This window comes from Massilia horti (assembly GCF_004614195.1).
GTDB lineage: Bacteria > Pseudomonadota > Gammaproteobacteria > Burkholderiales > Burkholderiaceae_D > Telluria > Telluria horti.
The window spans coordinates 1-57671 of record NZ_SPUM01000026.1; the positions used below are offsets into that span (position 1 = coordinate 1).

Sequence of the window (57671 nt, forward strand, 5' to 3'; positions counted from 1 at the left end):
ATGTTTCGGCGAGGCATAGTCACGCCTTCGACATGCGGTTGATTCACGTTACGAACGCAACGCGGGCATGGTCTCCGCATTACAACCCCAACTCGGCGAGGATGGCGTCCTTCATCTGCTGCATCCCGGGGCTGGACAGCCGGCGCGGATGCGGCGCATCGATCTCGAAGATGGCCTGGATCGTGGCCGGGCGCGGCGACAGCACGTACACGCGGTCGGCCAGGTAGCGGCGCTCGATCGCATGCATGCCGGCCGCGGTCTGCACGATCATCGGGAACACGGACGCCAGAAAAATCAGGAAGACCGGCGAAGCGTTGCCGACCCCGGACCAGAGGATCGTCAGCGCAATCCAGGCGATCGGCGAGATTGGGCGCATGATCTGGAACAGCGGGCTCAGTGCCCGATACACGGCATCCACGCGCCCCATCCAAAGGCCGAGCGGCACGGCCAGCGCGACTGCCAGCGAAAAGCCGATCGCAACCCGCAGCAGCGATGCACTGATGTGCTCCCACAAGGTGCCGTTGGCGGCCAGTTCGAATGCGCCCGTGGCCACCTGGGCGGGAGTCGGGAAGATCACGCTTTCGGTGTGAAGCACAACGATCCACCACGCGGCGACCACCAGCGCGATCAGGGTCAGGGCGGGCAAGATGTTCTTCAGTTTGTTCACTGTGTCTCGGGTCCCCTGATCGGCAGGTGGCGCATGGCGTGCACGAACGCGTCCAGGCGCCAGCGCAGGCGATCAATGCCCGGATCGGGCAGCGGCAACACGCGCACCGTCATCTGGCCGCTCGCGTGCGCGCTGCATGCGAACTGGTAGTCGGCCGCCTGCTCGAACGGCAGACGGAAATCCTGGCCCGGCATCACCAGCACCGGGCCGAACACCTGGGGCACGCTGTCGCGGTTGCGCAGCAGGAGCACGTCACGCACCCCGAGCGTGAGGCGTATCTCGGACGGCAGGAAATCCACCTGCTCGCCCTGCATGCGGCGTGCATGGGTGCCTGGCGGGATTTCGAACAGCTGCTCGCGGCTGGCATGGCCGAACGGCGCGAACGCGCCATACAGCAGTGCCGCCAGCACGCTGGCGAAAATCGTCCAATGCGGCCAGTAGCGGCGCAATGAAGCGCGGCTCAAGCGCCCTCCTCCAGCAGCACGCGCGCGTCGTGCGCGATGTCGGCGGCCGGGCGGCCGAACGGCATCAGCGCGCGTAGTATGCCCTTGGGGTCGATGAAGTACAGGTAGGACGAGTGGTCGATCCCGTAGCCGCCGTTTGCCATCGGCACCCGGGTGGCGGTGATGCCGAATGCCTTCATCACCGCGCCGACCTGCTGCCCGTTGCCGGTGAGCCCGACGAAGGCCGGATCGAAGTGCGGCAGCCAGGCGGCGAGACGGGCATTGTCATCGCGCGCCGGGTCGACCGTGACGAACACCACCTGCACGCGCGCGGCCTGGCTTTTCATCAGCGCGCGCGCCTGCGCCAGCGTGGCAAGCAGGGTGGGGCAAATGGCAGGACAGTGCGTGTAGCCGAATTCGAGGATCACGACCTTGCCGCGGTAGTCGGCGAGGCGGAACGGCTTGCCGCTTGACGTGACGAGGGCCAGCTCCGGCGCCGGGCGCGGCGGCTCGAACACGCCGGATTTCAGGTCGGCGGCATGCGCGCTTGACGCGAGCTGCAGGGACAAAAACAAGGATAGCAACAGGGATGGGGCGCGCTTGATCATCATGTTCATAGCGCGATCTCTATCTTCCCCAGGGCCTTGACGAAACTCTCGTCGACATAGCGCTCGTAGGCGATCGGGCGCCGGATCGTGCGCGCCTGGAGCGACAGTTGCATCAGCTCGTCGAACTCGGTGCGCAGCATGCGCAGGTCGCCATAGGTGACGCGGTCGTACGGGTTGTTCATCACGAATCGCAGGATATTCGGGTCCTGGTTGAAGTAGCTGCGGCCAGATGCGATGCGGATCGCCTTTTCGCGGTTGGCCTTGGCGGTGTCGAGCCAGCTGCCGGCGGCCTGCACGTAGTCGACCAGGTTCTGCACCACCGGGCGCTGGTCGCGGATCAGGTCTTCGCGCACGGTGAGCACGCAGCAGATGTACTTGCGCCACTCGTCGCGGGTGAGCGCGAGCGGGCGCGCGTAGCCGGCGCTCTGGGCGGCGGCGCCGAACGGCTCGCCAGTGCAGTAAGCGTCGATCGCCTTAGCGTACAGCGCGGCCGGCATGTCCGGTGGCGGCATCTCGACGATCTCGAGGTCGCGCACGCTCATGCCTTCACGTGCGAGCATTTTGCGCAGGAACAGGTAGTCGACCGCGAAACGGCTCGGGATCGCGACGCGCCGCCCCTGAAGCTGGGCGAAGCGGCGATAAGGCGAATCGGTGTGCACCATGATCACCGCGCCGGAGCGATGTCCAAGCGAGACGATCTTGAGGGGGATGCGGCTGTCCACCAGGTCCATCACCAGCGGCGCGAGCCTGTATGCGGCCGCGATCCGGCCGGTCATCAGGGATTCCTTGATCTCGGCCCAGCCGCTGAACTTGATGAAGTCGAAGGCGGCGGGCCGCGCTGCCGCCGGCCGCCTTTGCTGCCGCGCAGGTGACGGGCAGGGTCAGGTTGCAGGTCACCGGCAGGCCGCCGACGGCCAAATTGGTTCCCGCGCGCGCCGGCGCCGGCAACGCGAACGGCAAGGCCGCTGCGGCTGCGCGCTTGAGCAGGTGCCTGCGGCCCAGGCCGGCGGCGGGCGGATCGTCAGGAATCATGGGGTCGGTGTCAGGCTGCTGGAAAGCTTCCAGATTGTAGCAGCAGCTTGCTGACCACCGTCACTTTCTATTGCCTTTGCCCAAGTGGCGCGGCCTCGCCGGACCAGCGGGCAGCGCCTGCCGGCAGGCAAGCGCACTTGGCCCGACCGTTCGCGCCGCCCAAAGGGCAGTTCGGGGAGAGGTCGCCCGGGGCCGCTAGCGCTTCCAACCGCGCTGCCTTGCGGCACGCTCGGCATCCACGCTGAGCGCAGCGCCCTGGATGCGCTCGCCGATCGCCGCCAGCACCGAGGGTGGCGTCACGCTGTAGGCCTCGCGTTGTGCCCCCGAATTGCCCACCTTGCCCTCCGCTAGCACCGGAATAGTCCACTGCCCGCCCTTCATGCAGGCCAGGCCCGCGGACGTGCCGACCGCGAAACTGCGGCAATAGTTGCCGTCCTTGGCGGCGAAGCTGATCCCGATCCTGATCTTCGAACCGGCCGTGCCAATGCTGGCCATTTGCTGCGACAGCGCGGTGGCCAGCTTGCCCTGCGCGAGCAACGCGCCATCCTTGCCCGCTGCTGCCAGCGCCTGATTGTCGTCCTGCAGGGTCCAGTAGCCGAACACGCCGGCCAGCACGCCGGTCACGAGCGCAGCCGCCAGCGCGGCCCAGCGGGTCCACGGCAGGTGTGGCCTGTCGCGTACCTGCAATTGCTGGTGGCGTGCGGCACGTACCGCGTTCAAGTGGACAACCTTGCCGCTGGTGGTGTCCGGATATACGCGCGGCGGCACGGATTCGTTGACGATGTGTGCGAACGCGGTCGACACACGCGCGCGCATCGCGCGCATCGCCTTGTGCTGGGCCACGCGCGCCGCCAGCGCCGGGTCCTGGCGGATGGCCCGCTCGACCTGGCTGCGTACCGGCTCGCCCAGCTCGCCGTCGGCGTACGCCATCAGGATTTCATCGGTAAATTTCATGATACGGTCCTCGCTTGATCGGACATCCATCGCTGCGGGGCTGCGCGCTTTCGCGCGAGCCGGCCGGTCAAGGTCCCCACCGGAAGGTCGCCCAACAAAGCGCCGCAGGCGCGGCAGCAGCTTGGTTGACCCCGGTGTGCGGCGATGCAGTCCCAGGTCATCGATAAACGCTGCGCGGCCAGGAAGCGCTCCCTGCCGTGCTCGTTTAAACCGGCAAGCAAATCTCCGAATACTCCATATTATCATCCGACCATGGAGCTACGGCGTTGCAATCTCTTGCTGTGCATACTGCTTCCGCCCCCCGGCCTGCCGCACGGACAGCGCGATCCGGCCGGCCTCCCACGGCGCATGCTGGGATCATCCGGACTCATCGTCGGGCACGGCCGCGTTGGCCGCCGTCGCGCCATCCGGCGCGACTGTGGTGCTCGAACAACGGCTGGGCGAACTGGACAGGGTGCCGGCCGCGCTTGCGGGCAGCGGCATCAAGCGGACACGGCGAACGGACCGGGTCGGCAACGGATTGAGGAGACGGATTTCAGGATGTGATCAGCCCATGCTCGTCGAGCACGTCATGCAGGAGCTCAAGGCGGATCACCGGATTGTCCAGCATCAGCATGTTGTGCTTTTGCTGGTTGGGTAAGGGCAGCAATTCGCACCAGCGGTTGGCGACCCATCCGCAATCGTCCAGGCGAAACGGCGGCTGCACCGGCCAGCGCTGCTGCGGCACGTCGTGCAGCGACGCGAGCACGCGCTCGAGGGCATCGGAGGCGCCGTGCAAGTCCGATGGAATGCGGATGTCATGGTCATCTTCGATCAGTTCGACATCGGCCATCCACAGGCCGTTGACGCGGCGCTCGGCCGATTGAAGCTGGAAGCGCCGCCCGCCGCGGCACACGACCTGCAGCAGCCCCGGCGAAGCGGCGGTCGTGTCCTGGACCGACGCCAGCGTGCCGGCCGCAACGAAACGCTCGCGCGGTCCGCGCGCCGCGCGCACTTCCTGACCTTGCGTGAGCAGCACCACGCCGAACGGCGTGTCCTCGGTCAGGCAGCGGCTAATCATGTCGAGGTAGCGCGCCTCAAAAATCTGCAGCGGGAGTACACCGTCCGGAAACAGTACCGTGCCAAGCGGAAACAGCGGAATCGAGATCGTGGCCATGCGTCCATGATGACAGAATCATGCCGCCACCCGGAGCACGATTGCCGCCACCGGCCGCGCCAACGACGCCCTGCCTGCGCCGCCCCGCACGCCGTGGCGCGCCTCACCTGGCCGCGTACTCGCGTATGCCCGGATCACAGACAAACACCCGCACGCCAGAGCTGGTCGTGCCCGCGTCGCGCCCGTTCACTTCCCCGCAGTTCCCGCCTTTCTCGGCGTCGTAGAACAGCTGATGGACATCGAGGCCCGAGGGCTCGTCGACGCCGATCGCGACTTGTCCCAGCCGTTCATCCAGAGCATGCCGCCATGCCTGCCCGGCCGGGCCGACGACGTCACGATGCAGGTCCTGCGAAACGTAAAAATGGGCCGCGAGCAACGCACATGCGATCAATACCACCCGCTTGGTCCGGCTGCTTGCCACCACCGCCTTCTGACCTGGTCCTTGCGATATCGGCAGATCCATGCACACCTCCATGAGCGACAGTCGGAATACTGCGTCGGCTTAACTGCGTCGGCTTAACTGCGTCAGATTAACTGCGTCGGATTCACTGCGTCGCCACTGCCTCGGATTGCTGGCCTATCCCTTCACCCCGAGCCGGCGCAACATGCCACGCGCCAGTTGCACCCACCTTGCGTCCCCGCGCCGTTCATCGAACAGCCACCATTTGGCGCGCCGGCCGTAGCCGCGCCAGGCGATATTGACGAACAGGCCCAGGTTCAGCAGCAGCGCCAGACGCGACCGGTAAATCACCAGCCGGTCAAAGTCGCGCTGCTGGCCCAGCAGGCGGTACTTGTATTCGTAGCGGCCCCAGAGAAAGTGATATTCGCGCGCGCCGCGGGCGATTGCATCGCAGATGCTCAGGTAACAGCACACCTTGCCGACGCGGTAATCGTCATAGACGGGATCATGCGCCACGACATGCATGAAAAAATTGCCGCCCACCTCGCTGCAGATCACGCCCGCACACACGCGGCCATCGATGCGCGCCACCAGCACCACCCCGCACTCCTTGACCAGCCGGAACAGCTGGCGGGTCTTTTCGCCGGTATGCGTCGATGCCTGGTTCTTGCTCGCGATCCGGGCGCTGGACAGCGCGACGATCGCGGACACATCCTGCTCGCTGATGTCGTCGGTGGCATGAAAGGTATACCGAAAATCAGGGAAATCGGTCGCGATCCGCTTCTGGTATCGCTTCAGGCTGGCGCGCATGTTCTTGCCCAGCGAAGCAAAATAGGCCTCGGCGCTTGGCGGCAGGTCGAGGACGATGTCCTCGAGGCAGTTAAAGCGCTGGAACGGGAACGGCAGGCGCACGATCGCCGACCTGACCGCCGGAAAGGTAATCACCGCCGCGCTGCGGTAGGTCGTGAACACGGCGCGGGCAAACCGGGCGACATCGGGCGGGCGCAGCGCGAGGGCGCCGCTCAGCACCTCGACCGTGCCGCCATGCTGCCAGAACAGCACCACCGCCGTCACCTGCCCCGCCTGACGGCACACGCAGGCCCGCACCTGGTCCGCCAGGCCCAGGCTGCGCACGTGTGCCAGCGACGCGAACACGTTCTTGTACAGGCGCACGAGCTCATGCTCGACGAAGGCCGGCAACGGCGCCTCGTGGATGCGGTAGACCGGTTCCGCGCTTGCCGCAGCAAGCTCTTGTACCGCCAGGTCGCCGCTCATTTGCGCTGCGCGGCGGCGCCGCGGGTCGAGCGTTTAACGGTGCGCGCGAGCGCCAGGCAGCGGGCGGCGAACCGGCCACCCGCACTGTCCGTATGGGCCATGCGGGAAAGGTCCTCGCGCATGTGCCGCAACCAGCGCCGCGCCGCCCCCTGGCCGACCCGCGCCAGGCAGAGGAGGAATACCAGCCGCGAGCGGTAGATGTCCACGCTGTCGAAATACTTGGGCAAGGCACGAAACCGCGCCTTGTGCTCCCGCCCTCCCCCCATCAGGTAACATTCGCGCCCGCCACGCTCGATGCAATGGCAGGTGGCCAGGAACTGCACCAGGTTCCCGAGCATGTATTTGTCGTAATCGGGGTCGTGCGCAATGAGGTGCATGAAGTAGCGCTGGCCGACGCGGTAAAAGACATTCCCGGCCCGGACCGTGCCGCCGACGCTGAGCACCCCAACAAATCCATACGCATGAACCAGCTGCAGGATTCTGGAGACATCCTCCTCGTGCAGGTAAGCGTCGCGCTGCTTGGCCGCGGTCCGCGCACCGGCCAGCGCAATAATCCGGCGCAGCTGCTGTTCGCTCACCGCATCGCCGGCCAGCACCTCGAATCGGTAATCGGGGTGGTCGCGCCTGAGTTTGCGTTCGCCCGCCTGGATGCGCGTCCACAGCGCTTCGCTGATAGCGGCGGCATATTCTTGGCGCGAATGCGGCAGCGTCAGCAGGTTTTCTTCCAGCACCGGGCAAGCCTGGAACGGGAACGGAAAGTTCGTGAGTCGGGCATCGATCGCATAAAACGCGATGCGCCGCGCCGCCGGGTATATGTTGAAAATCACCTGCGAAAAGCGCAGCAGCTCCGCCTGCGACAGGGCGATTTGCTGGTTCAGGACCCGGACCACGCCGCGCTCGAGGCGAAACAGGATGAGCGAAACGACCGTGCCGCGCAAGCGCGCCACATAGGTGCTCGCGTCGTTCGCCTCGCCATAGATATGGAAACGCGTCAGCGTGCAATAAATCGATTGGTACAGCCTATCCAGCTCGGCGGCGGCGAACTGCGGGATGTCGGCTTCGTAAATCCTGACCTCCAGCCCTTGTTCGGCTTCATCATGGCTTACCGCCAACCGGACCTGGGAAATTTCCGCCAGATGATTCAGCCCTGCGTTTTCTGCCACGTTCATTTTTATCTCCGGCAATACGCCAAGTGCGAACCCAATCCCTTGGAACAGCTACCGATCATACGGACCGCAGGGGAAAGCGCGACTGCGCAAACTCAAGAATATTCTGCTCCGATTTCCTTTCTGAATTGAAATAACTGGCGCCGCCAAATTCATTGCAAACGTGAATCGCACACGGAATCGGCACGGTTGAGCTTTCGCAAAGTGTAATTTTGTTGACCGAGCGACCATTCCAAAGGCGGCAGAAAAAAACGTTCATCGGAAGAATTGCTCCGATTAATTTTTTTAACTGAACCATATCGCCCAACATGACTCGGGAAAAACGCATCGTAATGCTCGGCACCAGCACCGACGCATGGGGTGGCATCGCGTCGGTGGTGCACTCCTATTCCCGCAGCGGCCTGTTCGAGCGCCTGCCGATCCTCTATCTCGCCACCCACTGCAACGGGCCGGCGCTGCAGAAATGCCGGCTGTTCGTCTGCGCCTGGCTGGCGTTCGTGGCCATGCTGGCGCGCGGCCAGGTCATGCTGGTGCACGTCCATACCGCCAGTGACCTCAGTTTCTGGCGCAAATCCTGCTTCCTGCTGCCGGCATTCCTGTTCCGCGTGCCCGCCGTCCTGCACATCCATGCCGGTCCGTTCCCGGACTTTTACCGGGAGCGCTGCGGCCGCCTGGCCAAGTGCGCGGTGCGCCAGGTCCTGGCGCGGGTCGAAACGGTGGTGGTGGTCTCTGCCGAGCTCAAGCGCTTTGTCGAGACCCTCGCCGCAGTCGACGTGATCGTCGTCTACAACCCGATGCCGCTGCCCGCACCGGTCGAATTCGGCGCGCGCGCGCCGGCGCAGGTGCTGTTCCTGGGCAAGCTGGGACAGGCCAAGGGCACCTGGGACCTGCTGCACGCGGTGGCGCAGATCGTGCGCCGCCACCCCCACCTGCGGCTCATCCTGGCCGGCGACGGCGAACTGATGCGCGCCCAGGAGCTGATGCGGCGGCTCGGGATCGAAGACCAGGTCGAACTGCTCGGCTGGGTCGGCGAGCGCGCCAGGACCCAGCTGCTCGAGCGCGCCAGCGTGTGCGTGCTGCCGTCCTATGCCGAAGGCTTGCCGATGAGCGTGCTGGAGGCGATGGCCGCCGGCGTCCCGGTGGTCGCGACCCGTGTCGGCGGCATCCCGGAGGTCATCACCGATGGCGTCGAAGGCTTGCTGGTCGCGCCCGGCGACGTGCCGGCCCTGGCCGCCGCGCTCGACCGGCTGCTGGCGGACGAGGCGGCGCGGCGCCGCATGGGGCTGGCCGCGCGGTTCCGGGCCGAGACCAGCTTTTCGAGCGCCCTGGTGATTCCGCTGCTCGAAACGATGTATTGCCGCGCGGCCGGCCCGGCCCTTCGCCATTAGGACGCGCCCATGAAAATCTGGTTCGACCTGTCAAACTCGCCGCACATCAACATGTTCCGGGCGATGATCCGCGACCTGCAGCGCCAGCATGAGGTCATCATGACCTGCCGCCCGCTGGCCAACACGATCGAGCTGCTGGAGATGCACGGTCTGGAACACACCGTGGTCGGCACCCACTACGGACGTTCGCTGTCGAAAAAGATCTGCGGCTTCCCGGTGCGCGTGTTCCAGCTCAGGCGTTTTCTGGAAGACAAGCAACTGGACGTCGCCATTTCCCAGAGCTCGTTTCATTCGCCGGTGGTGGCGCGCCTGCTCGGCGTGCGCTCGGTGTACCTGAACGACAACGAGCATGCGATCGGCAACATCCCCGCGTTCGCGTTCGCCGACCGGATCATGGTGCCGGAATTCGTCAGCACGCAAAGCCTGGACCGCCAGTACGCCAATCCCGCCAAGGTCCTGCGCTATCCAGGCGTCAAGGAAGGCATTTACCTGTGGGAAGCGAATGCCCGCATCGAGGCGGCGCGCGCGCGGCGCCAGGCCGGCGGGCGGCGCGCCGTGTTCGTCCGGCCCGAGCCGTGGACCGCGCAGTACTACAAGGGCGCGCACAACTTTCTCGACGAGCTCTTGACCGGCATGCGCCCGGCCGTGAGCGTCACCGTGCTGCCACGCGGCGCGGAGCAGCGCGACTACTACCGGGGCGACCGATTCCGGGGCATCCAGGTGGTCGACCGCCCGCTCGGCATCGAGGAGCTGGCCGCGACCTGCGACCTGTTCATCGGCGCCGGCGGCACCATGACGCGCGAAATGGCGGTGCTCGGGATTCCCACCATCTCGGTCTACCAGGACGAACTGCTCGATGTCGACCGCTACCTGCTCGGCCAGCACGCCTTCCTGCACCACAAGGCGCTCACCGCGCGCGAGGCGCTCGACTACCTCGACGGCGCCCAGCGACGGGAACCCGATCGCAACCTGTTGCACAAGGGCCGCCAGGCATACGAGCTGATCAAGGCCACCATCGTCGGCCACCAATCATCCATTTACCGCAGAGGTCTCGCATGATTCGCATCGCACTGATCGGTCTGGGCAAGATGGGATTGTCGCACCACGCCATCATCAACTCCCATCCGGACGCGGCGCTGGTCGCGGTCTGCGACCAGGCCGGCTATGTCCTCGACGTGCTCAGCAAGTACACCGGCGTGCGCTGCTACACCGACTACCGCCAGATGCTGGACGAAGCCTTGCCCGATGCGGTGTTCATCGCGACCCCGTCGCGCCTGCACGGGGAAATGGTGCGCGCCGCGCTGGAGCGCAACGTCCACGTGTTCTGCGAAAAGCCGTTCTGCCTCGACCTGGCCGAAGGCGCGCGGCTGGTGCAGCTGGCCGAAGAGCGGCGCCTGGTCAACCAGGTGGGCTACCACAACCGCTTCGTGGCCGCGTTCGAGGAAACCAGGCGCCTGATCGACAGCGGCATCCTGGGCGAGATCCATCACGTCAAGGCCGAAGCCTACGGTCCGGTGGTGCTGCGGCCGAAAGGGGCCACCTGGCGCGCCAGCAAGAATGAAGGCGGCGGCTGCCTGTACGACTACGCCTCGCATGGCATCGATCTGATCAACTACATGATCGGCAAGCCGGACACCGTCGGCGGCACCGCGCTGAACCGGATTTTTTCCAACGACGTCGAGGACGAGGTCTACTCGACCCTCTTCTACCAGGACGGCAAGACCGCGCAGATCGCCGCCAACTGGAGCGACGAAAGCTTCCGCAAGATGTCGAGCCGGATCACGGTGTGGGGTCGCCACGGCAAGATCATTGCCGACCGCCAGGAAGTGCAGGTCTACCTGCGCAAGCCGCCGGAACCGCCAGGCCGGCTGGTCGCCGGCTGGAACACCCTGTACACCACGGCGCTGACCAAGGAAGTCTGGTTCTACCTGCGCGGCGAGGAATACTCGGCCCAGGTCGACCACTTCATCCAGTGCATCAAGCAGGGCATTGCGACCCGCAGCCCGTTTCGCAGCGCGCACGAGGCCGACCTCGTCGCCGGCATGATGATCGAGGATGCGCTGCGCCCGCGCGGCACGCCGCCGCCGCGCGATGCCCAGCCAGCCGGCGAGGAACGCGGCGGCTGGCGCGACTCGATCAAGGAACTGTACGCCTCCCTGCGCCAGACCTGAAAGCCGCTTCCCTTCCCGAGAGCCATAGCCACTGTGAGCAAACATGGATCGCATACTGTTCGGTGATAACCAGTTCTTCGGCGTCAACCACATGTCCGAAGAAAAGGCGCGGGCCCAGGCCATCAAGTTCCAGAGCAATGAGGCCATCATGCAGGTACTGGACGATGCGCTCGACGAGGGCATCAGGGTGTTCATGTGCACCACACACGAGCGCATCGGCCAGATCTGCGACCTGGTCCGGGCCAACCCGGTGCGCTACCAGGATTTCCGCTTCTACCCGTGCATGCCCTACGCGCACAAGTATGCGAACGCGGTGACCGAGTACGGACTGGTCGACGCGCTCAAGCAGTTTCTGCCGGACGAAGGCGCGCTCAATGCGATGCTCAAGGGCGGCATGGCGGTCGCGCGCAAGGACGTCAGGAGCCTGGTCGAGCTGCTGGTGGACGCCGAGATGAAGATGTTCCGCGGCCTGCGCACCCCGGTCATCTTCCTGCAGAACGTGGTCACCGACCTGCTGCTGGGGCTGGGCTTTCACGAGGCGCTGCGCATGTTCGCCGACTACGTGGCGCAGCGCTACGACGCCGAGCCCGGCTTCATCACAATGAACCTGCCCAGGCTGCTCGACGTGCTCGAGCAGCTCGAGCTGGATAACCCGATCGTCTGCGCGAACATCAACAAGATCGGCTTTCGCATGTGCGGCGGCATCGAAGCCTACGAAAAAAGCATCGCCACCCGCAAGTTCCGGGCGGTCGCGATGTCGGTGTTCGCCTCGGGGGCGATTCCACCCGAGGAAGCGCTGGCCTACGTGTGCTCCAAGAAGGAAATCGCGTCAATCGTGTTCGGCGCCTCGAGCCGCAGGAATATCCGGCACACCAGGCAGCTCATCGAACAGATGAGCAGGACCGCATAGGCAGGGCACCATGAACAAACTCAAGATCGGATTGTTGCTGGATAACATAGAGATCGACAAATACGCACTCGACCTGCTGAACTGGGCCGTGCGCCAGGACGGCCTGGAGGTCACGACCGTGCTGGTGCGCCACCGGGCCGCCTTGCCGCCGGCGCCGCGCGCCACGACCTTGCCCGAACTATTGTTCAAAATCGTGCTGGCCATCGAAGGCATGCTGATCCGCCTGTTCCGGGCCCATCGCGCCCACCTGCTGGCCTACCGCCTGGCCGATGCCGCGCCCGGGTGCGCCCTGGTCCGGCTGCCGCTGGACGAACACGCCGGTGTCCCGGCACTTGGCCTGGACCTGCTGGTGTATGGCGGCACCGGCGCGCCCCCCGCTGGCCTGGCCGGCATGGCGCGGCTGGGCATCGTGGCGCTCGACTACCACGGGCAGCGCGCCAGCCGCGCCGCGCCGCCCGGCTTCTGGGAGGCGTACAGCAAGGCGTCCAAGACCGAGTTCGAAATCCGCCACACGGCGCCGGGCAGCGCCAGCAGCCGGGTGCTGGCGGCCGGGTCGTTCTCCACCAAGTTTTTCTTCCTGTTGAACCAGGCTCACCTGTACAGCAAGGCCGGCGCCCAGCTCAAGGGCCTGCTCAAGACCATCGCCGCCACCCGCTGCCTGCCGCTGGAAGACCGGTCGCGCCCGTATTCCGGGCCGTACCGCCTGGCGCCGCGCTGGCACCAGTCGCTGGCCTACCTCGGCAAGCTGGGCGCGCGGCTGGCGGCCAAGGCCTTCTACCGCGCCTTCAACTTCCACGAAAAATGGGGCATCTCCTGCGTCTACGCCGACTGGAAAAACGCGGCGCTGTGGAACAGCACGCGCATCTCGGCGCCGCGCGGCCACTTCTGGGCCGATCCCTTCCTGTGCACGCACAACGGCAAGACCTACTGCTTCGTCGAGGATTACGTCTACAAGAGCAAGCGCGGCCATATCTCGGTGCTCGAGATCACGGACCAGGGCGCGCAGCCGCTGGGCGACTGCATCCGCGAACCGTTCCACCTGTCGTTCCCGTTCCTGTTCCGCTACAAGGGCGAATTGTACATGTGCCCCGAATCGTCCGCCGCGCGCCAGATCCGCATCTACCGCTGCAAGGCCTTTCCGCTCGAATGGGAACTGTGCGCGGTGGCGATGGACAACATCTCGGCCGCCGATTCGATGCTCTTCGAGCACGGCGGCCGCTGGTGGCTGCTCACCAACCTCGACCGCTCGGGGCTGAACGACCACTGCTCGGAACTGCACCTGTTCCATGCCGATTCGCCGTTCGCCGCGCACTGGAGAGCGCACCCGCAAAATCCGCTGCGGGTCGACGCCGAGGGCGGCCGCAACGCGGGCCTGATCGTGGAGGACCAGCGCCTCGTGCGCGCCGCCCAGCGCCAGGGCTTCGACCAGTACGGCGAAGGACTGAACCTGTACGAAATCGTCGAGCTGAACGAGCAGCGCTATGTGGAGCGCCTGGTCTTTGAACTGGGCTGCACCTTCCGCGACGGCCTGCTCGGTTCGCACCACATGTCCACCACCGGCCGCATCACGGTGGTCGACCACCTGGACCGCTGTTTCTTCCCCTGACCGATGAAGCCCTTCCGCGCCAAGCCGGCTGCCGGGCTGGAACCCGGCACGCTCCTGCTGCTCCTGCTGGCCCTTGGCCTGGCCGGGCTGGTGGTCGGGCTCGCCGCCACGCTGGGGCCAATCGCCGCGCTCGCCGTGCCGCCGGCGCTGGTCCTGCTGGCGGCGGCGCTGCGCGACTACCGGGTGGCCACCGGCCTGACCATCCTGCTGCTGCCGGTGGCGCCGAGCGGCCTGATCCCGCGCGCGGTCACCGGCATCTCCGGCGCCAACGTCATGCTGTGCCTGCTCCTGGTCACCGCCAGCGCGCTGCTGCTGGCCTTCGCGCTGCGCGCCGGCCGGCTCGCGCTGCCCGCCTTTCCGCGCCCGTTCTTCCTGTTCCTGGCGGTGTTCGTGGCGGCGGCCCTGCACGGCGCCTTCCATGCCGACGAGATTCCCGACTTTTTGGTCGTGCTGCGCGTGATCGACTCGACCTCGGTGCCCACCTACCTGCAGGTGGCGCTCTTGAACCCGTCCGTGGTGATCGGCGCCGCGGTGCTGGTCGCGGTCGCGGTGCGCAACGCGGCGCGCCCGTCGCTGTACCTGGTGCCGCTGTTCGGCGGCGCCGCCATCGTGGCCTGCGCGGTGCTGTATTTTTCGCTGGCCTCCGGCGCCTCGCTGGGCGAGCTGGGGTCGCAGGAGTCGCGCCGCACCCTGTCGGTCACCGGCATGCACGCCAACGAGCTGGGGCTGTTGCTCAGCACCGCCTGGGCCCTGGCGCTGTTCTGCGCCCTGCACCGGCAGCGCGCCGCCGCCCGGCTGGCGCTGGCGCTGGTGGCGCTGCTGGTGCTGGCCGGCATCGCCCTGACCTTCTCGCGCGGCGCCTACCTGGGCGCGCTCGGGGTGCTCGCCTACCTGCTGTACGTCCAGCGCCGCCTCGCGACCTTCCTGCTCACGCTGCTGGTGCTGCCGGCCGCCGTGCTCGTGATGCCGGCCAGCGTCACCGACCGCGCGTTCCACGCGGTCGGCAGCAAGGACGTGGACATGCTCAGTTCGGGGCGGGTGGACGAGATCTGGACGCCCCTGCTGCCCGAAATCCTCAAGAGCCCCCTGATCGGCAGCGGCACCGGATCGGTCATGTGGTCGGACGCCAACAAGGAACACCAGATCCTGCCGGTCGGCCATCCCCACAGCGCCTACCTGGGCGCCCTGCTCGACCTGGGCGTGCTCGGCTCGCTCGCCGTGGGTGTGTTCTTCGTCCACGCGTGGCGCCTGTTCCGGCGCCTGGCCGCGAGCGCCCCGGACCCGCTGTGGGGCCATTTTTTCAATGGCGGCGCCGCCTGCATCCTGGTGCTGCTGATCCAGGGCGCGACCGACGACAGCTTCCTGCCGGGGCGCACCCACACCTTGCTGTGGCTGGCCTACGGCGCCGCGGTCGGCTACGCCGGGCGGGCAAAGCTGCCCACGCGCCGCGCCCGGGCGCCGCTGCACGCGGCGGAGGCGTCATGAAGATCTGCTTTCTCGGCATGGACAACCTGCCGGTGCTCGCCCCCGAGTACAACCGGCACGGCATCGGCGGCGAACAGGTGCAGCAGACCCTGCTCGCGCAGGCGCTGGTGCGGCGCGGCTTTACGGTCAGCATGGTGGTGTTCGACTATGGCCAGCAGGATGGCGCCAGCTGGCGCCAGGTCGTCACCTACAAGTCGTTCGGCCAGCAGGCCGGGCTGCCGGTGCTGCGCTTCGTGCACCCGCGCTGGACCGGGCTCTGGTCGGCGATGCGGCGCGCCGACGCCGACATCTACTACCTCAGCTGCGCCGGCATGGAGCTGGGCCTGGCGGCGATGTTCTGCCTGCGCCACGGGCGCCGGTTCGTCTTCCGGGTCGCGCACGACCACGACTGCGAGCCAAGCCGCCTGCTGATCAAGTACTGGCGCGACAAGAAACTATACGAATACGGCCTGCGGCGCGCACACGGCATTTTCGTCCAGACCGAGCAGCAGCAGCGCGCACTGCTGGCCAATTACCGGCTGCCGAGCCGGATCGCCGGGATGCTGGTCGAACGGCCTGCCTACCGGGGGGCGCGCACGGTCGACGTACTGTGGGTGAACAACCTGCGCCAGTTCAAGCGCCCCGACCTGGCGCTCGAACTGGCGCGGCGCATGCCGCATCTCTCGTTCCACATGGTGGGCGGACGCCAGGGCGGCTTCGACGCGCTGTACGACGACATCGCCCGGCAGGCCAGTCAGATCCCCAACCTCACCTTCCACGGCCGGGTCCCCTACCACGACATGGATGCGCACTACGGACGCGCCAGGGTGTTCGTCAACACCTCCGACAGCGAGGGCTTCCCCAACTCCTACCTGCAAGCCTGGGTACGCGGCACGCCGGTGGTCGCGTTCTTCGATCCGGACGGTGTGATCAAGCGCCGGCAGCTGGGCTTTGCCGCCGCGTCGCTGGAGGACATGCAGCAGCACATCGCCATGCTCACGGGCGACGATGCGCTGTGGTCGGCAGCGAGCGCGCGCTGCCGCCGCTACATGGCGGAGCGGCACGGCGAAGAGCGCATCCTCGCCCCCTACCTCTCCACCTTCGTGGAGCTGCTGACATGAGCGCGCTCGTCGAGCGGCCGGCCGACCCGCACGCCGGCGCCGCGCACGCCGGCAGGCAACTGCACGTGCTGTTCATCCTGACGTCGGCCGGCGTCGGCGGCGCCGAGATGATGACCATCAGCCTGCTCAACCGCATCGATCCGCGCCGCTTCCGGCTCTCGCTCGCCTACCTGAAGCAGGAACACGACCTGGTCGACAAGATCGACCGCACGCGCGTGAACGGCCAGGTGTTCTGCTGCGACGTCGACCACCGCATGGACTGGCGCGCCGCCTGGCGCCTGGGCCGGTTCGTGCGCGGCGAGCAGGTCGACATCATCCTGTGCACCAACCTGTATCCCCTGCTCTACGGCTGGACCGCGCGCTGGCTGTCCGGCTGCAAGCCCAAGCTGGTCGAGGTACTGCATTCGATCAAGCTCGAATCGGCCCGGGCCGGGCTGCAGATGCTGCTGTACCGCCCGCTGCTGCGCATGACGCGCATGCTGGTCTATGTCTGCGCCAACCAGCGCCGCCTGTGGCAAGAACGGCGCCTGGCGGCGCGCGAAGACATCGTGATCCACAACGGCGTCGACGTCGACCACTTCAGCAACCGCTTCCACCTCGATGCCATCGCCGCCCTGCGGCGGACCCACGGCTTTCTCGAATCCGACTACGTGGTCGGCCTGTGCGCCTACATGCGTCCCGAAAAGGCGCATGGCGACCTGCTCGCCGCCGCCGCGCGCGCCCATGCGCGCGGGGTCGCGCTCAAGTGCCTGCTGATCGGCGACGGACCGGAGCGCCGGGAAATCGAACGCAGGATCGAAGCGCTCGGCCTCGGCCGCCACGTCGCGATCACCGGCCTGATGGCCGACGTGCGCCTCGCCGTCGCCGCCTGCGACGTGCTGGTGATCGCCTCGCGCCACGAAACCTTTTCGATCGCGGCGCTCGAGTCGATGGCGATGGGCAAGCCGATCGTGATGACCGATGTCGGCGGCGCCTCCGAGCAGGTGATGCAAGGGGTCAGCGGCTACCTGTACCAGAGCGGCGACATCGACGCCCTGGCCGACCGCCTGGTGCGGCTGGCCGATCCCACCCGCCGCGCCGCGATGGGAAGCCACGCCCGCCGCAGCGTGGCCGGGCGCTTCTCGCTGGACGTGATGGTCGACGCTTACGAGCGCCTGTTCCTGCGCCTGGCGCAGCGCCCCCATGGCTAGCCCGAGCCTGGCCCGCAGCACGGTCCTGCTGACGCTGTCGGGCTGCGTCGAGTTCTCACTGCAGCTGCTGGTGCCGATGATCTTCGTGCGCCACCTTGACCCGGCCACCTTCGGCCAGTACCGCCTGCTGTGGCTGATGGCCGGCACCGCGCTGGCGATCGCCCCGGCGTTCCTGCCGCAGTCGCTGTTCTACTTCCTGCCCCGCGCCGACGACCAGGGCCAACGCGTCCTGATCGGCAATGTGCTGGCCTACCTGGGCGCGGCCGGCTGCGTCGTCGCCTTGCTTGCCAGTACCGCCAATCCCTTCCTGCCAACCCATGTCCGCAGCCTGTACGACGCCAGCCACGGCCGCTCGGCCCTGTTCCTCGGCTGCTGGCTGGTCGTCACGCTCATGAACACGCTGCCCACCGCCGAAGGCCGGATCCGCTGGCAGGCGGGCGCGGACATCGCCATGTCGCTGCTGCGCACCGCGCTGCTGGCGGCGGCGGCGATCTTCACGCACCAGCTCGCATGGGTGACGGCGGCCCTGATGCTCGACGTGCTGGCGCGGTTCGGCCTGATGGCCGCCTACCTGCTGACGCGCCCCGGCGGCGGGCGGATCGGGTTCCAGCCGCGGGCGCTGCTGGCGCAACTGCGCTACGGCCTGCCCTTTGCCGCCGGCAACAGCCTGTTCGGGATGCGGCTGCAGGCCGACCAGTGGGTGGCCGCCAGCCTGCTGCCGTCCGCCTTGTTTGGCATGTTCACCATCGGCGCGGTGCTGCTGCCGCTTGCGTCCCTCGTCCGCCAGCCATTCAACAATGCGATGATGCCGCACCTGAACAAGGCGTTCGCGGAAGGCCGGCTCGACGACATCCGCAACCTGTTCGCCAAAAGCAGCGCGGCCCAGTCGCTGCTCCTGCTGCCCCTCGCCGGCGCCCTGTTCTGCGCCGCCGAACAACTGGTGCAGGTCGTCTATACCGGCAGGTATGCCGCGGCGGTGCCGGTAATGCAGATTTACCTGCTCGGGATGATGATGCATGGCTGCGCCGCCGGCCACCTCCTGCCGGCACTGAACCAGGGCCGGGTCGCCGTGCTCAACAACGCCTGCTGCCTGCTCCTGTCCGTCACCTGCAGCTACCTGGGCGCCAGGACCTGGGGCATGATCGGCGCCGCGTGCGGCAGCGTGTTCGCCTTTGTGGCCAGCGAATTGTGGTCGCTGGCAGTGGTGGCGCGCACGCTGGCGATCCGCCCGCTCGACCTGCTGCCGCTGCGTGCGCTGGCCACGACGCTGCTGGCGACCGCGTCCGCCATGATCGGGGTGAACCTGCTGCAACCGGCGCTGCACGCGCCCGCCCTGCTGGTCCTCGTCATCAAGGGCGTCGCCTTCCTGGTGCTGTTCACGGCGGTATTTTTTGGCGCGGGCGGCAAGGCCCACCTGCAGGCGCTGCGCGGGGCCGGGCAACGCCAGCCCGAAGCCGCACCGGCATGACAGCCGCAAAAAAAATCCCGCCGCCGGGAGTGCCGGCGGCGGGATTGCAATGGCTCGGTTACGAGACAGTCAGGCTTACGGCGCGATCGCCGGGGCCAGCGGCTGGCGCGGGGTGCCGCCGCCGCCGATCGAGGTCGCGCTGTTGTTGTTCACGACGGAAAGCGCCTGGACCAGCTTCTGCATGTCACGACGCCATGCGGTGTTGTTGTTCACCTTCTGGCCCATGTCGAAACCCCAGTCGGCCTTGAACTCGGTCGGCTTGGAACCGCTCGGCCCGTCTTCCACCTGGATATCGAAGCCAGGAGCGTAGGTGTCATCGACGATGTAGGCGCCGTAGTTCTGCAGGGTCCATGCCAGCAGTTTGGCCGGCTGGGTTTCCAGGTTCAGCGATGCGATCGACGTTGAATACGGAATCGCCAGCAGCGCGCCCATCTTCATTGCCGTGTTGCTGTTGCCGTTCGCGGTACCGTACCAGCCCACCGCGTAGCTGTCACCCGTGACGGCCGGCCAGCGATAGCAGGCGGCCCTGGTGGTGCACTTGAACAGCGCCTCTTTGGCGTACACGTTCACCTTCAGCGCGTGGCGCGGACCGGTGGTCTGGCCCGGACGCAATTCGCCCAGGCGCAGCGTGCCGCCAATGGCCGACAGGCCGGAACCGCCGTGGGCGCCGGTGATGCCGGGGCCGTACAGGTCGACGTTGGCGAACTTCGCCATCGAGGTGGCCGCGGCGCCGGCGGTGCAGCGTGCCAGCGGCTGGGTCTGGACCAGGGTGCGCTTGTCGGCCAGCAGGAAAGTCGCCGAGCTGTTCAGGTTGTTATTCGCCACCACGTAATTGCTCGGCATCGGAACCTGCAGCAGCAGGCCGCCGGTGGCGTTGCAGCGGTTGCCGCCGCTCCAGCCTACATTGCTGAAGTTGATATTGGTGATCGGGGCGGTCGGAGTCAGGACGATATGTTCCAGGTCGACCGTCGGCATGCCGGCCCAGATGTTATTGCCCGGGTTGCCCGACAGGCGGGCTGGCACGTACTGGGCACCGGATCCGATCGGCATGTTCCAGATGCTGGTGCTGGCAAACGGCTGCTTGAGCGGGTCGCGGGTGCTCGCCGTTGCCGTTGGCGTAGTGGTGACGGCGTCCGGTTTGACGGTCGGCGCCGTGACGACGGTCATCGCCAGCAGTTGTTCCGGCTGAGCCTGGGCGGCGCCGTCTTGCCCCGCCTGGGGCGCGGCCGCAGCGGCGGCAGCGGCTGCGACAACGGCGTCGACAGGGGTGGCCGGCGTATCAGCGGTCATCGCTTCCGTCGCGGTCGGCACGTAGTTCGCCGGTTTGGCGGACACCTCGGCAGACAAGGCCTCTCCAGCCGCTCCCGAAGACGGATCACTGGCGCCACCACAGGCTGCGAGCAAGGCAAACACAGGGGCGAGCATCATTACACTAGCCTTCGGTTTCAGTCGTGTCAGAGTATTCACTAAAATTTCCTACGGATTAAATGAATCATAGTAACTTTTGACAGAGATCAATCGACCTTATCCAAAAAGACATTTCTAAACATAAGCGTTCGCTTTCAAAGATAACGAACACGCATCAGATATAGCTTTTAGGAAATCTCTTTTCTCTTTAAAAGTTCCCGCGACCAAATGGTCATGAGCAACCTTTGATATGGATCAGCCCGCCGAGTTCCCAAAATCAAGAAATTTTTTTTCGGCGGGTCAATTTCTTGGGAAATAAATAGTGAACAAGCATGGGAAATATCCTTGCGGCAAGAAAGTTGACAAAGGCTTCCCCGGTCTGTGCGAAGACCATTTCTAAAAGGGCGTACTTGATTACACGATTCCTTGCCGCTAATCGGCAAGAAACTGATTACTGTTCCAAGAAAGGAAAGGCGGGCGGGACCCAGGGTATTGCCAAGCCGGGAAACGAGAGGTCAATGCATTCGGGAAAAAATAATCTTTGACAGGCCGGCGACTTTTGTGCATATCGGTGCGCCAGTGAGAATTATCAAACTTGACCTCGCCAGTAGCGATAGCCTATATAAAGCAGTCACCGCGCATATTTGCGAGCGCATTTTTTCATTTTCCGACCATCGCTAATCCACAAAGGAAAGTTTTTCGCCGACGGGAGAGGCTACATGAGAATTTATCGGGTCGCGCTCATATTGATGGCAGCCACCATCATTTACTTTTTCCGCCTGCTTTTTTTGGGCATTGCCGCAATACTCTACATCTACTTTCTGCCATCGCTGATCGCCGAAAAGCGCAACCCGCTCAAGGCGCACTCCATATTCGTGTTCAACCTGCTCACAGGCTGGTTGATTATTCCCTGGATCATTGCTCTCGTGCTCGCTTACAGAATGGACAGCGTGCCACAATCGACAGCATGAGTCTTACCCTCGCACATCATCTGAAATAAAGCACGGCCCCGGCTCGATTCACGGATAATTTTGGGGCCCACAGGATCGGCGTACTTTTATCTGGCATCGAAGGCCGCCGGAATGATCAGCATTATTTGAAGCAACAGCTACCGCAGCATATTGCCAAAGGCCGACGCCAAGGCAATCCGGATTAGCTAGGTTCGAGCGGCAGAAACCGTGACATTTACACGTCACCCTGTGGCTCTTAAAGCGAAACCGATGGCCAGCACAATGCGCCTATTTGTGCGATCTGTTATATAGGAGACAGGGATGGGCGAGTGCGGACATTCGCACTCGCCGGGACGCCGCCTTGAATAGAGCGCGTTACTGCTGCAGCGACTTGCCCAGCGCGTCGAGCAGCAAGTTGGTGCCGCGCTCGCGCGAGCCGGCGTCGTCGTAGCCGTCCAGGAAGGCGCCGTTCTCGGTCAGCACCAGATGCGTGCCGTTGCCGTCCGGCTTGAACTCGAAAGTCGCCAGCGACACCGAAATCTTGCGCTCGTCCAGATGCATTTCGTAGGTAAAGACGATGCGCTCATTCGGGACAAGGTCGAAGTACACGGCATCGAAGGTCGACACCAGCCCGGTATCCCAACGCCCCTTCAAGCGCTCGCGCCCGCCTGGGCGCGCGTCCATCGCGCGCTCAAGCAGCGTGTAGCCGGCCCCGCCCGTGAACCATGCCGCCTTGGCCTCGGGATCCGTCAGCGCCTGGAACACGCGCTCGGGCGGCGCCGGATAGCGGCGCTCGAGACGAAAACTCCCGTGCACGACCGAACGTGCGGCGACAACGGGCGCCACGGCGTGCGCGCACTCATTAATTTCTTCCATCATCTTCTCCTTGTTGTCCAGAGGTTTCGAGGAACTGTCCAAGCCGGTCCAGGCGTGCTTCCCATTCGCTGCGCCTCTGATTCAGCCACTGCTCCGCCACGCTCAACGTTTGCGCTTCGATGCGGCAGGTGCGCACCCGTCCCACTTTCTCCGACCGCACCAGGCCGGCCTCTTCAAGCACGGCCAGATGCTGCATTACCGCCGGCAACGAAATCGTCAGCGGCCGCGCAAGCTCGCTCACCGACGCCGGCCCGCTGGCCAGCCGCGCAACAATGGCGCGGCGCGTGGGATCGGCAAGCGCCTGGAATGTGGTGTCGAGGGAAGAGGAATTGTTAAGCATACACTTAAGTATAACCAGTTCCAATACTTAAGCAAGTCCTTTATTAATGCGTGGCGCGCCAACAAATACGGCGCCGCACGGCCGTTTACCATGCGGTGCCCGGGAGGAAATCAGCGATTGGAGAGGAGGCGGCCGTCCGCGACACGCACACGTTCGCCTTTAAAGCGCTGGCTGCGGCCAGCCTCGGTGAACGTGCGCAGGGTGCCGTTGCTCATCCGAACGCGCACGTCGGTAACCGTGGTCGAGCGCACGTTCTTTTCGATCTGGTTGCCGGCGTAGCCGCCGCCCACCGCGCCGGCCACGGTTGCCAGCGTACGGCCATTGCCGCCACCCACATGGTTGCCCAACAGGCCGCCCACGACGGCGCCAGTTGCTACACCCAGGCCGGTCCCGCGTTCAGCGGCCTTCTCATAGGTGTGGACGGAAACCACAGTGCCGCATTTGGCACAAACTTGCTGTTCGTGGTGACGGGAAGGTTGCGCCTGAGCAGCAACGCTGGCGCCGCCGAGGGCGACCGCAGCGACCGTGATGAGAGCGGCGCGCTTGCGGGCAAAGGAAAAGAGGCTGGAGAAGTGTTTCACAGGGGTCCCTGGTCAGTTGTTCGAATGGATGAGCAAAGACTACTGGCCAGAGTGCGGCATGGAAAGACTAAAAAAGTTTCAATTGCAAAATATTGTAACAATCATTGGGGCGGCGGACGCAGCACAGTAGCTATGCGCGAACATCTCTCGTTGAGAAAAATGCTATCGTCGTACCTCGCCTTCCGCGCACACAGACGTCTCCGCCAACGTTTCTCACTCAGAGAAAGTCCAGATGGAATTCCAATTCCTCGGCACCTCCTCCGGCACGCCAACGAAGACCCGCAACGTGTCCGGCCTTGCGCTGCGCTCCGAAGGCGCCAGCCACTGGTCCCTGATCGACTGCGGCGAGGGAACCCAACACCGCATCCTCCATACCAGCCTATCGCTTTGGAACCTGCGCGCGATCTTCATCACCCACATGCATGGCGACCACTGCTACGGCCTGCCCGGACTGCTCGCCAGCGCCGGCATGTTCAACCGGACCGAACAGATGTACATCGTGGGACCACGCCCGCTCGAGCAATTTGTCCGCTGCATAATGGAAACCAGCGAGCTTGGCCTTCCCTATCCCATCGAATTCGTGGCGGTGGAACACCTGGGAAAAACCGACGTCCTGCCCGACCTGGAGGTGCACATCACCGCGCTGTCGCACAGGGTTCCTTCCTACGCGTACAGCTTTACCGAGAGAACGGTCGAACACAAGGTGGACGTGGCAAAGCTGAACGACGAAGGCATTCCCCCCGGACCGATTTGGGGCCAGATTCAACAAGGTGACGACGTCATGCTGCCCGACGGCCGCATCCTGAACGCCCGCAACTACCTTCTACCGCCACGCAAGCGGCGCAAGACCATTGTCGGCGGCGACAACGATACGCCGGAGCTGTTGGCCGTGGAGGCCAGGACCGCCGACGTGCTGATCCACGAAGCCACCTATACGGACGATATCCTGCACAAGATGGGACCGTGGCCCCAGCACAGTTCAGCGAAAATGGTGGCGCAGTTTGCCAATAACGCCGGCATCAGGAATCTCGTGCTCACGCACTTCAGTCCACGTTATCAGGAACAGGCAGAATCACCCTCGATTGCGGATATCGAAGCCGAAGCACGAGCGGCCTATACCGGCAAGCTGTTCCTGGCAAATGACTTTGAGCGATATGTACTCGACAGGGCGGGCAATCTTGCGAAGGCGAGCTGAAATATCTGGTCGGTTCCATTTCCCAAATATGTAAAGTCGCATTGATGCTCGTCAACATCAACGCTGGCCCCGGTATTTACCATCGATCAATGTCCTTACCGTGCTGCCGCCCACTATCCTGGCCTGGTACGGATGGCGCTTAGAGGTGCGCAGCGATGCGACCGGGTTGACCGAGAGGAATACGATGACGACCGCAGAATACCCGTTACCCGCGCGACAAAACGACGGTGCCGCCCTCATAGCCGAAGGCTTCGCGACACCACAACAGGACAAAAAGCCGCAATGCGCCAGGTTTCTCCCCAAACGGGTACTGCCGATCGTTTTTCTGCCCGGGATCATGGGATCGAATCTGCGCATGAGCGCGAAGCGGCAACAGGAACTGCATCAAAAGGACAACATCGCGTGGCGGCCGTACATGCTTGGCTCGTCGAATATCGGCAATGCCGCCAATGCCACTCCGAAACAGCGTCAACTGCGGCTGGATCCGCTGCAAACTACAGTCGATATCTACGATTCCTCCGGGCCGTCTGACGTTAGCGGCGATGGACGGCATGCGAACGTCAAACTCGACAGCAGCTTTTTCTCTCCATTGCTGACCGACGACCCGCCTACCGCGAAGAACAGGCGCACTGCCGTACAAAAGGCGCGGGCGCGAGGCTGGGGGGAAGTCTTTTTCAAAAGCTATGGGGAGTTATTGCAGCATCTTGAATCGCGCCTCAACAATACTTTTTGCGATGGCAAGCTCCGGCAGGAGTGGCGCGATGTTGTCGGCATCAAGCCACATTCCCATTGGGCGGCCGATCGTAGTTCGCCGCAGCAGGCATTGACCGAGGACGAACTAAAGAAGGTCGCCACGGGCTGTTGGTTTGCTGTTTATGCCTTTGGCTATAACTGGCTGCAGTCGAATGGGGACAGCGCCAAAATTATCGCCAAGCGCATCGAGCAGGTCATCAACGATTTCAACCAGTCCGGTTATGAATGTAATCAGGTGATTGTCGTGACTCATTCCATGGGTGGGCTGGTCGGACGAGCGCTGGTTCACCCTAAGTACGGCAATTTGCAGGACAAGGTGCTGGGCATCGTCCATGGCGTGATGCCAGCCATTGGCGCCCCGGCCGCCTACAAGCGCATGAGAGCGGGATTCGAGGATTACGGCGTGGCTTTCGGCCCGGAAGACAGTCTCGCCGCCAAGGTGGCCGGCAATTATGGCGACGAGGTACAGCTGTGCTGGCAAATGCTCCGGGCGGGTTGCAGTTATTGCCTACGGAGTCCTATGGGAATGGCTGGCTGCGCGTGACGCACAATGGACGCGACCTGGATGCATGGCCAAAACAGGGCGATCCGTACAAAGAAATCTACAGAGTGCGGGACAAATGGTATGCACTGTTCCGGGAAGAATGGATCAATCCTTCTCGACTACCTCTAAGCAAAGGGGGCGGCACATTCAAGCGGACGTGCGATTATTTAGATAAGGCCCAGAATTTCCACCAGACAATCGCGCATACATATCACCCCAACAGCTACGCGCATTACGGCGCCGACCAGGCGCGGCGGAGCTTCAGCGAAGTGATATGGGAAATCGACAAGAACTGCGCCGACCCCGCTGGCTGGCAAGATTGGCCCATCCTTGGTGACACCCGGCAAGGGCGGCTGGAACTTGTTCGATGGGATCCGTTAAGTCCTAACATTAAGACCTTCCAGCCGATTTCCGATACCTTTGAAGTGCCCGACCCGATACATGCCACCATCCGTCCACCTTCCGCGCCAGGCGACCAGACCGTACCCGCCAGATCCGCCGACCATCAGCTGAACAGTGGCATGTTCAAGGGCGTGTTCCGCCAGACTGGTTATGAACATCAGTCAAGTTACAAAAACCCTGGAGCGATCGCCTCGACCTTGTACAGCATTGTGCGCATCGCTCAGAAGGCAACATGGACATGTGGGAAGGGATAACGATGCTTATGACCGCTATTCAACGCCTGTGCCTTGTTCCGCTCGCCGCTGCAGTCTTGACGCTCACCGCCTGCGATCGCAACCCCAAAGAATGGAAGACGCCAAATATGACCGCCCTCACGCCCCGTCTCCAACCCATATTTGAGAAAACCAAAACCGTATGCTTTGGGCGGTTCATGGTCGATGTGCCGGTATCGGCAGCCGTCGTCTGGGGGGAAGCTGATGCGCCGCTGGGTGTGAGCGTCGTCCCTAACGGTATAGCTGAAGTGAATGTGTTTGCGCAAAAGTTCATTGATGAACTCAAAGGCGAAAAGGCCATCTATCACAATGACGTCCCCTTGCTGCTATCGGTTGAAGATGTGGTTCAACCCGCAGGAAAAATCGTTACCGGTTATGAGGATTTTGAAGCCGTTAACGGACTCAAAATCAACGGATACTTTAAATTGAACAATGACGGCGTTGTCATTGATACCCGCCCTTTGAGAGACGATAAAGATGAGACCATAGCACTCATCAAGAGCATCGCCAGACGCCTGCGGCAACGTGCTGAAAACGAAATCCCCACCGAGCCTGGTAACTGTATCGAACATGCCTTCCTACCTGACAAGCCAGTTCCAGATAAGGAACCGCCCGCGGAACTCATTCGTATCGGTTTCCGGCTGAAGGAGTTTCCAGACACGCACCTCTCGATTTTTGTTACGCCGTCGAACCCATATTACTCAGAAAGCGACTCCCTGGAGTGGCAGCTCAACAGGGTTGAGAAGGACGAGAAAGCCCAGGATCCCAACCATCCGCTGCTGAAAACCAAATACCTGCGCAGAGGGGCGCGCCAGATCCATGACTGGCTTGAGGGGTTTGAAGCACTGTCGCGTACGCCAGAACAGCCGGAAGTACACTCGATCCATGATTTCGCGATGGATTTCAGGGGCGTACCGTCAGACCCACTGAAACCCTATGCAGACATACGGATGCAGACCGGCGTTGCTGACAACGCAGCTGGCGCGACCAAAGCCAGCCTGACAGATGAAGAAGCGGTCGCGGTATGGGACAAAATCACCAGCACCATCCGCGTGCGCCCAACAAGTGCCACGCCGGTCAAGACCAGCGAAACCGGTCCGGGGCCGCACCTTCCACTTGGCGAACTTGCCGCAACTGGACGCATATGCCCACAAACCGGGTGGTGGGAGTCCGATGAATCGAGAGTTATTGAAGGTGGCCGGCGTCAGCACATCAAGGCAGGCGAGCGCATGCCGCATGTGATATCGCTTGGAGAACCATCCATTTGGCAAAGGCTCAAAGGAGAAAAGCCTTCTTACCGTACGGCGACGGTGTGGAAACTAGTCAGCTACGAAGATGCGCCCACTCGCGCCGATACGACCTCGCAGACGACAAAAATCGCGCAAGCCCCCGACAACAAGGTGGCTGTAAAAGACACCGGAGGCGGCACGAACGAGAGCAGTCGGAACGAAGAGACCTCACCCCAGAAGAAAGGTTGAACAATGCCCGCGTCAACCGCTAACGAGATGAGTTTTTGCGGAACTCACGCTATTTTGCGGAACTCCAGGAGCCCCGAAAAATAGCGTAAGCTCTTGATTTGATTGGTAGGCCCCCCCGGAGTCGAACCGGGCACCAACGGATTATGAGTCCGCTGCTCTAACCAGGCATGAGCTAGAGGCCCAAACTCGTGTGATCGGGATACGCTGACAGCTCGCCACCCCGGATGCTGTTCAGCACCAAACGAAGTGGCGAGAGCATATTGCCTTTACCGCAGCCCCGTCAAGCCTTAGCCGCTGCCTTCGAGGAAACTCTTCAGCTTGTCCGAGCGCGACGGGTGGCGCAGCTTGCGCAATGCCTTCGCCTCGATCTGGCGAATCCGCTCGCGCGTGACGTCGAATTGCTTGCCCACCTCTTCCAGCGTGTGGTCGGTCGACATCTCGATGCCAAAGCGCATGCGCAGCACTTTCGCTTCGCGCGGCGTCAGCGAATCGAGCACGTCCTTCACCACGCCGCGCATCGAGGCGTGCAGCGCCGCGTCCGACGGCGCCAGCGTGTTGTTGTCCTCGATGAAGTCGCCCAGGTGGGAATCGTCGTCGTCGCCGATCGGCGTTTCCATCGAGATCGGCTCCTTCGCGATCTTCATGATCTTGCGGATCTTGTCCTCGGGCATCTCCATCTTGACCGCGAGCGTCGCCGGATCGGGCTCGGCCCCCGTCTCCTGCAGGATCTGGCGCGAAATCCGGTTCATCTTGTTGATCGTCTCGATCATGTGCACCGGAATACGGATCGTGCGCGCCTGGTCCGCGATCGAGCGTGTAATTGCCTGGCGAATCCACCACGTCGCGTAGGTCGAGAATTTGTAGCCGCGGCGGTATTCGAACTTGTCCACCGCTTTCATCAGGCCGATATTGCCTTCCTGGATCAGGTCGAGGAACTGCAGGCCGCGGTTCGTGTACTTCTTGGCGATCGAAATCACCAGGCGCAGGTTGGCCTCGGTCATTTCGCGCTTGGCCTTGCGCGCTTTCATTTCACCGGCCGCCATCTGGCGGTTGATGTTACGCAAATCCGGCAGCGGCAGCACGACGCGCGCTTGCAGGTCGATCAGGCGTTGCTGCAGTTCCTTGATCGTCGGCACGTTGCGGCTCAGGATCGCGCTGTACGCGTGGCCGGCAGCCACTTCGGCATCGACCCACTCGAGGTTGGTTTCGTTGCCCGGGAAGACCTTGATGAAGTGGGCGCGCGGCATGCCGCAGCGGTTCACGGCCACGTCCAGGATCTGCTTTTCGATGTGGCGCACTTCGTCGACCTGGCCGCGCAGCGTGTCGCACAGCTTTTCAACGACCTTGGCGGTAAAGCGGATGCCGAGCAGCTCGTTGGAGATCGCTTCCTGCGCCTTCAGGTAGCCTTTCGAGTTGTAGCCTTCCTTCTCGTAGGCCTTGCGCATCTTGTCGAATTGCTGCTCGATCTGGTCGAATTTCTCGAGCGAAGCCCCTTTCAGCGCTTCCAGCTGCTCGGCGGAGTAACCCGCCGCGCCCGGGCTGGCGCTGGCCTCTTCTTCCTCTTCCTCTTCTTCCTCTTCCTCGTCTTCTTCCTCGTCCTCGTCGCCATCGGTGGCGTTCGCGGCCACGGCCGGCGCGCCTTCCTCGGCTTCGTCCGGGTCGACCATGCCGTCGACGATCTCGTCGATCTTGACTTCGTCGTGTTCGATCCGGTGCGCCACTTCGATGATTTCGGCGATCGTTACCGGGCACGCCGAGATCGCCTGGATCATGTCCTTCAGGCCATCTTCGATGCGCTTGGCGATTTCGATCTCGCCTTCACGGGTGAGCAGTTCGACCGAGCCCATCTCGCGCATGTACATGCGCACGGGGTCGGTGGTGCGGCCAAAGTCGGAGTCGACGGTCGAGAGCGCCGCCTCGGCGGCAGCCTCTGCTTCGTCGTCGGAGGTGACGGTGGCAACGTTATCGGACAGCAGCAGCGTTTCGGCATCGGGCGCGTGTTCGTACACGGCAATGCCCATGTCGTTGAAGGTGCCGATGATGCCTTCGATCGCTTCCGGATCGACAATGTTGTCCGGCAGGTGGTCATTGATCTCGGCATAGGTCAGGAAGCCGCGCTCCTTGCCCTGCTTGATCAGGGCCTTGAGCTTCTGGCGCCGGACCTCGAGTTCTTCCTCGCTCGCCTCGGAGTCGGACGAGAAGGCGTCCTTGAGCAAGGCCTTTTCCTTGGCCTTGCGGTCCTTGGCCTTGGCCTTGTCGACAGCCTTGAGCTCGGCGCGCTCGACCGCGTTGAGCGCGGCGACCTCGTCGTTCTCAGGCTGGAATTCCTTCGGCTTGCGCCCGCGCCGCCCCGGCACCTTCACGGTCGGCAGCACGTAACCCGACGTATCGATCGCGGCCAACGCGGCCGCATCGGTAGTCTGGCTGACAACAGGCGCAGAGCTCGCGGTGCGGGCTTCTGCCTTGTCTTGCGATTTGTCCGCAGCCTTGGCGGACACTTTGGTGGACTTGGCAGTCACTTTGGGTTCGGGTTTCTTGGTTGGCACAGGCGCTTTCGAAGTCACAAACGACTAGCTTACGATGGTTAAAGATAAAGTTTTGTTACCTTACATCACCCTGCAGGCACAAATCTGTTGCCCCGCTAACTGAAACTCCTCGCCGCATTTGACACGAAAAATCGTTTCAAAGCTTGCAATAGTTAGCGTTTTATTATAGCACGCACCCCCGGGTTTTCTACCTGCAAGCACCGGCTGCGCGGCGCGTGATGAGCGCGTTCATCGGGGTGCCATTGCTGCTGCTTCCTCCCGCGCAAGCAGGTCTTGCTGGGCCGTGATTTCACGATAGCGGGCACTGACCTGATCTGGGGTCAACCCGGAAGAAAACAACTGGTTAAGCTCCATTTTTAACGCGTTCATCTTGATCTGCCTCACAGCGCTCGCGATCCAGATTCGATCAGCATCAATGTCCGATTCCGGCTCCGAGGCAATTTCGGCAATCATTGCATCGTATTCGGTTCCAGCTTCTTTCAGTAGCTCTGACAGCACGGCAAAACTCCCGTTCGCTCCCAGCGCTTGCGCGGTCGCAACCAGTTGGCACAGGCGATCGGCCGCGTCCTCGCCAAACGTGTTGAACGCGACCAGCGCCGCTTCGTCCAGGCCCAGCGCGAGCGTCGGATGCGCTACCAGGATGCGCAGCATCTGCTTTTCCAGCCCCACCGGCTCCGGCCGGCCTTGGCGCGGCGGCGCTTTCCTTGCCACCGCCACCGGCTTAGACAACTCAAACAGACTTTCGATTTCCGCCGGCGTGGATTGGGTAAGGCTGGCCAGCCCGCGCACGATCTGCAGCCGCAGCGCGGACGGCGCCATCGCCTGCAGCAGCGGCTTGGCCTCGAACTGGGCGCGCGCGCGTCCCTCGGGGCTGTCCAGGTCGTGCTCTGCGGTCACTTCGCGCAGCAGGAACTGCGACAGCGGCATCGCGTCGTGGATTTCCTGCTCGAATGCTTCCGCGCCCCGTTCGCGCACGAAACTGTCCGGGTCGTGCTCTTGCGGCAAGAACAGGAACCTGATCGTCTTGTTGTCCGACACCTGCGGCAGGCAGGCCTCCAGTGCGCGCCGGGCGGCGCGCCGGCCGGCCTTGTCGCCGTCGAAACTGAAGATCACGTTGTCGGTCTGGCGCAGCAGCTTCTGCACGTGGGTGCTGGTGCAGGCCGTGCCCAGGGTCGCCACCGCTTGCGGAAAACCGAGCTGGGCCAGCGCGACCACGTCCATGTAGCCTTCCGTCACCAGCACGTAGCCCGCGTCGCGGATCGCCTGGCGCGCCTCGAACAAACCGTACAGTTCCAAGCCTTTCTGGAACAGCGGCGTTTCCGGCGAGTTCAGGTATTTCGGTTCACCGCCGTCGAGCACGCGGCCGCCAAAGCCGATCACCTGCCCTTTCGTGTTCCGGATCGGGAACATGATGCGTTCGCGGAAACGGTCATAGCGCTTCTTGTTGCTGCCATCCTCGTCGACACGGTCGATCACCAGACCCGATTCCACCAGCGCCAGCGCCCCGTAATCGGGGAACACCGAACGCAGGTTATCCCAGCCAGAAGGCGCATAGCCCATGCCGAAGCGGGCCGCGATTTCGCCGGTCAGGCCGCGGCCTTTCAGGTAGGCGACCGCGTTGGGGGCGTGGCGCAGCTGGCCCCGGTAGTAATCGCACGCTTGCTGCAAGGCATCGGTCATCGCCAGCGATTGCGCCTGCTGCGCGGCACGCTGGGCGGGCGGAATCTTGTCGTCGGAATCGGGCACGACCATGCCAACACTCTGGGCCAGGTCCTTGACGGCATCGACAAAGCCCTGCCCGGAGTACTCGATCAGGAATCCGATCGAGGTGCCATGGGCGCCACAGCCAAAGCAATGATAGAACTGCTTGGTCGGGCTGACGGTGAAACTGGGGGACTTTTCGTTGTGGAACGGGCACAGCCCCATGTAATTGGCGCCGCCCTTTTTCAGCTGGACATAGCGCCCAACCACATCGACGATGTCGACGCGGTTGAGCAAATCGGTAATGAATGATTGCGGAATCACTTGGGATAACAGTGTTTGTCTAAAGTCAGACTATACCGCAGCGCTCGCTGCAGGTTGATCTGCAACAAGACACGGCCCAGGCAGGGCCAATTGTTCCACATCAAGCGCCGGCGAGTGCTTTCTTCACTTGCGCGGACACGGCCGTCATATCGGCACGGCCGGCCAGCTTGGGCTTGAGGATGCCCATCACCTTGCCCATGTCCTGCGGACCGGCCGCACCGGTCGCTGCCACGGCGGCGGCCACTTCGGCGGCAACTTCCTCATCCGACAAGCCGGCCGGCATGTATGCCTGCAGCACAACCAGTTCGGCCCGTTCGTTGTCGGCCAGGTCCGCGCGCCCGCCAGCTTCGAATTGCGTGATCGAGTCCTTGCGCTGCTTGATCATCTTGTCGATGATGGCCAGCGTCTGCTGGTCGTTCAGCTCGATGCGCTCATCGACTTCCTTGCGCTTGATTTCGGCCAGCAGCAGGCGAATCGTCGTCAGCTTGCCGCTTTCCTTGGCGCGCATGGCGGCCTTCATGTCGTCGGTGATCTGTTCTTTCAGGCTCATGGGATCCTCGTGGCGATGGGTACAAATACGAAAACCCGCCGCGGTGACAACCGGAGCGGGTCTCTATGACACTTCAGTCAGCAGCCACCGCGACAGGCCTGGGCCATCGCCGGAACAGCCGCGCTGAACCGTCTTAGTACAGTTTCTTCGGCAGTTGCTGGCTGCGGATGCGCTTGTAGTGACGCTTCACAGCAGCTGCCAGCTTGCGCTTGCGCTCGGCAGTAGGCTTCTCGTAGAACTCGCGTGCGCGCAGTTCCGTCAGCAGACCGGTCTTTTCGATAGTGCGCTTGAAGCGACGCATAGCGACTTCGAACGGCTCGTTTTCTTTAAGGCGGATAGTGGTCATGTAAAATCAAACCGTTGGATTTTGGGAAGAAAGAGATTCTAACAGCTTTTGGAAAGCATTGGAAGAATTTATCAGGACAAGCATTAGGTGTGCATGAATTGCCACATTGGCGGGAGAAATCGCCGCATTCGTACGTCGAGCGATAGTCCCTGCCTCATTCAATGGCCGAGCCCGCAGCAAAGCCCGACGCCCATGCCCATTGGAAGTTGTACCCGCCCAGCCAACCGGTCACGTCCACCGTTTCGCCGATGAAATACAGCCCTGGCACCTTATTGGCCATCATCGACTGCTGCGACAGCTCGCGCGTATCGACGCCGCCCAGCGTCACCTCGGCCTTGCGGTAGCCCTCCGAGCCGGTCGGTACGATGGCCCAGCGGTTGATCGCATCGCCGAGCTGGCGCAGCTTGGCGTCGGGCATGTCGGCCAGACGCGCATCCGGCGCGAACCCTTTGGCAAGGAGCAAGCCCTCGGCCAGCCGCGCCGGCAACCATTGCGACAGCAGATTGCCCAGCTGCTTCTTCAATGTCGTCTTCGATTCGATCAGCACCTGCGCCACATCGATCTCGGGCAACAGGTTCAGCAGAATCGGCGTGCCCGGCTGCCAGTAGCTTGAAATCTGGAGGATGGCTGGCCCCGACAGCCCGCGGTGCGTGAACAGCAAGTCCTCGCGGAAATATCCGCGCTTGGCGTTGCGGCCCTTGCCCGAACCAGTCTCGACATCGACTTCCAGCGCGATCCCGGCCAGCGGCGCAAACGGCGCCCAGCCCGGCCCGTCGAACGTCAGCGGCACCAGGCCCGGGCGCGGCTCGACCACCTTCAGGTCGAACTGCTTGGCAACGCGATAGCCCAGATCGGTCGCCCCGATCTTGGGGATCGAGAGGCCACCGGTTGCCACCACTACATTACGCGCCGCGATCTCGCCCTGGTCGGTCTTGAGCACGAAGCCGTCCGCCGTCTTCTCAAACGCGGCAATCTTGCATGGCATGCGCCAGCTGACATTCCCGGCATCGCACTCGGCCTTGAGCATCCGGATGATTTGCTCGGACGAGTCGTCGCAGAACAGCTGGCCGCGATGCTTTTCGTGCCAGGCGATCCGGTGCCGTTTCACGAGCGCGAGAAAATCCTGGGGCGTATAGCGCGACAGTGCGCTGCGGCAGAAGTGCGGATTCTCGGAGAGGTAATTCTGCGGCCCGGCATTGATGTTGGTGAAGTTACAGCGCCCGCCACCCGAGATGCGGATTTTCTCCGCCAGCCGCTCGGCGTGGTCGATCAGCACCACGCGCTTGCCGCGCTGGCCAGCCGTAGCGGCGCACATCATCCCCGCCGCGCCCGCGCCGATCACTGCCACATCGAACTGTTTTGCCATCTGCGCCGCCGCCATCCCTTGCCGAAAACCCGCCATTGTAATCGCTGGGAGTGGCGGCCGCATGCATATCAGATTTTGAACACAACACTAATATGTGACGCTATGCTTGCTCGCCATTTCACTAGTAATCATTGAAGATGACACGACTTCGCCTTCTTGCCGCCGCCGTGCTGATGACGGCAGCCGGCCTGGCTGCCAGCGCCGAGCTCGGCGTGCTGGCGCCTGCGCTGCACGACAACGCTCCCGCCACCCGCCCCGTCCCCGACGGCAAGGGCAGCGCCCCGGTCCTCACGCGCGTGCGCGACGGCAAGCTGTTCTCCGCCCTGCAGCGCGAAGCCGCGCACGGGTTCACCGCCTCCATGCTGGAACTCGACGAACTGGCGATGCAGGTGGCCGGAGCCGGCAAACAGACCACCTGGCTGCAGCTGGCGCAGGAAGACGGCGGATTCGCCCGGCGCGGGTTCTGGCTGCAGGACGGCAGCGCCATGCGCTGGGTGGACGAACCGATGGTCGACCTGGTGGTCAACGAAGCGAGCATCGCCGACGGCAGCTTTGAAGAGATCTTCGCACACGAACTGGGGCACGTGATACTGCGCCGCCTGGTCCCCAATCTGCCCAACGGCTATTCCCGCACCGAGCACCACAGCTTCAGCGTCACCGACCAGCCCACCGCGTTCGACGAAGGCTGGGCGACCCACTTCCAGGGTATCGCGAGCCTCCTGACCGGCAACGAACGCCTGCGCGCCTTCGACGCCGGGCTGGAAGGCAAACCCTTCCTGCCGCTTTGGCTGAGCAACCTGGACCGCGAAAGCCGCATCATCGGCATGCGCCAAAACTGGTTCGTCCACCGCCAGGTCACGCCCGATGGCGCGGACGATGCGATCGTGCGCCACGACCTGTCCACGCTGTTCGACCGGGCGCGCCTGAAGAATGCGCCGCAGATGCTGGCGACCGAAGGCGTGCTCGCCACCGTGTTCTACCGCCAGCTGGCCCCAAGCAGCCGCGCGGGCCTCGCCGCGCGCTACGCGCCGATGTTCCGCTCGCTGCGCGCGCTTTCCGCCGACAAGCTCGACGCCGACACCGCCCTGCTGCCCGCGCTGGCGCAAGCGATGCAGCGTACCGACCCGGCCGAGGGCCAACGCTTCGTCACCACGCTGACGCAGACTACCTATGGCGCGTTAAGCTCACCCGAGATCAAAGCAGCCACCGAGGCACTGGCCGCACCGGGCCGCCTTGGCGACGGCGACGCCTTCGTGCCCGCGCTACAGGCGATTCGCAAACAGTTCGACGCCGAGCTGGCGCAAGTGCAGGCCCATCCCGACAAGCTGGCCGCGCACGCCGGCCCCGCCTTGTGGCTTGCCCACCCCGGCCACAAAGTGGCGGGCCAGCCGCTGGTCGTCGACCTGAACACCGCGGAACGCGAACACCTGCTGGCCCTGCCCGGCATCGACGCGAACGCGTGCGAACGGGCGCTGGCCAGCCGCGCCAGGGATGGTAATTTCACCAGCATCGCCGACTTCGCCGCGCGCGCAGGGCTGGACGCGCCGCAGGCGCGCGCGTTCGAGGCAATGGCGCAGGAACTTAAGCGGATGGGACCGAACCGGCGCGAATAGAGCGCGCCGCCGCCACGCAATGCGCCACCTGCCCGGCTATCGGCGCGGGCACCGGCGCCTCGCCGCGCAGCACGGCCTCGATCCAGGCTGCGGTGCCGGCCGCGTCGCGTCCTTCCGGCAGCTCCGCCAGCTCATCGGTCGGCGCGTCGCGTTCGGCCAGCAGCGTGCGCACGCCACGATTGAACCAGTCGATCTGCTGCCCGCGGTGGGGATTGGCCACCGTCTCGCCCTCGGTGCCCCGCATCAGGAACGCGTCGCCGCGCCCGGCCCCGGCATCAAGCATGAAGTATTCGCTGAGGGTTTGCAGGTATTCCGGGTGGGTGTACGAGACCAGCCGCAGCGCCGGCCCATCGAACGGCTGCAGGATCTTCACCAGCGTGTGTGTCGAATTGCGCACCCCGAGTATCGCCCGCAGCGACAGCATGTGCGCCAGCTTGGGCGCCAGCGCCGTGATCGGCATGAACGCCGGGCGATGCGCGGCAAACGCCGCGGCCACGTCCGCGCTGGTGGCCGACGCGGGCACGCCCAGCTCGGCGAGGATCTCGGCTGTCGTGATGCGGCCCGGGTCCACGGTCACGCCATGCACCAGCACCGGCACGCCCTCGCGCGCGAGCAGCAAGGCCAGCAGCGGCGTCAGGTTGGGCAGCTTGCGCGAACCGTTATAACTGGGGATGAGCACCGGCGCATAGTCACCTCCCGGTGCCGGCAGCGGCGCAAACGAGTCATGCGCCGCCTCCAGAAAGCCGGCGAGCTCGTCGACCGATTCGCCCTTGATGCGCATCGCCAGCAGCAGCGCGCCCAGCTCGATGTCGGACACCCGTCCGTCCAGCATAGCCGTGTACAGCTCGCGCGCCTCCTCACGCGAGATGCTGCGCGCGCCCTTCTGTCCACGCCCAATCTCCTTGATGAAGCGGGCGGCCTTGAATTCCTGTTGATCGTTTCGCATAGGCGCTAGCTTACACGCTTCCCTGCCAATTTCCGGCCAACCGGCTGCAAGGCGCGCCATTTGGGGCTACACTGGGAATTCCCGTCGGAAAACTAAGCACTCCAAAAAATGATCACGTCAGACATCGAAAACAGTAACGTTTCCTCCTTCGCCGCAATGCCCACGCCAGCCGAGCTGCACGCCAAGCTGCCGTTGACCGAGCGCGCCTTCAACACCGTCATGAAGGGCCGCGAAGCCCTGCGCAACATCCTCGACCGCAAGGACAAGCGCCTGTTCGTGGTGGTAGGGCCGTGCTCGATCCACGATCCGCAAGCGGGTCTGGACTATGCACGCCGCCTGCAGAAGCTGCAGGCCGAAGTGGAGGACACGATGCTGCTCGTGATGCGCGTGTACTTCGAAAAGCCGCGTACCACCACCGGCTGGAAGGGCTATATCAACGACCCGTACATGGACGACTCGTTCCGGGTCGACGTGGGCATGGAAAAGGCGCGCCAGTTCCTGCTCGACGTGTGCGAACTCGGCCTGCCCACCGCGACCGAAGCGCTCGACCCGATTTCGCCGCAGTACTTGGGCGACCTGATCGCCTGGACCGCAATCGGCGCGCGCACCACCGAATCGCAGACCCACCGCGAAATGGCTTCCGGCCTGTCGACCCCGGTCGGCTTCAAGAACGGCACTGACGGCGATGTCGGCATCGCGGTCAACGCCGTGCTGTCCTCGTCCAAGCCGCACTCATTCCTGGGCATCAGCGACCGCGGCACGGTGTCGATCGTGCGCACCAGCGGCAACGCCTACGGCCACGTGGTGCTGCGCGGCGGCGGCGACCGGCCGAACTATGACTCGGTATCGGTCGCGATTGCGGAGCAGGCGCTGAAAAAGGCCGGGCTGCCGGCCAACCTGGTGGTCGACTGCTCGCACGCGAACAGCTACAAGAAGCCGGAACTGCAGCCGCTGGTGATGTCGGACGTGATGCAGCAGATCCGCCACGGGAACCAGTCGCTGGTCGGCGTGATGATCGAATCGAACATCGTCAGCGGCAACCAGCCGATTCCGGACGACCTGTCGCAAATGGTCTACGGCTGCTCGGTGACCGATGGCTGCATCGGCTGGGAAGATACCGAAGCGATGCTGCGCAGCGCACATCAGGAGCTGCTGCAGCGGCCGTAACGACGCAGCTCAATCGGAGGGCGTAGGGGGCGCGGGGCCGCCGAGGACCTGTGCGCACGCGGTCACCGTTTGCTGACTTGCGGCTGCTATTTCGCTATGCGGCGTTCGCGAACCGCGTGCGCACAGGTGCGCACCCTACGCCGGTGACAAAGCCTTTTGAGGCGACCTCTAAGTAGCACGACGAATCTTGGCCACCAGCTTGGTGGTCGAGCGGTCGTGCTCAAAGTCGATAGCGACGGCCTGCCCGCCATAGGCAAGCACCGCCTGCCCTTCCGGGATCGCCCTCATGTCGTAGTCGCCGCCCTTGGCATAGATTTCGGGCTTCGCTTCCAGCACGGTTTCCAGCGCCGTGTCTTCGTCAAACTCGACCACCAGGCTCACCGATTCCAGCGCCGCCAGCACCGCCATGCGATCGGCCATCGTGTTGAGCGGCCGGTCGTCGCCCTTGCCCAGGCGCTTGACCGAGGCGTCCGTGTTCACGGCCACCACCAGCGACGCGCCCAGCTCGCGCGCTTGCGCTAGGTAGGTGACGTGGCCGCGGTGCAGGATATCGAACACGCCGTTAGTGAGGACCACCGGCTTGGGCAGCGCGGCGACACGTTGTTCAAGCTCGCTGCGCGAGCAGATCTTGTTTTCGAAGTTGGGCATAAACGGTTGCTGGTGTCGGCGAGAAGCTCGCCAAGGCGGCGACGCTTCTGGGCCTGACGATTAAAGTTTCGTAGGAGGCTGCTGGCCGTCCGGCGTTTCGTCTTCGGGTTCCTCTTCCACTTGCAGGGCAAGCTCGCCGGCCTTGACGCCGGTGCCGCCTTCCGCCGGTCCCTTGCGATCGCCCGAAAGCTTGATCTGCAGGCGCAGGCCATTGGCCGAGTCGGCGTTGCGGATCGCCTCGTCGTAGCTGATGTAGCCTTTGTTATAGAGCTCGAACAGCGCCTGGTCGAACGTGCACATGCCCAATTCGCGCGACTTGTGCATGATCTCTTTGATGCTGTGAAAGTTCCCCTTCAGGATCATCTCGCTGATGGTCGGCGTATTCAGCAGGATTTCGATCGCCGCCTTGCGGCCCCTGCCGTCCTCCGTGCGCACCAGACGCTGCGAAATAATCCCGCGCAGGTTGGCCGAGAGGTCCATCAACAGCTGGTTGCGCCGCTCTTCGGGGAAGAAGTTGATGATCCGGTCCATCGTCTGGTTCGCGTTGTTGGCGTGCAGGGTGCCCAGGCACAGGTGGCCGGTTTCGGCGAACGCGATCGCGTGTTCCATCGTTTCCGTGTCGCGGATCTCGCCGATCAAAATCACGTCCGGCGCCTGGCGCAGCGTGTTCTTGAGCGCGTTATGCCATGACAGCGTGTCCACCCCCACCTCGCGGTGCGTGATCAGGCAGTTCTTGTTCTTGTGGACGTACTCGACCGGGTCTTCAACGGTGATGATGTGCCCCGCCGAATTGGCATTGCGGTAGTCGATCATCGCCGCCAGCGTGGTCGACTTGCCCGAGCCGGTGCCACCCACGACCAGCACCAGCCCGCGCTTGGTCATCACCACGTCTTTCAGCACTTCCGGCAGGTCGAGCTTTTCAAAATTCGGAATCTCGGACGCGATGGTCCGCACCACCATGCCCACGCTCTGCTGCTGGACGAAGACGTTGACGCGGAAGCGGCATACGCCGGGCAGCGAGATCGCGAAGTTGCACTCCATCTCGGCCTCGAACTCGGCGCGCTGGCGCTCGTTCATCAGCGACAGCGCCAGCGCACGCGTGACCTCGCCGGAAAGGCGCTGCTGCGACAGCGCCTTCATGGCACCCTGGTATTTCATACTGGGCGGAAAGTCAGCGGAAATGAACAGGTCGGAACCGCCCTGGTGATGCATGACGGTCAGCAGCTTGTGGATATAAGCCTGGGCTTCGGCCGGGCCAAAGGTCGAGGACATGCGCGCCTTTCTGACAATGGGGCGGGAGCAAAAGACCGCCTGCTCGGCAATTATATCGGCTGACTTGCCCAGGAGTAAGGTACCGGGAGAGAGTTTTTCCGTTCGCCGCCCTTGCTCATCGTAAATTTAATTGACAAATAGAAAACATTGCAGTTATACAAGCGTCAGATGTACCGACAAGGGAACAAAAACGGCCATCTCAACTTACGGAGAAAGACGAAGGAATAGGCAAATGCCCCCCTTCCCGCATCTGTCATATAACGCGGCCAATACACGGACTGGGTACGGCCCAAGTCGTCAAAGACAGTGTCCGTGGCTGCGTCGCGCCTGAGATTCAGGCCGTGCTTGGTCAGATAGTCCAGCGTCGGCCTTTTGCTTCAGGGTCTCGTGATATTAGTCCCGCCACCGGCCCGCCCGCTACACCTCGGCCGAAACAATAGAACAATTCTTTCGCCTGCATAATCAGGCTGGCAATGGCCATCTCATAGAACCAGCATTGGCAGGTGAAGTCCTTACCTTACCTTACCTTACCTTACCTTACCTTACCTAGCTAGACTCCAGGCCGACCGCGCGCTGGCGCTCGTTCATCAACGACAGCGCCAGCACACGCATAACCTCGCCACTCATTCGCAGCATACTTTGTTACGTCACAGCACAATTCGAGCAGCTGTTTTTTGAACCACATTGATCCAGGCCCACCTTGGCTAAGCTTTCAATTTACTCGCCAGCCAGGCAATCATATTTTTGTTTTCCGGCTAGATCAGGAGTTTTTCCAGAAGTTGCGGTTTGCCGATAGCTCCAAGCCCTCGTTCCCCAATGTCATCGAACTCACCAAGAGGCTTGAAAAGAACTACTTCATGTTCAGCAGCATAGGCAAGCAAACTAGTGTCATTGAAAAAAAAATCTCCAGACCATCCAATGTTAAGTAAATCACGGATCGAAAATTCGTTTGGAGACGCTAAAAAATATGAGCAATGTTCTTCCATGACGGCTTTAGCGGTCGATTTTAATGAGCTCTCAGAAAGCCGAACTGCACCAAAAAATTTCAGCCCGCCGTCCAATTCATGGGTAACCTCCTGAGCATCGATGCCATCGATTATTTCTATGCCTCTCGATTTCAACGCCCCCCACAACTTCTTGTGACGAGTAATTCGCGTATCAGGCTGCAAAGCTGTTGTCCCAATTAATAACCAAAATTGATATCCGCTCAAATTACGCTGTACAACGTCGTAAACAAACCGCGAAACGAATGTCATTGATTCAATATCAGAGGGACTGCTTGCCAGCCACGTTGCACCGCCAAGCACATAATTCGCGCCTGTTAATTTTTCAAAATTCAACACGTCATTTCTACAAAAAATGTCGTGAGTGCTATCTATTTCCATTTTAGTAATCATAGTGATCTTTTGCAGGATCGTTAAAGTGCGGCCCACGATTCTGGGGATTACCAGGACCAAAATCGTGCCCCGCTGAATCGTCTCGAATTCTCACGGTACGTGTGCCTCCACCGGGCGCCGGTACCTCGAACTCATAAATACGGCCGGGTTGAGGATTTCCTTTTTTATCTGTGTTCTTTAAAACACGGCTCGGCTGTTGACTTGTCGGCACGCCAGCAGCTCGCTTTGCTGCGTTGAAAGCGCCTGTACGGCCTGCACCAGGAGGACTCATGTTGGGCGGTGGCGCGCCAATTTTAGTTTTCGCACGAGCACCTTTCATGCCTCGGATCGTCACTATAGCTGTGGCATATTCCCATGCATTCTCTTTAAGACTATTGAAAGCGGTTATCTTTTCGATATCACTCCCAAAAGAGACATTCCAAACATCAGAAGCCAACTTTGTTCCCGTGACTAAAACCTGAACCATATCTTTACCAGGATAGTCATCTGGGTCGTATTGAGGGGTAAAGATACCTTCGCCAGGCGGGCTATAGTTCACGGGTATTGTGACGGTTTTGATGTCCTTGTCGCTAAGAATCGTGCCCGCCCCACCCCCGCCTCCTGCTCCGCTGCCTTCAGAGGGCGCACTATCTTCGACATCTTCTTCACCGTCTCCCTCATCATAAAAGCCATTAAGGTCCAAATTCACCAGGGGATTATTCCGGACGTACGAATAGCGATTGTAAGACTGGATGTTTTGGGGATGAGGAATGGTCGGATCCGCCGACATGAACCGCGCAATCATCGGATCGTACACTCGGCCGTTCATATGAACGAGGCCAAGACTATCCAATTCCTCATGGTTAGTGAAGCCCCGGTTGGTGCTCACACCGGCGATGGTATTGTTCGGATCGAGCGCGCCTGCCGGCGTACGACGCTTGCCGAATGGCTCATACGCCATCCGCTCCACAACAGCCCCCGAGGAATTCGTCACAGCGGTCGTGGAGCCAAGATTATCACGATGCAAATACAGCACATTGAGTGCACCCGTTCCGATCTGCTTGATCAACGCGACCACACCGCCACCGGCAGTCACGAAGTGGCGGTGCTCAATCGTACGATCCTGCTTCATATCCTGCTCGTACAGCAGTCCTCCAGCATTGTCCGGATGCAGATACGTGGTGGTCGTCCCACCGGCTGTCATTTTGATTCGCTGGTGATCCGGGCCGTACACATAGGTTAACGTGGTGCTTGGGTTAGCCAAGGAGACGGGCATGTTAAAGCTCGTCCAGGATTCCTCCCGGCCCTTGGCAGCAATCACGTTGTTGTTCGCATCGCGCTGAACTTCCTGCGTCAGATTCCCGGCTGCGTCATAGACGAACTGACGTATTGTCCCATCGATCATCGCAATCTGGGCTGCCGCATGCGGTTTGGCGTTCACCCCACCGTAGGTATAGGTGCCCACATCCGATCGGCTCGTCATATTGCCGATGGCGTCATATCCATAGGTCTGGGTCGTCATGCCGGCGCCACCTGAATTGACCGTGTTACTGGTCAACCGATTGAGCGCGTCGTACAGGAAGGTTTCAGACAGCGATTGGTTCACATCGCTGCGTGACAACATGTTCCCTTGCAGGTCATACGTGTACGACAGATTCTGCACCGCATTGTTGGTCCCTGCGGTGATCGACTTCACCTGACCAGTGTCAGGGTCAAACACTTGCCGCGTCACCACGTTGTTGCCATAGGTCTGCTGCGTCAGATGATACTCCGCATCCATCGTATCGGCTCTCCAGTACAGCGCATTCGTCGCGTTGTTGCGGATCTCGCTCAGGAAACCTCCCTTGGATGTGTATACATTCTTGAGCGTCAGCCCGGTCGGGTATGACTGCGTTTGGACTCGCCCGTAACTGTCATACGTTAACGAGGTCGAGTAGGTCGAACCAATCATTGTCGCCGTGGTCTTCAATCGGCTCCGATTGTCATAAGAATAGGTACTTGAGTAGCCGTTGTCCGAGCTCACCTTGCACAACTTGCCCTTTCCCATCGAGCAGATGTCGTAAGTCCAAGTGCTCTTGAGATCGGGCTCCGAACGATTCGTCAATCGGCCGAGCAAATCGTATGTGAAGGTGGTGACCTGCCCTTTCGGGTCAGTCTGCTGCACAAGTTCACCAAGTACGTCATACACGTAATTCCACGTTCCCAGGTCCGGGTCCGTCATCGACGTCTTGTGATTCAGCGGATCGTAAGTGATCGTGGTCACGTTCCCCATCGGGTCCGTGGTCTTCACGAGATTGCCGTTCGCGTCGTATTCGTAGGTCAGCGAGTTGTTGTTGGCGTCCGTGACCTGCAGCAGCTGACCTTGGCTGTTCTTGATCGTCGTGCGCGTCTGCCCCAGGGGACCGGTCACTGTCGTGGTCAAGCCATTGTACTCGGTCTGCACGTGCGCACCATCCGGACCCACCGCGTCAGTGACTCGGTTGAGGATGTCATACGAATACGAGGTCCACTTGATTGGCTGCCCCACATAGTAGGGGCGGCTTGTGCGCGATTTGCGCCCCAGGTTGTCATACTCGATATCTTGGCGTATGGTGGTTTTACCGTCGAATCCCGGCGTCTCCGTACGTACGACACGATCAAGCGCATCATACAATACACGCTCGAATTTAGTCCCGGCCAACTCGCTTCTTTCCACCCAATATCCGCCCCCTTCACCGGCCAGAGAATACTTCCAATCGATAGTAGTATTGTCTGGTCTCGTCATTCGGCGCACCCGTCCGACTCCGGCATAATCGTACTCCCATGTCGTCGCAAGTCCGTTCAGGCTTTCCACATACAGCGGCAGGTTCGACCAATCAAGCTGCATTTTTGAGTCTTGTCCCAAGACATTCTTGTATGAAGTGAGTGAAATGCCATATATTGGGTCATAGGTATACGTTTCGGTACGCGACACGACTCCGTTGAGCCCAGTCGCGCCTGACGAAACCGTCCTTGTCAAGATGTTGCCGTATTCAGAATACGTATACGTGGTCTTGACACTATATTGCGCATTATCAGGATTAATGGTCTCCGCCACTAAAAAGCCGATGACTGGGTCGTATTCATATGTTTTAACGGTCGTGGTCGTCCCTGCCTCCGCCACCGATGCGTTAGACGCGCCCAGCACTACCAATAGCAAGGCCGCGCAAAGCCAATTTTCTTTATGTAATCCTAGCTCCGTCTTCTGCATGCCTTCCCCGAAATTGTTCTGATTTTTAATGGTGTTATTCATGCGCCACCGGTTTCAAGGCGAAGTATTCGTGACAGTCTCACGCACAGGGCGCCCGATCCACCACTTGTTTATGTCATTCATGTATTCCGTATCGACCGTTTTCGAATAACCATCCGAGCTACTGGTTACCTCGCGCGTCACGTTGCCAAAGCTGTCATACTTTTTGGTAATGGTGGTTGTTGGCAGTGCGATACCTTTCGCGTCCCACGCAGACACGACCGACTGGCTCAGAAATGGGAAGTAGCGACGGCCTGGCGTGACCGTGCACCCCGACGTACTCACAAAGTCTGTGCAGCCATAGGTATTGATCACCTGGTTCAGCAACGATCCCGACGGGCCAGTTGTCGTCGTACTTGCCACTAGCCCTGTATAGGGCCAGACCTGCTTGAATTCGGTATAGGTCGAAATGCCCGATTCAACTTGGGTCGCCTTCATCCAGCGAAAGCCCAGATTCTGATTACGCAGCACGTCAGTCTTCATGCCACCATAGGTGTAGCGCGTCGTCAACGTTCCGCCTTTGCCGTCGGGACTGGTGACTGCGGACACAACGAAGGGCATCCGTGCCGTCGGATTGGGTAGCGGGAAGATTGCATCGCGCAATGGATAGACGCCATCCGTATCAGAGGTGTACACACTCGGATCGGTCACTGGCTTATACTCGATTGTCGTCGTGCCATGCACAGGATCCGCAATCGAAGTAATCCGGTACATATTGTTAAGCATGTTGAGCCCAACAAATCCGTTCCTGTTCGCGCGATCAACAATTATCAAGTCGGGTTTGCCATCGCCGTTTATGTCCTCAAAGTAATAATCAATACCCGAAGAATAGTTCAGATTCGGAGCCGACGGCGCGCTAAGACTAATAGGATAAGGATATGGCGACTGGACAGGGATTGTAGGCCAATAAAAAAATGCGGCGCCATTCTCAACTATACTGATTCGATCAGCCATGCCATCTGCGTTCAAATCACTCATGAGAACCGGGCCATCATACGATCCCAACCTCACTTGAGGCTTAAATGTTCCATCCCCCTTTGAAATGAAATTATAGATAACATATTTATTTGGACCTTCAGAACTACATATGGCGTCTTGATTCTTGTCGCCATTCACATCAGCAAAAATGCACGTCGCTGCGGGCCACACAGAGGTACTAGTTGCCGCACTAAATGTACCATCGCCGTTAGATAAGTTTGCTGTCATCATATATTCGCTGAGCGTGATCCAATCTGCCTTTCCGTCGCCATTTACGTCGGCAAAATAGCTCATAGCCTTTGACAAACCAATCTGTTGGGCTGGCATTGTCCACGTCGCGAAATCCCCTGACAAGGAAGCAAATGCCAACTTGACAACATTGCTTGTGCGACTGATCTGAATCCAGTCGGCGCGGCCGTCACCGTCAAGATCAGCGAAGAAATGGGCATTTGCGTTCGCCGAGCCGACACCCGGCAAGTACTTGGTCCAGAAATGAAACGAACCTCCCCCCTGACCTAGTGCTACCCAAGCCTCGTCCGTCGTTCTGCTAACGCGGATCCAATCCATCTTGCCATCGCCATTCACGTCTGCAAAGTAATGTTCGAAGCTATTCAGTGGTCCAACGGACGAGGATATTCGCGTCCACTGACTAGACGTAAACGTTCCATCTAAACGAGAAACGCCGATCCACGCTTCGTCTGAAGCTTGGCTAATTCTGATCCAGGATTTTTTCCCGTTGCCATCAACGTCAACGAAATACTCTTTGTAGTCATGCAAATCACCAGGAAATGAATTCCAATTAAGCTCTTGGATCGTGTTTTCATAATTTTGAAACGGTTCATATTGAAACGACACTTCAGGAAGATAGTTGCATTGCACCATCTTATTTAGCATTGGAGCTAAGGCATCATAAATTGAAGAAGTATTTGGAGTGAAAATACACTGCGCGTAATCGATTTGTTGATCAGTCGGAAAAGATTTAGACCACGCATAAATATCGCGCAGCCACTCGCTACGCGGCGAAGGAAAACCGCCGGCATAAAGAATATTTGAATCGATCGACATTTTTGGGTCAAACCAACTCAAATCAACCTGGGCTCTTTGTCTCAAATAATTTATTTGCGTTGGATTGAAAATTCCGTCATCGACACGCGTATAATTCAAATAATTCGCTCGACTTACTGTCGAGTATTTAATATTTACCGAATTACCAAAATGATCGTTCATCGATGTCAGCCCCCAGGCTTTGATCGGCCCCTCTCCGTCGATGCTAGTGAAAGGAAAATCAAACACCAGACTGCGGCCACTTTTTGTTTGGACATCAAAGCGGTCGGAGAAAGTAATTTTCGCAAACGTGTCACGCTCGGTTCTGTACTCGCCGCCAGCACCGTACGCCCCCCTCACAAGAATTAGCCTTTCACCATCAAGACAAAACGCGTCGCTATCGGAGAATGAAATTCCGGACCTGATGCCATCCTGCGCAAACGTCTTTGCGCAACGAGTTATGCGGGGTATACCCACTAGATTCCATCCACCTTGCGCATTTCCAACCGAACCACCACTGTCATAGAGCATTGCCAAATCTGGCTGCAAGCCATTGATCCCAGCAGGAAGTTTGATCGGTACCCGCAACTGTAAAGTCCCAAGAGGGCTAACAGATATTCCCACCGGAGTTACCACCTGATGCTGTGCGAGCGCAGGCCAGCTTGAAGCCAAGCTTAAACAAAGCGTTCCAGCGAATACGTAGTTCCTAACGCTCACCAGTGATCTCCTCTACAAACGGTTCCATCATCAATTATTTTAAATGCGCAAACAGCACGACCAAGAGTAACCTGGCACTTTTAACACACAAATAATAGAGTTGCAATCAAAAAATTTAGTTTTCGCAACTTCAAGAGCGTCGCGAGGTCTGAGACTGCACCACAAGATCTTCAACTCGCGCTACGGTAGGCTGAAGTCTTGCAAAGAAAATTGCATAACTGGGCCAACTAGGTTAGTCTGCGCAGATTCATATTGTTACTTGGCTAGCCTCCGGCACTGATGTACTTTAGGATTAAGACCTACTCGCCTTCGGAAGGCGTACGTTCACTGTCGCTGCATGCCTTGAACGAAATCGATGCACGTAGACGTGTCAGCGTAGATGGGCGCCAACTCATTTCGATTAGGCGCCTCTGGAAAATCGCGGCCGGGCGGAACAGGCGGTACCCCATTCTCGAATTTTCACAAGAGATGTTGGCTCTACTCGATGCAGGGTTAAGTCTGACTGAGTCGCTGGAAGTGCAGTCGACAAAGGCGCAGCGAAGCGGCGCGAAGCAAGTCTTGACTGACGTCCTGACTGCGGTACGTTGTGGCCTGCCATTCTCTGCTGCGCTTGCGGAATGCCCAGACGTGTTTTCACCATTGTTCATTGCAATAGTCAAGGCATCTGAGCAAACTGGCGATTTGGCAGAAACGCTGCGAAGCTATATCACGTACCAGCAACAAGCTGACACGGTCCGTAACAGAGTGGCCTCGGCAGCAATTTATCCTCTGCTGTTGATTGGCGTAGGTGCGCTGGTCATAGCGTTTCTGCTAGTCTACGTGATTCCCCGTTTCAGCCGCATCTATGAAGACCTTGGTAAAGACTTGCCGTGGTCTTCGCGCTTAATGATCAGCTGGAGTCACTTTGTTAGTGACTATGGCTCATGGATGCTGATGGTCATCCTCTGCTTGTGTGGCGGTGCCGCATGGCTCGCCATGGCGCACGCAACACGAGCTACCGCTGAACGAATAATCTGGCGCATGCCTGCCATTGGCGAAAAAACGCGCCTTTACCAGCTCGCACGATTCACTCGAACTCTGGCTATGCTGACTCGAGGAGGAGTTCCCTTCGTTTCGGCGCTTGGCCTGGTTTCCGACCTGCTTCGACAGCCCGCGCTACATGCTGGCCTGCAACAGGCTAAGCAATCGATCAGCGAGGGGAAAGCAATTTCGGTTGCATTCGCAGCTGAATCGCTTGCAACCGAGGTCGGGGTACGACTTTTAGCAGTCGCCGAACACTCGGGCAGTATGGGCGCTTCGCTCGAACGCATTGCCCAGCTTTACGACGATGAACTGGCGAGGTGGGTGGACCGCGCTTCCAAGCTGTTCGAGCCCATATTGATGCTCGTCATTGGCGCGGCAATCGGTCTGATCGTGCTCCTCATGTATATGCCCATCTTCGAGCTGGCTAATTCAATTCAATGAGCATCAGCGATATGAAAACGCAGGTATGCCTTGCACCAGCGCTGATCAAGGAGGCGCGCAAGCGTGCCCGTATTAGCGGACACCCCGTAATGCCTATTCTCGAGGCCCTGAGCGAATTCACTCCATCGGCGTTTATATCATCATTGGCTGCTACTCTCGGACTCCCTTCGATCTCCTTGAGCGAACTGGACGCGTTAACGCCGACATTTGAGGAGCTGTCTTTTACCGAGTCAGTACAGCGGAATTGTGTTTTAGTTTTGGGCGCTGAGCAAGTTATAGCAGCCATCGTTGATCCGTTTGACGTTGAATTTCAATCCTGGGTGGAATCGAAATGCGGGCAAGCACCGGAATGGCATATCGTGCATCGCGACGATCTCACTGCCTATTTCGCCGTACATGAGCGGGAGCTGCGGGCCTTGGATGGGGCGACACAAATCGATTCTCTTGCGGAGGATACGGTTGGGGCAGAGGACTTGTCGTTTGCGTCGATCACAGAAGATACGAGCCCTGTAGTACGTCTCGTGAATTCGACCATCTACGACGCAATGAAAGCAGGTGCCAGCGACATTCATCTTGAAACAACCAAAGCTGGCCTGCAAGTCAAGTACCGCATTGACGGAGTACTCGCGAATGTCGCGGAAGTGGGAGGCCTGACCTTGGCGGAGCAGGTTGTCTCACGCATCAAAGTCATGGCGGAGCTTGATATTGCGGAACGACGTGTGCCACAGGATGGCCGCTTTCGTCTCGCCTTCCGCGGCGATGAGATCGATTATCGCGTGTCTGTGATGCCTAACCTTGTATGCGAGGACGTAGTCATTCGAATCCTTGATAAACGTACCCTCGCTGATGAGATGGCTGGTTTGACGCTGGACTCACTCGGGTTTGACACTGAGACGCTGCGCGAGATCCGTCGCCTCGCACGCCAACCATATGGAATGCTTCTTGTCACCGGCCCAACTGGTAGTGGCAAGACCACGACTATGTATGCGGCACTAACAGAAATTAATGACGGCCACGACAAGATTATTACCATCGAAGATCCAGTGGAGTATCAATTACCCGGTGTGTTGCAAATTCCAGTAAATGAAAAGAAGGGCCTAACTTTTGCACGCGGATTGCGTTCGATCTTGCGCCACGACCCAGACAAGATACTAGTCGGGGAAATCCGTGATCCGGAAACCGCCCAGATTGCGATCCAATCAGCATTGACCGGGCACCTCGTGCTCACCAGCGTGCATGCGAATAATGTGATTGATGTGCTGGGGCGCTTTCTGCACATGGGTGTAGATGCGTATAGCTTTGTGTCGGCACTGAACGGCATTGTGGCCCAACGTCTTCTTCGATTGAATTGCCCACATTGCGAGACGGACTATGTGCCACATACCGAGGAACTCGCGTATTCCGAAATCCCTAGTCAACATGCGGCGGGCATGCGGTGGCGTCGGGGCATGGGATGCGGACACTGCCGAGGCACCGGTTACAAGGGCCGGCATGCCGTCGGCGAGGTATTACGCTTAACTGATGATATGCGCGAATTGATCGTTTCTCGCGCTCCTGTCAGCGCGATCAAGGCAGCGGCGAACCGTGCAGGGACGCGATTCCTACGTGAGGCAGCGATCGACATTGCAGCACAAGGCAGAACAACGCTTGAGGAAATCAATCGTGTTACCTTTGCTTCGTAAGCGCTACGTGGTGCGTCTCGGCGCGAAGTCGCTGAATATAACGCTCAAAAACGACCGCCGGCTGCCCGCACGCCGGACTGATAGCACTATCAACGCTGCATCCGATGATAGGTCTAGCTTGTGGAACAGTGCGCTTGACTCCTTAGACATTTTCCTTTCCAGCTTGCCTCGACAGCGTATCCTTGTTGAGGTGATTATTTCAAATGAATTCGTTCGTTATGCGGTTATTCCATGGAATGATGAATTACGCGACGCTGCCGAGATTGAATCCTTCGCTCGGATCAAGTTGGGAACACTGTTCGGAGAACAAGTCGCAGGCTGGGATTTGGTCCTAGATCGACAGCAGTTTGGGGAAAATATGGTGGCCTGTGCTGTTGATCCTGAAATGCTTGTAAGGTTACGTGCCCTCTGCCGTTCTAGACGCGCCAAGTTACATAGCATCGTTCCCGAATTGATGGCACGTTTCAACCAACATCGACACGCAATACGCGCCTCGACTTTTCTATATGCCTGCCTGAGTGAAAATCGCTGCCATTTGGCATATCGAGATATCTGCGGATGGCAAAGCCTGCGATCGGTTTCGTTGAGTGCGAGGAATGCTGAGGACCTGACAAAGATCATTGATCGAGAACTACTCATACAAGGATGTGACGACGCTTCAATCTACGTGGACTTGGCGGGATATGGAACGCCTCTCCAGGGCGAATTTGATAGACGGATTCAGGTCGTGTCCTTTCATGAGGGCTGGCATGACTAGTCGTTGCATACCGCCGCTTCGTCTTGCCTTCGAAGCACCAACGACATTTCATTTTTTCGGCCAAGTTGCAACGATTGCATCAATACTGCTGGCGCTCACGCTAGGCATGCATTACAGGCACATCCAGATTAGCTTGGCCGCCACCGAGGCCAGTCTTGCGGCCACACACCAAGCCAAATTACGCGAGTCAAGAAGGGGCGAGGTTGCTCCGGAACTGCGAATTCGCACTGCCGAAGAACTGGCAATCGCAAATGAAGTCATTCGCCGACTGAGTCTTCCGTGGGAGGATTTGTTCGCGGCACTGGAATCGTCCACCGACGACGATGTCGTACTGATCGCCATTGAGCCTGATGCAGATGCAGGCTCTGTGATCATTGCTGCGGAAGCGCGTACATCCCAGGCAATGATGGATTACGGTCAACGCTTAATGGGAAGTGCACGCTTTGGTGACGTGCGCATACAAAACCATCAGGTGCAAGTACAAGAGCCGCAAAAACCGATACGCTTCACGATCGCTGCGCGATGGCTTTTCCATGCTGATACATCAAAACGCCAAACGGGAGGCGGTAGATGAGGGCTGCGCAATTCAGGTGGTGGCTACAACAATGGAACCGGCGCGCAGGCGTGGCCAGCTTTGTTGCACTTGGATTACTTATTTCTTGCGGGTTAGGTTACTGGCTTGCGATATTGCCGCTCCAGGAGCAATTATATTTAATGCAAACCTCATTAACAAATGCAGCACGGCACAATCCTCCGCCGGCGGTACGGCATGTAGCGCGCGAAGCACTCAACACGTTCTACGCGAACGTTCCATCCGTCGACTCCCAATTCGCACTCTTGGCACGTCTGCACAAGGCTGCTTCAAGCCAGGGGCTGATCCTGGAACACGGAGATTACCAGTTCACTCGGGAGACGGGCTCGCCTCTCATGCGATATGAAATCGAGCTGCCCGTAAAAGGCGACTACGCCCAAATACGCCGGTTTGTATCTACGGCCATGATGGATTCCCCGACTCTGGCACTCAGATCCATCACTTTCTCACGTCAAAAGAGCGACGACGCGCAACTGACAGCGACGCTTGTGCTTGTGCTCTACCTCAAAAAGGAGGATGCATGAGAAGCCGGTGGTGGGCCATAGCCGGAATTGCTATCGCTGGCCTTTTGTGGGTGAATTTACATTTCACAAGCAGCAACGCGGTGGAGCCTTCACGCACAAGTAACAGGGCAGCAGCAGCGGCGAATGCAGCGCCGCTCATAATCAACAGCGCCCCGAAATTGCTTGCGGTCGAACGGGAAATCGGTGTCGAGGACGTGCGCAACCCGTTTTCCGCCAAGTCGTGGTTTGTGCAACCGCCACCTACCACGATTATGGCACCTCCACCGCCACCGCCTCCAAGCGCTCCACCATTGCCTTTCGCCTTTGCGGGAAGCTTAGAAACGGATCCTGGTCACGTGGTCTTCTACCTGATGCAGGGCGAGCAATCATTCGCAGTAACTCCGGGCGACGCGTTTGCGGGGCAATACAAACTTGAAGGAACAGATAACAATCGCCTTGTGATTACGTATCTCCCACTGGGCGTCAAGCAATTCTTGCCAGTAGCTACCGATTTTTGAAAGAAAACAATGACACGTTATCGTCGAGCAGTGCTGATATTCGCCACCGGGATGCTGATTGCAGGGTGCGCAGCCGATCGAATGCACTCGGCGGGACTGGACTTAATTGAACATGGAAAGCCGGAGGAGGGAGTCCGCTTGCTGGAACAGGCGGCGAAATCCGACCCGGGCAATGTCGTGTTCCGTTCTGACTTCCTCAATCAACGTTCCGAGCAGATTACACGTCTGCTGGCCGATGCTGACGATGCCCGCAACAGCGGAAAGTGGGAGCTGGCTGAACTTACGTATAATCGGGTGCTCAGCTTGGAAGGTTCAAACGTACGCGCCGCTGCTGGCCTTTCCTCCACAGCGCAGAGCCGGCGCCACGCAGCGCTCCTCGAACAAGCAGAGTCCGCACTGCAGAATAAGGAACAAGAAAAGGCTGCAGCTCTTGTGCGGCGGATTCTGGCCGAGGCGCCGCAAAATGGAGCTGCCCTAGCGATTGAACGGCAGATTGAAGAGATCAATTCAACAAGCCAACTGGCGGCGCTTTCGCTTCATTCGGCATTTCGCAAACCAATAACTTTGCAGTTTCGGGATGCCAGTCTACGTGTTGTTCTCGAGGCACTGGCTCGGGCGACAGGCGTCGATTTCATCCTGGATAAGGATGTGCGCCCCGATCTGCGTACCACTGTCTTTCTTCGGCAAGCACCGCTTGAGGACGCGCTGGCGCTTGTCCTGCAAACGAACAATCTTGAAAAAAAAGTCTTGAACGCGAATTCGGTCTTGATATACGCGAGCACTCCTGAAAAGCAAAAGGAATACCGGGAGCTCGTCGTCAAGGGGTTCTATCTCGCAAACGCCGATGTGAACAAGACGCATGCCATGATCAAGAGCATGCTCAAAACGAAGGACACATTTGTCGACGAGAAGCTGAATCTGCTTATGATTCGCGATACACCGGAAGCGGTCCGTCTTGCCGAGAAACTGATCGCCATGCAGGATTTGCCTGAGCCGGAGGTGATGCTTGATGTCGAGGTACTGGAAGTCAAGCGCTCCCGGTTGAACGATCTGGGAATTCAGTGGACAAGCCAATTCACGGTTAGCCCTTTGATGAGCACGCCCGCCCTTCTCACAGATCTGCGCGGGTTGAACGCGTCTCGCCTTGGCGTAACGACCCCGAGCGCGACAGTTAACGTAAGACGAGAGCTGGGTGATGCGAACATTCTCGCTAATCCACGCATCAGGGCGCGTAATCGCGAAAAGGCCAAGATACTGATTGGCGACAAAGTGCCAGTGTCCACAAGTACCGCCACGGCGACTGGATTGGTATCGGAAAGTGTGCAGTATCTCGATGTCGGGATCAAACTCGATGCCGAACCCAACGTTTACTTGGATGGCGATGTGGCAATCCGTGTTGGGCTGGAGGTTAGCACGATTACGCGCGAAATTCGCACGCCCGGTGGATCGCTTGCGTATCAAATCGGGTCGCGTTCGGCGTCGACTGTACTGCGGCTTCGTGATGGCGAGACCCAGGTCTTGGCTGGCCTGATCAGTGATCAGGATCGACATGACGCGAGTCGCATTCCTGGTCTTGGAGACCTTCCGATCGTGGGGCGCCTCTTTGGCTCCCAAAAAGACGGCCACGAGAAAACAGAAATTGTACTGTCCATAACACCGCATTTGATTCGAAACATCGAACGCCCGAGCGCGACTGCAGGAGAGTTCTGGTCGGGTACTGAATCGGCCTTGAATACCCGACCGTTGCGACTCGGAACGGCGGCCGAGGGTCAGGCAGGCACGACAGCAACGTCTGGCGATCGGAAAACAACAGATCTCAACAGCACTGCGTCGCCAACTAGGCTCGTTTTCAGCTGGATCGGCCCCAAGAAAATTGCTCCGAATGAACCATTCACGGTTGCATTGCGTCTGGAAAGCGATGGGGGAGTTCGGAGCCTGCCCCTTCAGTTTGGCTTCGATCCATTGAGTATCGAGCTGATCAACGTTGCGGAAGGCTCGTATTTCAAGAAAGCCAATGCAGAAACGAGCCTTTCTCACAGTGTCAACGCGTCGGAAGGAAAGGTAATGGTCAGCATTGTCCGCGCGGGCACGAGCGGGACACGTGGCAACGATGATGTCGTCATTCTTACGTTTAAACCGTTAAATCAAAAGAATTCAGAACTGAAATTAATGGCAGCAGCTCCGACCACGGTAGGTGATAAAGGGCCAGCACCGACGATGCCTGCTCCACTCATAATCAAGCTTGGGGACTAATGTGGGCGGTGTCAGTGCCCCTCGGGCTCGATTTCGCTGGGATCGGGAACAAGGATTCACGATCATCGAGCTGTTGGTGACCGTTGTAATCGTTTCGGTTCTGGCCGGAGCAGCGCTGCCCATGGCGGAGCTGGTTAACCGCCGAAATAAGGAGCAAGACCTGCGTCGTAATCTGATGTCAATCCGGGAGGCGCTAGATGCATACAAGAGAGCCTACGACGAAGGCAGGATAGCGCCAGTCCCAGGTGACTCCGGGTATCCGCCTGCACTCGCCACATTGGTCAATGGAGTTCAGGACGCAAAGAATCCGACTGGAGCGAAATTATATTTTCTACGCCGCCTGCCACGCGACCCCTTTGCTCCAGACCTTCAAGTTCCCTCTGAGGCAACATGGGGGCGGCGTAGCTATGACTCCAGCGCGTCCGAACCGAAAGAGGGGCGGGATGTCTATGACGTGTACTCACTCGCTCCCGGTAATGGGCTTAATGGAATTCCATACAGGGAGTGGTGATGCGCGCCAAGTCAATAATGCCGCGAGGCTTCACGCTGATCGAGCTGCTGGTAGCGTTGGCCATCATAGCGACTCTGCTCAGCCTTGCAGCCCCACGCTATCTGGGAAACGTAGAGCGTGCAAAAGAAGCCACGCTAAAGGAGAACCTTGCAACTTTGCGCGATGTCCTTGACAAGCATTTCGCCGATAAAGGAACGTATCCTCAAGCACTTGACGAGCTCGTGGAGCGCCGTTATCTCCGAAGAATTCCGGACGACCCTTTTACTGAGAGTAACAGGACTTGGATACTTATCCCTCCCCCTGATCCGAAGCTAGGGGGAATTTATGATGTACACAGTGGAACAACCGGACTTGCGCGGGATGGCAGTCGCTTGGCGGAGTGGTGACCGATGCAGCGGCGGCCAAATAATGCAGGCTTTACCTATCTGGCACTTCTCTTTTTTGTCGCGATTGCAGGGGTGTTTGCCGCAAGTGTTGGAATGATTTGGTCCACCGAGAGTCAGCGCGGAAAAGAACAATTACTCATTTATGTAGGTGGTCAATACCGCAAGGCAATCGAATCGTACTATGAAAAAACGCCGGGAACGGTAAAACAGTACCCCAAAGACCTCAACGATCTGCTGTATGACAAGCGCCAAGCAGGTACGGTTCGCCATTTGCGTCGTTCGTACATTGATCCAATAACGGATAGCGCAGATTGGGGTATCGTACATGCTCCTGATGGAGGCATAATGGGCGTGTATAGCAAATCTCAGAAAAGGCCACTGAAGACGAATCATCTTCCGGTGCCCATTCCTATATCCACGCCTGCTGAAACCTATTCCCAGTGGCGCTTTGCATTCAGTCCAAATAGCAGCAAATAATCTGGCGGGCGCTATCATCTGGTCCTTTTATGGGGCCACTGGACGCAGCAGGGTGCCGGAAGCGCCCTTCTGCTCGATGCTGCAATGCAGTTGTTCCCGGTGACCTTGGCGCCCCCCAGGCGTTTCAGCTTGCCAGCAAAGGGCAGGCAAGCTTTGCTAGTCAACCGCAGCATCCGCTCCTCTCATGACAGTGCGGTCGCAGCGGTTTGCGCGCCACCCGAGTCGCCTGCACTTGAAGCCACGCGCAGCAGCCCGAACCCCAAATGTCGTACCCAATGTGAGTTTTGATGAGAATTTCGAACTAAAATCCTTTTTGTTGGCTGACTTTTTGCTAACATTGCAGTAGGACTGAGCGTTGCGGCCCCGCAAACCTGTGTGATCCAATACCTCCTATGACACTGACCGAACTGAAATACATTGTCGCCGTTGCGCGTGCGAGACATTTCGGCCACGCTGCCGAGGCCTGCTTCGTTGCCCAGCCAACCCTCTCCGTCGCGATCAAGAAGCTTGAGGACGAGCTTGGCGTGACGCTGTTCGAACGCGGCGGCTCGGAAGTGTCGGTCACGCCGCTGGGCGCCCAGATTGTCGCGCAGGCCGAACGGGTGCTGGAGCAGACCGCCGCCATCAAGGAACTGGCCAAGCAGAACAAGGACCCGCTCGCCGGCCCGCTGCGCCTGGGCGTGATCTACACAATCGGCCCCTACCTGTTGCCGCCGCTGGTCAAGAACCTGATCGAGCACGTGCCGCAGATGCCGCTCGTGCTGCAGGAGAACTTCACCGTCAAACTGCTGGAGCAGCTGCGCCAGGGCGAGCTCGACGCCGCCATCATGGCGCTGCCGCTGCAGGAAC

50 protein-coding genes, 1 tRNA gene and 1 pseudogene (1 of these 52 running past the window's edge) are annotated in these 57671 nt (G+C 60.5%); 27 read left to right on the plus strand and 25 right to left on the minus strand.

Features of this window, described 5'->3' with window-relative positions; all coding sequences use genetic code 11:
* Positions 1-79: 79 nt before the first annotated feature.
* From E4O92_RS03965 to E4O92_RS04005, 9 genes are all read right to left on the minus strand, one after another.
* A complete protein-coding gene (locus E4O92_RS03965; RefSeq protein WP_167759685.1) occupies positions 80-667 on the minus strand; it encodes an ABC transporter permease in 588 nt (195 codons plus the stop codon).
* Positions 664-1131 carry a cupredoxin domain-containing protein gene (locus E4O92_RS03970; protein WP_229483014.1) on the minus strand — a complete coding sequence of 156 codons (468 nt, stop codon included), beginning with the start codon at positions 1129-1131 and terminating at the stop codon, positions 664-666. Before E4O92_RS03970 ends, E4O92_RS03965 begins: the two co-directional genes overlap by 4 nt.
* Positions 1128-1727: an SCO family protein gene (locus E4O92_RS03975; protein ID WP_229483016.1), complete on the minus strand. Its 600-nt coding sequence runs from the start codon at positions 1725-1727 to the stop codon at positions 1128-1130. The genes E4O92_RS03970 and E4O92_RS03975 overlap by 4 nt, the downstream gene beginning before the upstream one ends.
* Entirely contained in the window at positions 1724-2494 is a 771-nt protein-coding gene (locus E4O92_RS03980) for an ABC transporter substrate-binding protein (protein ID WP_229483018.1), read from the minus strand. The genes E4O92_RS03975 and E4O92_RS03980 overlap by 4 nt, the downstream gene beginning before the upstream one ends.
* 451 nt (positions 2495-2945) lie before the next feature.
* Positions 2946-3704 (minus strand): anti-sigma factor family protein, encoded by a 759-nt coding sequence (locus E4O92_RS03985; RefSeq protein WP_229483020.1) that lies wholly within the window; start codon positions 3702-3704, stop codon positions 2946-2948.
* Positions 3705-4239: 535 nt separating this feature from the next.
* The gene (locus E4O92_RS03990; protein WP_135188458.1) at positions 4240-4860 is read right to left on the minus strand and encodes an LON peptidase substrate-binding domain-containing protein; all 621 of its coding nucleotides are present in this window, start codon (positions 4858-4860) and stop codon (positions 4240-4242) included.
* Positions 4861-4963: 103 nt separating this feature from the next.
* On the minus strand, positions 4964-5323 hold the full coding sequence (locus E4O92_RS03995; RefSeq protein WP_135188459.1) for a hypothetical protein: 360 nt from the start codon (positions 5321-5323) through the stop codon (positions 4964-4966).
* A gap of 114 nt (positions 5324-5437) precedes the next feature.
* Positions 5438-6535 (minus strand): GNAT family N-acetyltransferase, encoded by a 1098-nt coding sequence (locus E4O92_RS04000; RefSeq protein ID WP_135188460.1) that lies wholly within the window; start codon positions 6533-6535, stop codon positions 5438-5440.
* Positions 6532-7704 carry a GNAT family N-acetyltransferase gene (locus E4O92_RS04005; RefSeq protein WP_135188461.1) on the minus strand — a complete coding sequence of 391 codons (1173 nt, stop codon included), beginning with the start codon at positions 7702-7704 and terminating at the stop codon, positions 6532-6534. The genes E4O92_RS04000 and E4O92_RS04005 overlap by 4 nt, the downstream gene beginning before the upstream one ends.
* Positions 7705-8009: 305 nt before the next feature.
* Between E4O92_RS04005 and E4O92_RS04010 the strand changes: the two genes are divergently transcribed.
* From E4O92_RS04010 to E4O92_RS04050, 9 genes are read left to right on the plus strand one after another with little or no spacing between them, the layout of a single operon-like run.
* Positions 8010-9089, plus strand: coding sequence for a glycosyltransferase family 4 protein (locus E4O92_RS04010; RefSeq protein ID WP_135188462.1), 1080 nt, complete (start codon positions 8010-8012; stop codon positions 9087-9089).
* Between the two features lie 9 nt (positions 9090-9098).
* Positions 9099-10148, plus strand: a complete 1050-nt coding sequence (locus E4O92_RS04015) for a DUF354 domain-containing protein (RefSeq protein WP_135188463.1) — start codon at positions 9099-9101, stop codon at positions 10146-10148.
* The gene (locus E4O92_RS04020; RefSeq protein WP_135188464.1) at positions 10145-11260 is read left to right on the plus strand and encodes a Gfo/Idh/MocA family protein; all 1116 of its coding nucleotides are present in this window, start codon (positions 10145-10147) and stop codon (positions 11258-11260) included. Before E4O92_RS04015 ends, E4O92_RS04020 begins: the two co-directional genes overlap by 4 nt.
* Positions 11261-11303: 43 nt before the next feature.
* Positions 11304-12170 carry a hypothetical protein gene (locus E4O92_RS04025; protein WP_135188465.1) on the plus strand — a complete coding sequence of 289 codons (867 nt, stop codon included), beginning with the start codon at positions 11304-11306 and terminating at the stop codon, positions 12168-12170.
* A 10-nt stretch (positions 12171-12180) separates the two neighbouring features.
* A complete protein-coding gene (locus E4O92_RS04030; protein ID WP_135188466.1) occupies positions 12181-13776 on the plus strand; it encodes a glucosamine inositolphosphorylceramide transferase family protein in 1596 nt (531 codons plus the stop codon).
* 3 nt (positions 13777-13779) lie between these two features.
* Positions 13780-15261 carry an O-antigen ligase family protein gene (locus tag E4O92_RS04035; protein ID WP_135188467.1) on the plus strand — a complete coding sequence of 494 codons (1482 nt, stop codon included), beginning with the start codon at positions 13780-13782 and terminating at the stop codon, positions 15259-15261.
* A complete protein-coding gene (locus tag E4O92_RS04040; RefSeq protein WP_135188468.1) occupies positions 15258-16361 on the plus strand; it encodes a glycosyltransferase family 4 protein in 1104 nt (367 codons plus the stop codon). Before E4O92_RS04035 ends, E4O92_RS04040 begins: the two co-directional genes overlap by 4 nt.
* Entirely contained in the window at positions 16358-17551 is a 1194-nt protein-coding gene (locus tag E4O92_RS04045; protein ID WP_135188469.1) for a glycosyltransferase, read from the plus strand. Before E4O92_RS04040 ends, E4O92_RS04045 begins: the two co-directional genes overlap by 4 nt.
* Positions 17544-19019 carry a lipopolysaccharide biosynthesis protein gene (locus E4O92_RS04050; protein ID WP_135188470.1) on the plus strand — a complete coding sequence of 492 codons (1476 nt, stop codon included), beginning with the start codon at positions 17544-17546 and terminating at the stop codon, positions 19017-19019. Before E4O92_RS04045 ends, E4O92_RS04050 begins: the two co-directional genes overlap by 8 nt.
* A 75-nt stretch (positions 19020-19094) precedes the next feature.
* Here the strand turns inward: E4O92_RS04050 and E4O92_RS04055 are convergent, their stop codons facing one another.
* Positions 19095-20447: a hypothetical protein gene (locus tag E4O92_RS04055; protein ID WP_135188471.1), complete on the minus strand. Its 1353-nt coding sequence runs from the start codon at positions 20445-20447 to the stop codon at positions 19095-19097.
* A 698-nt stretch (positions 20448-21145) separates the two neighbouring features.
* Here E4O92_RS04055 and E4O92_RS04060 point away from each other — a divergent pair.
* Positions 21146-21397: a superinfection immunity protein gene (locus E4O92_RS04060; protein WP_229483022.1), complete on the plus strand. Its 252-nt coding sequence runs from the start codon at positions 21146-21148 to the stop codon at positions 21395-21397.
* A 354-nt stretch (positions 21398-21751) separates the two neighbouring features.
* Here the strand turns inward: E4O92_RS04060 and E4O92_RS04065 are convergent.
* From E4O92_RS04065 to E4O92_RS04075, 3 genes and pseudogenes are all read right to left on the minus strand, one after another.
* Positions 21752-22204 (minus strand): annotated as a pseudogene (locus tag E4O92_RS04065) (SRPBCC family protein); the annotation flags it as partial.
* 34 nt (positions 22205-22238) lie between these two features.
* A complete protein-coding gene (locus E4O92_RS04070) occupies positions 22239-22592 on the minus strand; it encodes an ArsR/SmtB family transcription factor (RefSeq protein WP_135188473.1) in 354 nt (117 codons plus the stop codon).
* A 110-nt stretch (positions 22593-22702) separates the two neighbouring features.
* Positions 22703-23173: an outer membrane lipoprotein gene (locus E4O92_RS04075; protein WP_135188474.1), complete on the minus strand. Its 471-nt coding sequence runs from the start codon at positions 23171-23173 to the stop codon at positions 22703-22705.
* A 232-nt stretch (positions 23174-23405) separates the two neighbouring features.
* Between E4O92_RS04075 and E4O92_RS04080 the strand changes: the two genes are divergently transcribed.
* The 4 genes from E4O92_RS04080 to E4O92_RS24975 all read left to right on the plus strand — a co-directional run bounded on the left by E4O92_RS04080 (position 23406) and on the right by E4O92_RS24975 (position 27817).
* Positions 23406-24368 (plus strand): ribonuclease Z, encoded by a 963-nt coding sequence (locus E4O92_RS04080; RefSeq protein WP_135188475.1) that lies wholly within the window; start codon positions 23406-23408, stop codon positions 24366-24368.
* A gap of 184 nt (positions 24369-24552) precedes the next feature.
* Positions 24553-25665 carry an esterase/lipase family protein gene (locus tag E4O92_RS25105; protein WP_229483024.1) on the plus strand — a complete coding sequence of 371 codons (1113 nt, stop codon included), beginning with the start codon at positions 24553-24555 and terminating at the stop codon, positions 25663-25665.
* Entirely contained in the window at positions 25662-26321 is a 660-nt protein-coding gene (locus E4O92_RS25110; protein ID WP_229483026.1) for a hypothetical protein, read from the plus strand. The genes E4O92_RS25105 and E4O92_RS25110 overlap by 4 nt, the downstream gene beginning before the upstream one ends.
* A complete protein-coding gene (locus tag E4O92_RS24975) occupies positions 26300-27817 on the plus strand; it encodes a T6SS immunity protein Tli4 family protein (RefSeq protein ID WP_206076808.1) in 1518 nt (505 codons plus the stop codon). Before E4O92_RS25110 ends, E4O92_RS24975 begins: the two co-directional genes overlap by 22 nt.
* Before the next feature lie 103 nt (positions 27818-27920).
* Here E4O92_RS24975 and E4O92_RS04095 read toward each other — a convergent pair.
* From E4O92_RS04095 to E4O92_RS04120, 6 genes are all read right to left on the minus strand, one after another.
* Positions 27921-27999: transfer RNA gene (locus E4O92_RS04095), tRNA-Ile, on the minus strand.
* Positions 28000-28104: 105 nt separating this feature from the next.
* Positions 28105-30363 (minus strand): RNA polymerase sigma factor RpoD, encoded by a 2259-nt coding sequence (rpoD, locus tag E4O92_RS04100; protein ID WP_135188476.1) that lies wholly within the window; start codon positions 30361-30363, stop codon positions 28105-28107.
* Positions 30364-30591: 228 nt separating this feature from the next.
* A complete protein-coding gene (gene dnaG / locus E4O92_RS04105; RefSeq protein WP_135188477.1) occupies positions 30592-32388 on the minus strand; it encodes a DNA primase in 1797 nt (598 codons plus the stop codon).
* A gap of 100 nt (positions 32389-32488) precedes the next feature.
* Positions 32489-32938, minus strand: a complete 450-nt coding sequence (locus tag E4O92_RS04110) for a GatB/YqeY domain-containing protein (RefSeq protein ID WP_135188478.1) — start codon at positions 32936-32938, stop codon at positions 32489-32491.
* A gap of 133 nt (positions 32939-33071) precedes the next feature.
* Positions 33072-33284: a 30S ribosomal protein S21 gene (gene rpsU, locus E4O92_RS04115; RefSeq protein ID WP_005665410.1), complete on the minus strand. Its 213-nt coding sequence runs from the start codon at positions 33282-33284 to the stop codon at positions 33072-33074.
* A gap of 154 nt (positions 33285-33438) precedes the next feature.
* Positions 33439-34650, minus strand: a complete 1212-nt coding sequence (locus tag E4O92_RS04120; RefSeq protein WP_135188479.1) for a BaiN/RdsA family NAD(P)/FAD-dependent oxidoreductase — start codon at positions 34648-34650, stop codon at positions 33439-33441.
* A 137-nt stretch (positions 34651-34787) separates the two neighbouring features.
* Here E4O92_RS04120 and E4O92_RS04125 point away from each other — a divergent pair, with 137 nt between their 5' ends.
* On the plus strand, positions 34788-36263 hold the full coding sequence (locus E4O92_RS04125; RefSeq protein WP_135188480.1) for a ComEA family DNA-binding protein: 1476 nt from the start codon (positions 34788-34790) through the stop codon (positions 36261-36263).
* On the opposite strand, the gene ybiB is transcribed toward E4O92_RS04125, so the two are convergent.
* Positions 36232-37209 carry a DNA-binding protein YbiB gene (gene ybiB / locus E4O92_RS04130; protein WP_135188481.1) on the minus strand — a complete coding sequence of 326 codons (978 nt, stop codon included), beginning with the start codon at positions 37207-37209 and terminating at the stop codon, positions 36232-36234. The two genes, E4O92_RS04125 and ybiB, sit on opposite strands and share 32 nt — an antisense overlap.
* A gap of 108 nt (positions 37210-37317) precedes the next feature.
* On the opposite strand from ybiB, the gene E4O92_RS04135 reads away from it, so the two are divergent.
* Entirely contained in the window at positions 37318-38376 is a 1059-nt protein-coding gene (locus tag E4O92_RS04135) for a 3-deoxy-7-phosphoheptulonate synthase (protein WP_135188482.1), read from the plus strand.
* Positions 38377-38544: 168 nt separating this feature from the next.
* Here the strand turns inward: E4O92_RS04135 and rfaE2 are convergent, their stop codons facing one another.
* The 5 genes from rfaE2 to E4O92_RS04160 form a co-directional block, all read right to left on the minus strand.
* Positions 38545-39024 carry a D-glycero-beta-D-manno-heptose 1-phosphate adenylyltransferase gene (rfaE2, locus tag E4O92_RS04140; protein WP_135188483.1) on the minus strand — a complete coding sequence of 160 codons (480 nt, stop codon included), beginning with the start codon at positions 39022-39024 and terminating at the stop codon, positions 38545-38547.
* A 60-nt stretch (positions 39025-39084) separates the two neighbouring features.
* A complete protein-coding gene (locus E4O92_RS04145) occupies positions 39085-40296 on the minus strand; it encodes a PilT/PilU family type 4a pilus ATPase (protein ID WP_135188484.1) in 1212 nt (403 codons plus the stop codon).
* Positions 40297-41051: 755 nt separating this feature from the next.
* The gene (locus E4O92_RS04150) at positions 41052-41693 is read right to left on the minus strand and encodes a hypothetical protein (RefSeq protein WP_135188485.1); all 642 of its coding nucleotides are present in this window, start codon (positions 41691-41693) and stop codon (positions 41052-41054) included.
* On the minus strand, positions 41683-44943 hold the full coding sequence (locus tag E4O92_RS04155) for an RHS repeat-associated core domain-containing protein (RefSeq protein WP_135188486.1): 3261 nt from the start codon (positions 44941-44943) through the stop codon (positions 41683-41685). Before E4O92_RS04155 ends, E4O92_RS04150 begins: the two co-directional genes overlap by 11 nt.
* A gap of 12 nt (positions 44944-44955) precedes the next feature.
* Entirely contained in the window at positions 44956-47679 is a 2724-nt protein-coding gene (locus tag E4O92_RS04160; RefSeq protein ID WP_135188487.1) for an FG-GAP-like repeat-containing protein, read from the minus strand.
* A 468-nt stretch (positions 47680-48147) separates the two neighbouring features.
* On the opposite strand from E4O92_RS04160, the gene E4O92_RS04165 reads away from it, so the two are divergent.
* The 11 genes from E4O92_RS04165 to E4O92_RS04215 all read left to right on the plus strand — a co-directional run.
* Complete coding sequence (locus E4O92_RS04165; protein ID WP_229483032.1) at positions 48148-49143, plus strand: type II secretion system F family protein; 996 nt, start codon at positions 48148-48150, stop codon at positions 49141-49143.
* 11 nt (positions 49144-49154) lie between these two features.
* A complete protein-coding gene (locus E4O92_RS04170) occupies positions 49155-50825 on the plus strand; it encodes a GspE/PulE family protein (protein WP_206076809.1) in 1671 nt (556 codons plus the stop codon).
* Positions 50806-51582 carry a hypothetical protein gene (locus E4O92_RS04175; RefSeq protein WP_135188490.1) on the plus strand — a complete coding sequence of 259 codons (777 nt, stop codon included), beginning with the start codon at positions 50806-50808 and terminating at the stop codon, positions 51580-51582. The genes E4O92_RS04170 and E4O92_RS04175 overlap by 20 nt, the downstream gene beginning before the upstream one ends.
* Positions 51575-52156: a PilN domain-containing protein gene (locus tag E4O92_RS04180; protein WP_135188491.1), complete on the plus strand. Its 582-nt coding sequence runs from the start codon at positions 51575-51577 to the stop codon at positions 52154-52156. Before E4O92_RS04175 ends, E4O92_RS04180 begins: the two co-directional genes overlap by 8 nt.
* A complete protein-coding gene (locus E4O92_RS04185) occupies positions 52153-52698 on the plus strand; it encodes a hypothetical protein (protein ID WP_135188492.1) in 546 nt (181 codons plus the stop codon). The genes E4O92_RS04180 and E4O92_RS04185 overlap by 4 nt, the downstream gene beginning before the upstream one ends.
* Complete coding sequence (locus E4O92_RS04190) at positions 52695-53195, plus strand: hypothetical protein (protein WP_135188493.1); 501 nt, start codon at positions 52695-52697, stop codon at positions 53193-53195. The genes E4O92_RS04185 and E4O92_RS04190 overlap by 4 nt, the downstream gene beginning before the upstream one ends.
* Before the next feature lie 9 nt (positions 53196-53204).
* A complete protein-coding gene (locus E4O92_RS04195; protein ID WP_135188494.1) occupies positions 53205-55448 on the plus strand; it encodes a secretin GspD/PilQ domain-containing protein in 2244 nt (747 codons plus the stop codon).
* A gap of 1 nt (position 55449) precedes the next feature.
* The gene (locus E4O92_RS04200) at positions 55450-55959 is read left to right on the plus strand and encodes a type II secretion system protein (RefSeq protein WP_135188495.1); all 510 of its coding nucleotides are present in this window, start codon (positions 55450-55452) and stop codon (positions 55957-55959) included.
* Positions 55959-56345 (plus strand): type II secretion system protein, encoded by a 387-nt coding sequence (locus tag E4O92_RS04205; RefSeq protein ID WP_135188496.1) that lies wholly within the window; start codon positions 55959-55961, stop codon positions 56343-56345. The genes E4O92_RS04200 and E4O92_RS04205 overlap by 1 nt, the downstream gene beginning before the upstream one ends.
* Positions 56346-56348: 3 nt before the next feature.
* Entirely contained in the window at positions 56349-56822 is a 474-nt protein-coding gene (locus tag E4O92_RS04210; protein ID WP_135188497.1) for a type II secretion system protein, read from the plus strand.
* Between the two features lie 392 nt (positions 56823-57214).
* On the plus strand, positions 57215-57671 hold the 5' end (the start) of the coding sequence (locus E4O92_RS04215; protein WP_135188498.1) for a hydrogen peroxide-inducible genes activator. 485 nt of this gene lie beyond the right edge of the window; only the first 457 of its 942 coding nucleotides appear in the window; it begins with the start codon at positions 57215-57217; the stop codon falls past the right edge of the window.

Bases quoted from the DNA above. Each gene is read 5' to 3' on its own strand.
- E4O92_RS03975 (WP_229483016.1), bottom strand. From the start codon at position 1,727: ATGAACATGATGATCAAGCGCGCCCCATCCCTGTTGCTATCCTTGTTT.
- E4O92_RS03980 (WP_229483018.1), bottom strand. From the start codon at position 2,494: ATGACCGGCCGGATCGCGGCCGCATACAGGCTCGCGCCGCTGGTGATG.
- E4O92_RS03985 (WP_229483020.1), bottom strand. From the start codon at position 3,704: ATGAAATTTACCGATGAAATCCTGATGGCGTACGCCGACGGCGAGCTG.
- E4O92_RS03990 (WP_135188458.1), bottom strand. From the start codon at position 4,860: ATGGCCACGATCTCGATTCCGCTGTTTCCGCTTGGCACGGTACTGTTT.
- E4O92_RS03995 (WP_135188459.1), bottom strand. From the start codon at position 5,323: ATGGATCTGCCGATATCGCAAGGACCAGGTCAGAAGGCGGTGGTGGCA.
- E4O92_RS04000 (WP_135188460.1), bottom strand. From the start codon at position 6,535: ATGAGCGGCGACCTGGCGGTACAAGAGCTTGCTGCGGCAAGCGCGGAA.
- E4O92_RS04005 (WP_135188461.1), bottom strand. From the start codon at position 7,704: ATGAACGTGGCAGAAAACGCAGGGCTGAATCATCTGGCGGAAATTTCC.
- E4O92_RS04010 (WP_135188462.1), top strand. From the start codon at position 8,010: ATGACTCGGGAAAAACGCATCGTAATGCTCGGCACCAGCACCGACGCA.
- E4O92_RS04015 (WP_135188463.1), top strand. From the start codon at position 9,099: ATGAAAATCTGGTTCGACCTGTCAAACTCGCCGCACATCAACATGTTC.
- E4O92_RS04020 (WP_135188464.1), top strand. From the start codon at position 10,145: ATGATTCGCATCGCACTGATCGGTCTGGGCAAGATGGGATTGTCGCAC.
- E4O92_RS04025 (WP_135188465.1), top strand. From the start codon at position 11,304: ATGGATCGCATACTGTTCGGTGATAACCAGTTCTTCGGCGTCAACCAC.
- E4O92_RS04030 (WP_135188466.1), top strand. From the start codon at position 12,181: ATGAACAAACTCAAGATCGGATTGTTGCTGGATAACATAGAGATCGAC.
- E4O92_RS04035 (WP_135188467.1), top strand. From the start codon at position 13,780: ATGAAGCCCTTCCGCGCCAAGCCGGCTGCCGGGCTGGAACCCGGCACG.
- E4O92_RS04040 (WP_135188468.1), top strand. From the start codon at position 15,258: ATGAAGATCTGCTTTCTCGGCATGGACAACCTGCCGGTGCTCGCCCCC.
- E4O92_RS04045 (WP_135188469.1), top strand. From the start codon at position 16,358: ATGAGCGCGCTCGTCGAGCGGCCGGCCGACCCGCACGCCGGCGCCGCG.
- E4O92_RS04050 (WP_135188470.1), top strand. From the start codon at position 17,544: ATGGCTAGCCCGAGCCTGGCCCGCAGCACGGTCCTGCTGACGCTGTCG.
- E4O92_RS04055 (WP_135188471.1), bottom strand. From the start codon at position 20,447: ATGATGCTCGCCCCTGTGTTTGCCTTGCTCGCAGCCTGTGGTGGCGCC.
- E4O92_RS04060 (WP_229483022.1), top strand. From the start codon at position 21,146: ATGAGAATTTATCGGGTCGCGCTCATATTGATGGCAGCCACCATCATT.
- E4O92_RS04070 (WP_135188473.1), bottom strand. From the start codon at position 22,592: ATGCTTAACAATTCCTCTTCCCTCGACACCACATTCCAGGCGCTTGCC.
- E4O92_RS04080 (WP_135188475.1), top strand. From the start codon at position 23,406: ATGGAATTCCAATTCCTCGGCACCTCCTCCGGCACGCCAACGAAGACC.
- E4O92_RS25105 (WP_229483024.1), top strand. From the start codon at position 24,553: ATGACGACCGCAGAATACCCGTTACCCGCGCGACAAAACGACGGTGCC.
- E4O92_RS24975 (WP_206076808.1), top strand. From the start codon at position 26,300: ATGGACATGTGGGAAGGGATAACGATGCTTATGACCGCTATTCAACGC.
- E4O92_RS04110 (WP_135188478.1), bottom strand. From the start codon at position 32,938: ATGAGCCTGAAAGAACAGATCACCGACGACATGAAGGCCGCCATGCGC.
- rpsU (WP_005665410.1), bottom strand. From the start codon at position 33,284: ATGACCACTATCCGCCTTAAAGAAAACGAGCCGTTCGAAGTCGCTATG.
- E4O92_RS04120 (WP_135188479.1), bottom strand. From the start codon at position 34,650: ATGGCAAAACAGTTCGATGTGGCAGTGATCGGCGCGGGCGCGGCGGGG.
- E4O92_RS04125 (WP_135188480.1), top strand. From the start codon at position 34,788: ATGACACGACTTCGCCTTCTTGCCGCCGCCGTGCTGATGACGGCAGCC.
- ybiB (WP_135188481.1), bottom strand. From the start codon at position 37,209: ATGCGAAACGATCAACAGGAATTCAAGGCCGCCCGCTTCATCAAGGAG.
- E4O92_RS04135 (WP_135188482.1), top strand. From the start codon at position 37,318: ATGATCACGTCAGACATCGAAAACAGTAACGTTTCCTCCTTCGCCGCA.
- rfaE2 (WP_135188483.1), bottom strand. From the start codon at position 39,024: ATGCCCAACTTCGAAAACAAGATCTGCTCGCGCAGCGAGCTTGAACAA.
- E4O92_RS04145 (WP_135188484.1), bottom strand. From the start codon at position 40,296: ATGTCCTCGACCTTTGGCCCGGCCGAAGCCCAGGCTTATATCCACAAG.
- E4O92_RS04150 (WP_135188485.1), bottom strand. From the start codon at position 41,693: ATGATTACTAAAATGGAAATAGATAGCACTCACGACATTTTTTGTAGA.
- E4O92_RS04155 (WP_135188486.1), bottom strand. From the start codon at position 44,943: ATGAATAACACCATTAAAAATCAGAACAATTTCGGGGAAGGCATGCAG.
- E4O92_RS04165 (WP_229483032.1), top strand. From the start codon at position 48,148: ATGTTGGCTCTACTCGATGCAGGGTTAAGTCTGACTGAGTCGCTGGAA.
- E4O92_RS04170 (WP_206076809.1), top strand. From the start codon at position 49,155: ATGAAAACGCAGGTATGCCTTGCACCAGCGCTGATCAAGGAGGCGCGC.
- E4O92_RS04180 (WP_135188491.1), top strand. From the start codon at position 51,575: ATGACTAGTCGTTGCATACCGCCGCTTCGTCTTGCCTTCGAAGCACCA.
- E4O92_RS04185 (WP_135188492.1), top strand. From the start codon at position 52,153: ATGAGGGCTGCGCAATTCAGGTGGTGGCTACAACAATGGAACCGGCGC.
- E4O92_RS04190 (WP_135188493.1), top strand. From the start codon at position 52,695: ATGAGAAGCCGGTGGTGGGCCATAGCCGGAATTGCTATCGCTGGCCTT.
- E4O92_RS04195 (WP_135188494.1), top strand. From the start codon at position 53,205: ATGACACGTTATCGTCGAGCAGTGCTGATATTCGCCACCGGGATGCTG.
- E4O92_RS04205 (WP_135188496.1), top strand. From the start codon at position 55,959: ATGCGCGCCAAGTCAATAATGCCGCGAGGCTTCACGCTGATCGAGCTG.
- E4O92_RS04210 (WP_135188497.1), top strand. From the start codon at position 56,349: ATGCAGCGGCGGCCAAATAATGCAGGCTTTACCTATCTGGCACTTCTC.